The organism is Dyella humicola, from assembly GCF_026283945.1.
GTDB classification, from domain to species: Bacteria; Pseudomonadota; Gammaproteobacteria; order Xanthomonadales; family Rhodanobacteraceae; genus Dyella; species Dyella humicola.
The window spans coordinates 1-56,522 of sequence record NZ_JAPDPC010000004.1 but is presented as its reverse complement, the minus strand read 5'-3'; the positions used below and the strand labels follow the sequence as shown (position 1 = coordinate 56,522).

Below are 56,522 nucleotides of genomic sequence, written 5' to 3'. Positions count from 1 at the left end.
AGTTCGGGCCTGATCGACCCGACCCTCGACCTCGATCGTTATTTCTACCTGCAATACAACCAGAGGTTCTAAACCTCTGCTTTGAGCGCACCACCCCGATGGAGTCCCGCAAGGGGCACCCTTTTTCGGAGTCCCGCAAGGGACTCCGCTTTTTTTTGTTCCGATGGAAAAAACCGACGCTGTCGATGCGCCGGCCTGGCTTCAAACCAGCATCAGTCCGGGATGCCCCATAAAGCCCGGTCCAGGTCCGCGTCCATGCCGAAGCTGGCCAGTGGCACGCGCCCGTTTTTCACGACGACACCTTCGGCGCGCAACAGCCGGCATTGTTCGCGAAAGCCGCGACTGCCTGTCGGCAGAGCAACCTGACCGCTGGAGCGCAATACCCGATACCAGGGCAGGGTCATGCCTGCAGGGGTTTCTCCAAGCAGCTTGCCTACGAGTCGCGCCCTGCCCGGCAAGCCGGCACGAGCGGCAATCGCGCCGTAGCTGGCAACGCGACCGCGCGGAATGGCCGCGATGGCGGCATAGATGCGTGCATGTGCTTCGTTCATGGCGTGATCGGAAAGATTGAACAGGCTCTTTACGCTAGGTCGTGGCACAGTAGCGGTGGTAAAACTGCCTGCCAAGGACATCGCGCCATGCGCCATTTCGAAGCCGTGCGCTCCCACATCGGCAGCATGCATCAGTTGCGCCACAACGACCCATATCTGATCAGCTTCGATCTCACTTTGCCGCACGACCGCCACCAGGGCATCTATCTCGCCGAACTGGAAGACGAGTCCGGTCGCCGCTATCTGCGTATCTCCACCCCGATTGGCCCGCTCGCGGGCACTGACCCGCGACGCTGCCTGCGTTTCAACTGGGAGCAGCGCAAGGGCTTTCTCGCCCTGGCCGACCTGGACGGCTCGCCCTACCTGCACTTGTGCGAGAACCGGCCCTACGAGCTATTGGACGCGGCTGAACTAAAGCGCTTGATCGAGGAGCTGGGCGACCTGGGCGACCAACTGGAACGGATCGTCGCCACGGGTGGCGACGATCTCTGATTGAACGGGCCTGATTGATCGGCCGCTCAGAGCAGCGCAGCGAGACGCACCATGCCGTAAGCAAGCAACGCGGTGACCGGCAGCGTGAGAATCCACGCCCATACCATGCGTTCCACCACCGACCAGCGAATGGCATTCCAGCGCTTGGCGGCGCCCACGCCCATGATCGAGGCGGACACGTTATGCGTCGTCGACACCGGAATGCCGAAGGCCGAGGCGGTAAGGATCACCGCCGCTGAGCTACCTTCCGCGGCAAAGCCGTTGATGGGGTGCAGCTTCACCATCTTGTGACCCAGCGTCTTGATGATGCGCCAGCCGCCGCCTGCGGTACCCGCTGCCATGGTCAAGGCACATACCACGGCCACCCAGGCCGGCACGTTGAAGCCGCCATCCGACGAACCCTGGATGCGCAGGAAATGCAGCCATGCCGGCAGCCCGTCGAATTGTCCGGCGGCCGTCGCGCCAGCCAGGGCCAGGGCGATGATGCCCATGCTCTTCTGCGCATCGTTCATGCCGTGCGCCAGGCCCATCGCGCTGGCCGAGAAAATCTGCGCCTTGCCGAAGAAACTGTTGACGAACGGGGTGCGGCCAAACTTTCGCAGAAAGCCTGTCCGGCTGGAGAGCCAGCTCAGCAGCGCATAAAGCGAACCCATCAGCAGGAAGCCGATGACAAAGCCCATCAAGGGCGACACCACCATCGGCATGATCACCTTCGGCAACACGCCCTTGCCTTCCCACCAGTGCGCGCCACCCTGCGCCCAGATCACCGATGCGAAGTTGTTGCCGGACGAGGCAATCGCCGCCCCCACCAGCGCACCGACCAGAGCATGGCTGGAACTGGACGGCAACCCCATCCACCAAGTGATGAGGTTCCACACCGTCGCCGCCAACAAGGCGCAGATCAGCAACTGAGGTCCTGCCGCAATGACATGCGTGTCGATCAGGCCGGCGGCGATGGTCTTGGCCACCGCGGTGCCCCACAGTGCACCGATGAGATTGGTGACCGCCGCCATCAGCACCGCCTGTCCCGGCGTCAGCACCTTGGTCGCCACCACCGTGGCAATCGAGTTGGCCGTATCGTGAAAACCGTTGATATAGGTGAAAGCCAGCGCGATGAGTACGACGGCAAGAGCAAGGCCGATACTCATGCGCACACCCCGCGCAAGGCACGCGCGAGGACGCAGGCCCGATAGGTGACCGGGCAGCTCAGGTAGGGCGAGGTCATCGGGCGGGCCTCAGGAGTTCTTCAGCACAATCGAGTAGACGGTGTTGCCGACGTCGCGGCACTTGTCGATCGCCTTCTCGAGCAGCTCGAACAGATCCTTGGCCAGCATCGCGCGCATGGCGTCGTTGCCTTCCATGTAAAGCGTCCGGTACGGCGAGAGCAGCATGCGGTCGCCTTCCGATTCCAGCGTCTGCAGGCGGTCTTGCAGCTTCTTGACCGGGTCGATGCGCAAGCCGCGGCGAAGCTCGCCAATCATCTCCGAGACGACCTCGGTGGCGCGCTGAAGCACGTGCGCACGCGCGGCGAAATCGACATCCACCAGGCGCGCGGCAACGATCTCATAGCGCTCGGCGAACTTCTCGATGGTCTTGGGGATCTTGTAAAGCGCCGAATTCAGCGCCTCGATGTCCTCGCGGTCGAGCGCGGTGACAAACGTGTTCACCAGCTCTTCGCTGATCTGCCCGGCGAGCGCCTTCTCGCGCTGGCGAGCCGAAGCGAAGGCGGCCATCACGGGCGCATGGTCTTTGCGCGTGACCAGTTCGTGCAAGGCCTTGGCGCTTTCGCGCGCTGCGTCGGCACTCTGCTCGAGCAGGCCATAGAACTTATCGCCTTTGCCGAAAATCGTTTGCAATGAAAACATGCGGTTATTGCCTGGGTGCGGGGACGGCGTAAATGACGGGTATGTTACAGGACGCCCCTAGTGCACCGCATCACGCCTGCCAGGCAGCGCCTCTTGGGCCTGTGCCAGACACCCGGAGCCCTTCACTGGCGGCGAAGAAGACCCGTCGAGGCCTTACACTGCGTCTCATGCCCATCCGCGACCTTTTCCGCGACCGTCTGCCGTCATGCTGACCGAAATCGCGCTCGTCCTCGTCCTTTCGCTGTTCAACGGCTTCTTTGCGCTCTCCGAAATGGCCCTCGTCGCCTCGCGCAAGACCCGCCTCAAGCACATGGCGCGAACCAGCCGGCGCGCCCGGCTGGCCCTGCGGCATGCGGAGGCGCCCGAGCGTTTCCTGTCAACCGTGCAGGTGGGCATGACCCTGGTGATCCTGATCACCGGCTCCATCGCCGGCGATGTGCTGGGTGACCATATCGCCAATATGATCCATGGCGGCCGGGCGGCCTGGATGGAGCCCTACGCCAGGGTGATCGGGTTCGTGCTCGGATTCACCATGATCTCCTACATCCAGATCGTCATCGGCGAGCTGGTGCCCAAGCGGCTGGCGCTGTCCTCACCCGAGGTGATCTCCGGCTACGTGGCCATGCCGATGCTGGTGCTGTCGCGCGTGGCCACGCCGTTCGTATGGCTGCTCAATTTCTCCAGCGGGGCGCTACTGCGACTGATGAACGTGCGCAGGCGTGGCAGCGACGTGGCCTCCGAAGAAGAAATCCGTCTGCTGGTGGCCGAAAGCGCCGAGCACGGCGTGCTCGATCGCGACGAACACAACATGGTCAATCGCGTGCTCCGCCTGGGCGACCGCAGCGTGGACAGCGTGATGACGCCGCGCACGCGCATCGTCTGGCTGAACCAGGCCGCCAGTTACGAGGAAAACGCCGAGATCCTGCGCAGCACGCCCTACTCCCGTTATCCGGTCTATCGCGGTGACGAGAGCGACATCCTGGGTGTGGTCGAGGTGAAGCGACTCCTGCGCGGCTTTGCCGAAGGCAAGCCTGACCTGTTTGGCCAGCTGTCCAAGCCGCTTTACGTGCCCGCGACAGCGCGGGCACTCGACCTGCTGGAAGAGTTCCGCGACGCGGAAACGCAGTTGGCCCTGGTGGTGGACGAATACGGCGACATCGTTGGCCTGGTCACGCTCAACGATCTGCTCGCGGCCATCGTGGGTGCGACCCAGCTCGGCAGCAGCGGCCCAGAGGAAACCCAACTCATCGTCCAACGCGAGGACGGCAGCTGGCTGGTCGATGGCTCTCTGTCAACCGACGATCTGCGCGAGCTGCTGCACGTGGATTCGCTGCCTGGCGAAGAAGAGCACGAGTACCGCACCGCAGCTGGCATGGTGATGGCCGCGCTCGGACATATCCCGCAAACCGGCGAAGTGTTCGAGTGGCGCGGCTTCCGCGTGGAAGTGGTGGACCTGGACGGCGCCCGCATCGACAAGCTGCTTATCACGCCGGTACCGCGCGTGGATGTGGACGAGGATGGGTTTTGACGCTATCTGGGGACCAACGTCTTTTCAAAGACTCCGCAACGAATAAGTCCTTGCGACCCCACTATCTTATTTCGTCATCCCAGCGGATGTTGGGAGCCGCTGGGATGACGACTTCTTAGGCGCCTTTGATCTTGTCGTTCGCGATCTGCGCCATGCGTTGCGCATCGGCAAAGATGCCGTGCATCACGCGCAGTTCGCGTTCGTCCATCTGCGCACGCTGGAACAGCTTGCGCAGACGCAGCATGATCGTGGTCGGCGCGCGGCCCTTATGGAAGTCGATGTCGTCCAGCATCTGGCCGAGGTGCTCGTAGAAACGCTCCATCTGGGCCGCATCGGCCGGCAGCTCGGCATCCGCGCGAACCGGCGCCGCCACCTCGCCCAGCGAGGCCACGCGCAGTTCATAGGCCATCACCTGCACGGCCTGAGAGAGGTTGAGCGAGCTGAAATCATCCACGCTAGGGATGCGCACCATGGCGTGGCAACGGGCCAGCTCTTCGTTTTCCAGGCCGGTACGCTCGTTGCCGAAGACCAGGGCCACCTGCTCGCCGCGCGCAGCAGCGGCCAGCGCGCGGCTGGCGGCCTCGCGGGGCGAGATTTCCTCCAGGTCGACGCCGCGGCGCCGGGCCGACAGGCCCAAGGCGAGGCTGGTGCCTGCCAAGGCATCGACCAGACCCTCATGGATGCCAGCGCCTTCCAGCACGTCATCGGCGCCAGCCGCCAGCGCCGAGGCCTCCCGATCGGGGAAACGGGACGGCAACACCAGGTCCATACGCCCAAACCCCATGGTGCGCATAGCCCGCGCCGAGCTCCCAATGTTGCCCGGGTGCGAGGTGCGCACCAGTACGTAGCGGATGCGTGCGGCAAGGTCGTTATGGGTGGTCATGAAGGGGAAAATCGCAGCAAAACGGGGGCAAAGCTTGGAAATTGTGGGCCGATCTGTCAAACACCCCCCAGCGGGCCCGCCCCGGGCCGCCCGCCCGCGCCCGCCTTCTCTGCTAAACTCCGCGGCCGAAAACCCCGTTCTTTTGCAAAGTCGAAGCCATGCCCAGACCCGCCGTTAACGTCGCGGTGCGCGCCGCGCGCTCCGCAGGAAACATCATCCTGCGTTATATGAACCGTATCGACGGCCTCAATATCGTCGAGAAGCAGCGCATGGATTTCGCCTCGGAAGTCGATCGCCTGGCCGAGGCCGAGATCGTCAAGGAACTCAAGCGCGCCTACCCCACGCACGCCTTCCTCGCCGAGGAAAGTGGCGCGACGGGCAAGGGCCCGCTGGTATGGGTGATCGACCCGCTCGACGGCACTCACAATTACTTGCGCGGCATCCCGCATTTCAGCGTTTCGATTGCGCTGCTCGACAAGGGCGAACCGGTCTATGCCGTGGTGTTCGACCCGCTGCGGGATGAACTGTTCACCGCCAGCAAGGGCGATGGCGCCTATCTCAACGACCGCCGCATGCGCGTCAGCAAGCGCGAGAACCTGGGCGGGGCGATGATCGCGACCGGCTTCCCTTATCGTCAGCGCGCCCATCTGCAACCGCAGCTGGACATGACGCGCGCCATCCTCGGCCAGGCCGAGGATATTCGCCGCTCCGGCTCGGCAGCATTGGACCTGGCCTATACGGCTGCAGGCCGCTACGACGGCTTTTTCGAGATCGGCCTCAAGCCCTGGGACATGGCCGCCGGTGTGCTGCTGGTGCGCGAAGCAGGCGGTCGTTATTGCGATTTCGCCGGCCGCGACGGCATCCCGGCGAGCGGCAATATCGTCGCCGGCAACCTGCATGTGGCACAGGCCATGGTCGATGCTTTCAGCGCGAACGCCACACCGACGCTGCTGAAGGCCTGAGCTGGCTAAAACAGCACCATGGCGACTTGATTCGCATGCTTTTGCGATCACGCCATAGCTAGCGATTCGTGCATTGCCTAGGCAATTACTTACGCGTACATTGAACGTAATAAAGGCGTCCTTGGGCGCCTTTACTGCTATCCGGCACCTGACCAACTCGCGCGCGTGACCAGCGCATGCGATGCGCAGCGCCCAGCAGCACACGGGGAAATCCAGACATCCATTCAGCGCTCGTCGCTGACTGCTCTTTTTCTGAGGGGGAGAAGAACGTCATGTCCAAAGCACTACGTGCCTTCATCGTGTTGGCCGTCGCATCCGGGGTCTTCGCGCCCGTTGCCCATGCATTTACCAATCCGCCCGACCAACACGTCGAGATGGGCGGCCACAACGATACCGCGACGACCATTCAGCGGAATTTTCCGGCACCCGAGTCGGCATTGTGCCTGGCAGGCGAGTGCGTGAAGTCGGCAGCAGCGACGTTGGCGGCCCCGCGCGCAGCCACCGTAGCGGCGCAAACGACCCAGATCGTGTGCCAGGGTGTCACCTACAACCACCCGATTCCCTACGATCTCAATGGCGATTGCGTTTCCGATATCTTGTGGATGAACGACCAGACCCACCAATTTGGTTGGTGGCTGATGGGCCCTCCGTACACGCAGAGCGGCACCCAATACCTTTCCCGAACCGTTGGCGGAACCTTGTCAGTGACCCCCGGGTACTGGATTGCCGCCAGCGGCGACTTCAACGGTGACTTCAAGGCCGACCTGGTCTGGACCAGCAACAACCGCGACCTGTATCTATGGACCAGCACCGGCACGGGTTTCAGTTCCCAATATATCGGCACGTATCCCGCGGGCTGGAAACTGGTCGGTGCCGCGGATATCGACGGTGACGGCATTGACGACCTGATCTGGGAAAACGACGAGGCCTGTGAATACGGCTATTGGTTGATGAATGGCAACACGGTGAAGTCGAGCAAGGCGATGTCGGTCACCTGCGGCTTCCAGATCCATTTCATCGAGACCGCGTTCGACTCCAACACGGGAACGACGCCCGCCATCTACTGGGTCAACGTCAGCAACCCCAATTTCCCGGCCAACGGCGTCTATCGCTGGCTGCCCCAACAGCAGACGTTGAATTCCGCGTTTATTGGCTTTCAGCCGCAGGATCTGACCTACGTTGGAGGCACAACGCGCTACGGTGCGTCAGCGCTGGTCTTCAGCAATTCGAGCGGCGCCCTCTCGATCTGCTCGGACGGGCCATCCGCGTGCACTAACTTTTTCAGTGCCCCGTCCCCGACCGGACACTCCGTCGTAGCTGCGGGACACTATTCTGGCCATGTGGCCACGGAAGATCTCCTGTGGACCAGCGCCAGCAATGACTTGATCATTTCGTCGCAGATATACAACCCGAGCGCACTGACCACCACCTACTCGCAGTTCTACACCGTGGGCAGCTACCCCGCGGGCTGGCACATCGTGAGGCCCGGCGCGCAGAACTGACCTGGCGCTACTGATGGCCTGAGGAAGATCAACGGATGTATCAAAGGCGCCCACCCGGGCGCCTTTTTTGTTGGTCCCGTCATCTCTTTAGGCTTGCCTTATGTAGGAGCGCCTAGGCGCCTGGCTCGATTTCGCGCAGGAAACCACGCAGGAACGGCACGGTGATGCACCGCTGCGCGGCGAGCGAGGCCTGGTCGAGGCGGTCGAGCAGATCGAGCAGCGCCCCCAGGTCTCGCGCATAGCGATTGAACAGCCAGTCCAGCACCGTGTCGTCAAACTCGATGATGTTGCTAAAACAGCACTATGGCGACTTTGATGCGCATGTTTTTGCGACACCGCCATAACTAGCGACTCGTGAATTGCCTAGGCAATTACTTATGCGTACATTGAACGTAATAAAGGCGTCCTTGGGCGCCTTTATGGCTATCCGGCACCTGACCAGTTCGCACGCCCCATCCGCACATGGGATGTCCAGCGCGACGGCCGGCAACACAGGGGAAATCCAGTCATCCATTCAGCGCGCGTCGCTGACTGCTCTTTTTCTGAGGGGGGAAAGAACGTCATGTCCAAAGCACTACGTGCCTTCATCGTGTTGGCCGTCGCATCCGGGGTCTTCGCGCCCGTTGCCCATGCATTTACCAATCCGCCCGACCAACACGTCGAGATGGGCGGCCACAACGATACCGCGACGACCATTCAGCGGAATTTTCCGGCACCCGAGTCGGCACTGTGCCTGGCAGGCGAGTGCGTGAAGTCGGCAGCAGCGACGTTGGCGGCCCCGCGCGCCGCCACCGTAGCGGCGCAAACGACCCAGATCGTGTGCAAGGGTGTCACGTACAACCACCCGATTCCCTACGATCTCAATGGCGATTGCATTTCCGAACTTCTGTGGATGAACGATCAGACCCACCAGTTTGGTTGGTGGCTACTGGGTTCGCCGTACTCGCAAAGCGGCACCCAATACCTTCCCCGAACGGTCGGCGGCACCGTCTCAGTGACTCCAGGGTATTGGATTGCCGCCAGCGGCGACTTCAATGGCGATTTCAAGGCCGACCTGATCTGGACCAGCAACAACCGCGACCTGTATCTATGGACCAGCACAGGCACGGGTTTCAGTTCGCAATATGTCGGCACTTATCCCGCGGGCTGGAAACTGGTCGGTGCCGCGGATATCGACGGTGATGGCATTGACGACCTGATCTGGGGAAACGATGACGCCTGTGAATTCGGCTATTGGCTGATGAACGGGAATACGATCAAGAGCACCAAGATCATCAGCACAACCTGTGGTTTCCAGGTCGCGTTCATCGATACCGCATTCGATTCGCCGAACAAGACTACGCCAGCCATCTACTGGATCAATGTCAGCAACCCTAACTACACCTCCACGTCCCTCTATCGCTGGCTTCCTCAGTCCGACACACTCAATTCGGTGTTCCTTGGCTACACAGGAGGTGCCTCCATCATCGGAGTGCAGACCCAGGTGATGTATTCGCCCCTGTTGATACTCAACCAGGCGGGCGTTCCCGAGACGTGCCAGGACATCCAGAATCAGTGTTATCCGAATACGGCGGGTATATCCATCCCCGGACCCGGCCAATATTCGATCGTGGCCGCCGGACACTACAGCAGCCCCGCGTCGCAGGACCTGCTGTGGGCAAGCACTGACGGCGGACTCGTCGTCGCGAACTACACCTTGACGGGTTCTTACCCTGGCGCGGCCCCGTACAACTTCTACAAGGTGGCTGGCTTTCCGACTGGCTGGCACATTGTGCGTCCAGGCAAGCAGAACTGACGACGAAAAAAAAACGGGGCCCATGGCCCCGTTTTTTTATGCCAGTGGAATACGCCGTCGTCACACCTGACAACGGCGTTCCACGAACGACTTACTTCAGCAATTCACGCAGAAACGGCACGGTGATGCGCCGCTTTGCGGCAAGCGACGCCTGGTCAAGCCGATCGAGTAGATCAAGCAGGGCGCCTAGGTCGCGCGCATAGCGGGAGAACAGCCAGTCCAGCACCGTGTCGTCGAGCTCGATGCCGCGGGAGGCCGCCTGTTGCCGCAGCACGTCGCGGCGCTCGGCATCGTCCAGCGGCTTGAGCAAGGCCTGCTGGCAGGCACCCAGGCGCGAACGCAGATCGGGTAGGCCCAGGCCCAACTGGGAAGGCAAGGCTTCGGCAGCAAACAGCAACGCCGCGCCTTCGGCCTTGGCGCGGTTGTACACATCGAACAGGGCGTGTTCGGCGTCGCGATCGCCCACGATCGCGCCGAGATCATCCAGCGCCAGGAACTCGCTGCCAGCCACGCCGCGGATGGCAGCCGCCTTGTCGCGCAAGCTGGCCAGTGGCAGGTATTGCACGGTGCGCCCACCCTCGACAGCCGCCTGGCAGGCAGCCATCAGCAAATGGCTTTTGCCACTGCCGACCGGACCACAAAGGTAGAGCCACGGTGCGCCAGGCGTGCGCGCCAGCTGCTCCACCGCAGCAAGCGTTGCGGCGTTGGCACCGGGATGGAAATGTTCGAAGCGCTGGCGGCGGGGCCAACGCAGGGCGAGCGGCAACTGCGGAATCATCTTTGCGGTACTACGTCCTTATCGCCGACGTGAGCGACGACCGTGCTGGTCTCGACCGTGCCATCAGGCGTGTCGACCGTGACATCCACCTCGGTGCGCACCGGTTCACTACGGCCGTCTTGCATGTACAGGTCACTTTGCCGGTAACGCTCGCCCAGGTAACGCAACAGCACCAGGATCACCGATGCCGCGGGCAAGGCCAGCAGGACGCCGAGGAAGCCGGCCAGGTAGCCGCCCGCGAGCACGGCGAAGATCACGGCCACCGGGTGCAGGCCGATTTTTTCGCCCACCAGTCGCGGCACCAGCACATAGCCTTCCAGCAGCTGGCCGGCGGTGAAGATGCCGATCACGATCAGCACATGATTCCAGTCGCCGTACTGCACCACGGCGGCAATCAGCGCCGAACCGAAACCGACGATGAAACCCAGGTACGGAACGAAGCTGAGCAGTCCGGCGACCATGCCGATCAGCGGGCCCACCGACAGCCCCATGATGGTTAGCGAAGCACCATAGAAAATGCCCAGCGCCAGCATCACCAGCAGCTGTCCACGCACGAAGGCGCCCAGCACGCTGTCGACTTCCCGCGCCAGCTGGCGGATGGTCGGCTCGATCGAGCGGGGCAGCATGCGATCGATCCAGGTCACCAGGCGATCCCAGTCGCGCAAGAGATAAAACGCGACCACCGGGATCAACACGAGGTTGGTCAGCCACATCACCACGCCCACGCTCGAACGGGAGATCTTCCCGAGCACGCTCGACGCCACTCCGCCAATCGAACCGATATGGTCCTTGAGCTGGGCCATCAGGCGATCGGTATCGAAAGCACGGGGATCCAGGTGCAAGGTGGCCTGCACCCACGGCAGCGCCGTGCCGCGAACCCAGTCCACGTAGCGCGGCAAGTTCTGCACCAGGTTGTCGACCTGGCGCGAAATCAATGGAATCAGCAGCAGCAACGCGCCCACGGTCAACAGCAACAACCCGGTGAATACGATGCTCACGGCCAACGTGCGTCCCATGCGAAGGCGCTGCAACCGATCGGCCAATGGATTACCCATGTAGGCCAGCATCGCCGCGAACGCAAACGGCATCAGCACCGGCGCCAGCAGCCAGAACACATAGACGATGGCCGCGCTGATCGCGAGCATCTGCCAGCGGCGGGAGGTGTCATGTGTCATCGACATGGCTCATCCAATGAGGTTAGGCAGTTTGACCCATGCCGGCAGGCATCGCCAGAGCGACGCCGCAAGACGTCACTACCGGTTCGCTTGACTCAGTGGACCCAGCGCAAACTGGCATCAGCCTCGCTGTGCGAGTCCCCGCGCAACAATCGCCCACCCGCAGCGAGGCTGTTGGACAACGCATCCATCGGCAGGCTGGCCTTGACGGCGAACAACATGCCGTCGCTTTGCGCGCTCATCGTGGTCACCTGGCGCACGGCCGGGTCGGCGCGCAGCGTGGCCAGCAGATTCGCGTAATCCATGGCCGAATTGATTCCGGAGATCCACAGCTTGCCGTCGATATTGGCCGAACCAATCACGTTGAGCTGCTTGGCCAGGCGATCTGCCAGGCCGTTGCCGGCGTCCGTGAGGACCGCGGCCGCGTTCGCGCCGTCGTTGTTCCATCGCTGCTGCGGGCCGCCGGACACCAGTACCCAGTCACCGCTGTTGCCGTGCACCTGGCCCAGCAGGATCAAGCCTGTCTTGTACTGCCTGGCCAGCGCAGCCACCTGCTCGGGGTCGGCGCTGGTGAGATTCGGCGTGTCGCCGGTCTTGGCGGGATCCGCCAGCACCGTGCTGTAGCCGCGCGCCGCGATCGCCTGGGTGAGTGCGGTCAGCGCGTCCTTGGTCAGCACGCTGCCGTCCTCGTCGCGCACCACCAGCAGCACCGGCGGCTTGGACCCGGCACTGGCCACGCCCATCTGGGCCACGGCCCGCTGGACCGCGGCCTGATCGAAGGTCACCTGCAAGGCCAACCCGGTCGCGGCGCGCTGATACTGAAATTGCTTCACGATGCCGGCGGCCCCCTTGAGCACGTCGGCATAACCCGGCTTGCTGCTCAGGTCCTGCCCTCCGGAGGTCCGCGCCAGCACCTGGGCCAGGCCATCGCTGAATGCGTTGTTTCGCGCCGCATCGCTGGTATCGGCCACCGAAACCACCACCGTGTACGGTGACACCTGCTCTTGCGCATGCACGGACAGCAGCGGGGCAAGTCCAAGCATCAGACAAACGAGCAACAGACGGGACAGGCGCATGAGGCGGGGGAATCCGGAGGGGAACACCGGGAAGTCTGCCCAATCCGACCGGCAGCGTCCATCGGAAGTGGCCCCGGATCGGCACTAGGCCTCAGTTGCGCGTGCTCGCGGCGAACCGCGGGCAGGCCCACGTCTACGCTGCTACAATTCAACGTTTCTCCACGCCGGGTTGCCCCCATGTCCGACGCCCTTACCTACCGCGCCGCTGGCGTCGATATCGACGCGGGCAATGCCGTGGTCGAACGCATCAAACCGCTGGTCAAGCGCACCTTCCGTCCCGAAGTGATGGGCGGCCTGGGCGGCTTCGGCGGCCTGTTCGACCTGTCCGGTCGCTTCAAGGAGCCGGTGCTGGTCTCGGGCACCGATGGCGTGGGCACCAAACTCAAGCTCGCCCAACAGTTGGGTCGCCACGACACCATCGGCATCGACCTGGTCGGCATGTGCGTCAACGACGTGCTGGTGCAGGGCGCCGAGCCGTTGTTCTTCCTCGACTACTTCGCTACCGGCAAGCTGGATGTGGACACCACGGTCGCGGTCGTTGGCGGCATCGCCAAGGGTTGCGAGCTGGCGGGCTGCGCCCTGATCGGTGGCGAAACGGCGGAAATGCCGGACATGTACCCGCCGGGCGAATACGACCTGGCCGGCTTCACCGTGGGCGCGGTGGAGAAGTCCGCCCTGCTCAGCGGCGAGGGCATCGTGGCCGGCGACGTGATCCTGGGCGTGGCCTCGTCCGGCCCGCATTCCAATGGTTACTCGCTGATCCGCAAGATCGTCGAGCGCGCGGGCAGCCCGCTGGAGCTCGACCTCGGCGGCGTCTCGCTGGCCGACGCGCTGATGGCGCCGACCACGATCTACGTGAAGCCCCTGCTGGACCTGCTCAAGCACCAGTCGTTGCACGGCATGGCCCACATCACCGGTGGTGGCCTGAAGGAAAACATCATCCGCGTCGTACCCGATGGCCTGGGCATCGCGCTCGATGCGTCCACCATCGTGTTGCCGCCGGTGTTCGACTGGCTGATGCGCGAAGGCAACGTGGCGCGCGAGGAAATGTGGCGCACCTTCAACTGCGGCGTGGGCTTCACCATCATCCTGCCGCGCGACGCCGTGAATAACGCCTCGGCCTTGCTGGCCAAGCATGGTCTGGCCAGCTCGGTGATCGGCGAGATCGTGCCCGCCCAGGGCGACGAGCGCGTGCACATCGGCTAAGCCTCGTGTCCTTGCCGCGTCTTCGCGTTGCCGTGCTCGCCTCCGGGCGCGGCAGCAATCTGCAAGCCTTGATCGCTGCACGCGATGCGGGCGAGCTGCCGGTCGACTTTGTGGCGGTCGGCAGCGACAAGACCAAGGCGGGCGCGTTGCAGCTGGCCGAGGCGGCCGGCATTCCCACCTTCACGCTCGATCCCAAGCGCTACGCCCATCGGCGCGACTACGACGTCGACCTGTTCGCGCGACTCGATGCCAGTGGCGCGCAAGTACTGGTATTGGCCGGCTTCATGCGCATCATCGATGGTGAAACGCTCAAGCCCTGGGCCGGACGCATGATCAATGTCCACCCTTCCCTGTTGCCCAAATACCGCGGTTTGCATACGCATCGCCGCGCCTTGGCAGCGGGAGACGCGGAACATGGTGCCAGCGTGCACTACGTGACCGCGGAACTGGATGGCGGCCCGGTGATCGCACAGGCGCGCATCGCGATCCAGCCCGGCGACGACGAGCACAGCCTGGCGCAACGCCTGCTTGTTCACGAGCATCAGTTGCTGCCCGCCGTACTCCGTTTGATCGCGCAGGGACGTCTGGCCTTGGCGCAGTCCGATATTGTCGAACGGGATGGCCAGCCCTTGCTTGCGCCGCTGCAACTACGCGACGGCGATTTGGTTGACTGAGTCCGGGCCGACCCTCTACGACCCGTTCAGGATGAGCGCGTAGACTTTGGACCTCATGACCAAGCCAACCTCCATTCGCACGATCGCCGCCGGCCTGGTGCTGGCGCTCTCCACCTCCGCCGCACTGGCCGCCACACCAACGCCGTTCACCGCGACCTATCAGGTATCGCAAGGTGGACAGGTGATGGGCGAAGCCGTGGTGACGCTCAAGTCGGTCGGCAACGGCTTGTGGGAATACAGCAACCAGACTCACGGCACGGCGGGCCTTGCCGCCGCGCTGGGCGCCAACTCCACCGAGACGACCCGCTTTCGCTGGAACAACAACGCGCCGGAAACCGTCAGCTACGACTACCACATGGACGCCGCGATCAAGAGCAAGCAGCGCCACATGGAAGTGAACTGGAGCAGCAACCAGGTCAGCGTGGATGAAGGCAAAGGACCGATGACCTACGCCAGCGTGCCAGGCATGGTCGACCGCAACACCGCACCGCTGGCCATCGGCATGGCGCTGCGTGGCGGACAGCAGACCGTTGCACTGCCCGTGGCAGTCAAGCGCAACGTTGAGAACCAGCAGTTCAAGGTGGCTGGCAAGGACAGCATCAAGGTGCCGGCCGGCAGCTTCCAAGCGGAACGGGTCGAGCGCAGCGACAGCGACAAGGCCTTCAGCGCCTGGTATGCCCCGCAGAAATATCCGGTGCCGGTGAAGCTGGCGCAGAGCGATGGTGGCAATCTGGAATTGCAGCTGGTGAGCTACAAGAACGGCAATTGAATCGCGCCCCGCCTCTGATCGTCATCCCCGCCTTCGCGGGGATGACCGCAAAAAAAAGGCCGCTGTCGCGGCCTTTTTTTATCCCTGGGAAACCCGCGCTTACGACGGCAAGCGGCGAATCTTCGCGCCCAGCACGCCTAGCTTTTCCTCGATGTTCTCGTAGCCGCGATCGATGTGATACACGCGATCCACTATGGTGTCGCCCTCGGCGACCAGGCCAGCCAGTACCAGGCAGGCCGAGGCGCGCAGGTCGGTGGCCATGATCGGCGCACCGCTCATCTTCGCGACACCCTTGATGATCGCGGTATTGCCTTCAAGGCGGATATCGGCGCCCAGGCGTTGCAGCTCCAGCGCGTGCATGAAGCGGTTCTCGAACACCGTCTCGGTGATCACGCCCACACCCTCGGCCACGCAATTGAGCGCGGTGAACTGCGCCTGCATGTCGGTCGGGAACGCCGGGTACGGCGCGGTGGTGATATTGACCGCCTTGGGACGACGGCCGCGCATGTCCAGCTCGATCCAGTCGGCGCCGGTGGAGATATGCGCCCCCGCCTCTTCCAGTTTCGACAGCACCGCGTCCAGCGTATCGGCGCGGGCGTTGCGGGCGCGCACCTTGCCGCCGGTCATGGCCGCACCGACCAGGAAGGTGCCGGTTTCGATACGGTCGGGCAGCACTTCGTACTCGGCGCCATGCAGGCGCTCCACACCGTGGATAACCAGGGTGGAGGTACCTGCGCCCTCGATCTGTGCGCCCATGGCGATCAGGCAGTGCGCCAGATCGACCACTTCCGGTTCCTGCGCGGCGTTCTCGATCACCGTGGTGCCCTGGGCCAGCACCGCCGCCATCATGATGTTCTCGGTACCGGTGACAGTGACCATGTCCATCGAGATGCGGGCGCCCTTCAAGCGCTTGGCCTTGGCCTTGATGTAGCCATTCTCGACGATGACTTCGGCGCCCAGCGCCTGCAGACCGCGAATGTGCTGATCAACCGGACGCGAACCGATAGCGCAGCCGCCCGGCAGGGAGACTTCCGCTTCGCCGAAGCGCGCGACCAGCGGGCCCAACACCAGGATCGAGGCGCGCATGGTGCGCACCAGGTCGTACGGCGCGAAGCAGCGATCGGTGGAACGCGGGTCGACATGCATCTTCATGCGGTCGTCGAGCACCAGCTGCGTGCCCATCTGGCCGAGCAGCTCGATAAACGTGGTGACATCGTGCAGGTGGGGCACGTTGCTGATCGCCACCGGCTCGTCGGCCAGCAGGCATGAGGCGAGGATGGGCAGTACGGCATTCTTGGCGCCGGAAATGCCTACCTCACCGTGGAGCGGCACGCCGCCACTGATCAGGATCTTGGCCATCGTAGTCCTTGCGAAAGTGCGTGGGAGTCACAGCGCAGCCGTCAACGGCGCGCCGCGATCTCCTCGGGAGTCAGGGTTTTCAGGGCAAGCGCATGAATCGCACCACCCATGAGATCCCCCAGGGTGGCGTAAACCAGGCGGTGCCGTGCGAGCGGCAACTTGCCAGCGAACTGTTCAGCCACCACTTCAGCTTCGAAGTGCACGCCGTCGTCGCCATTCACGGCCGCCCGCGCACCGGGCAGGCCTTGTTCGATCATTGCCTGGATGGTGGCAGCGTCCATGGGATTGGTTGTTCCACTTGCAGAGGGTTGGTCAACGTCGTGGATTCGAAAGGCCGGTGAATCCAATGCCGTCGACTATGACGTTAAAATGCGAATATGCCATGTTAATGGAAAACCTCTGTCGCAGAAACGACACGCGTACCCGGCGCAGCCCGCCTACCGACCGCAAGCAAGCGCCAACGCCATGATTTAACGGAATATTTCAACGTCACTGCAAGCTTTTTGGCGATGACGAAATTCCGGCACCAACCCCGAGGATGCATGAACGCCCACATCGCCCCAGCCAGCCAGAACGCGATCAACGCCGAGAACATCGTGCAGAGCGCCCGCACCGTGATCGCCACCGAAGCGGCAGCCATCCGCGACCTGGAGACGCGAATCGGACCGGAGTTCGTGGAAGCCTGCCGCTTGATCATGGCTTGCGCCGGGCGCGTGGTGGTCACGGGCATGGGCAAGTCCGGCCATGTCGCCCGCAAGATTGCCGCCACCCTGGCTTCCACCGGCACGCCAGCCTTCTTCGTCCATCCGGGTGAGGCCAGCCATGGCGACCTGGGCATGATCCTGCCGCAGGACGTGGTGCTTGCGCTCTCCAACTCAGGCGAAACTGACGAAGTGCTGTTCATCCTGCCAGTGATCAAACGCCAGGGCATCCCCTTGATTGCGATTACCGGCAATACGAATTCCTCGCTGGCAGACGAGGCCAACGTCCATCTGGATGCCAGCATCGCCGCCGAAGCCTGCCCGTTGGGGCTGGCACCCACCGCCAGTACCACGGCAGCCCTGGTGATGGGTGATGCGCTGGCCGTGGCCTTGCTGGAGGCACGCGGCTTCACATCCGAGGATTTCGCCCGCTCGCACCCGGCCGGCAGCCTCGGCCGCCGCTTGCTGCTGCACATCAGCGACGTGATGCACACGGGCGAAGGCATTCCTGCCGTGTCACCCGACGCCTCGCTGACCGAGGCATTGATGGAAATGACCCGTAAGCGTCTGGGCATGACGGCGGTGATCGATGCCGACCGACACCTCCTTGGCGTGTTCACCGACGGTGACCTGCGCCGGGCCCTGGACGACGATGGCGTGGATCTGCGCGGATCAACGGTGGCCGCACTGATGACACGTGGCCCCAAGACCATCAGCGCCGACAAACTGGCCATCGAAGCCGCGCAATTGATGGAAAAGCATCAAATTCACGCCCTGCTCGTGGTCAACGACCAGCAGCAGGTGGTGGGTGCACTGAACATTCACGACCTGCTCCGCGCCCGTGTGGTCTGATCCGGCCGTTCGGCCGTTTCAGGCCTAGGCCGCATCGCCGCGTCCACCGTCCGGGCACGCCCGACGTTTGACGGTACCGCCCTTCCGCCCTCCTGCCGACACCTCCTATGTACCTGGCCGACCTACCTGCTGACATTCTTGACCGTGCTGCCAAGATCCGTCTCGTCGTCTTCGATGTGGACGGCACGCTGACCGACGGTCGCCTGTGGTACGCCGAGGACGGGCATGAAACCAAGGTGTTCCATGTGCACGATGGCCTGGGCCTCAAGCGCCTGCTGGCCAACAACGTGCAGGTGGCGATCATCTCGGCGCGCATCAGCCATCCGGTCGCTCTGCGCGCCGAAGAACTGGACATTGCCCATGTCTACCAGGGCCAGTCCGACAAGCGCGCCTGCCTGGAGCAGTTGATGGAAGCCCTGTCGCTGACGCCGGAACAGGTGGCCTTCGTCGGCGACGACCTGCCCGACCTGCCGCCCATGCGCATCGTCGGCCTCGCCGTGGCGGTGGCCAATGCCCATCCGTGGATTCTCGAACAGGCGCACTGGCGGACCCGCCTCAACGGAGGCCTGGGTGCCGCACGCGAAGTCAGCGACATGATCCTGCACGCGCAAGGCAAGTCGGCCGCCGAGCGGGAGCGTTGGCAGTGAATCTGCGTAGATACCTGCGCGACCGGGGCATACCGGTGGCGATCGTGTTGATTGGCCTGGCGACGGGCGCCGCCCAGATGTTGTACTGGTGGCTGGCACCTACCCCGAAGGAAAGCGACTTCGTCGGCCCACCGCGCTCGGGTTACGTGCTGACCAACTTCAAGCTGTGGGCCTTCGGCGTCGATGGCCTGCCCAGCTTCCGCATGGTCGCGCCCCACCTCGAACGGCGTGAGAACGACGAATCGCTGTACATCAACACGCCGAATTTCGAAATGCCCTCGAACCAGCCGGGCGTACCTCCATGGCTGGGTAACTCGCTGTACGCCTGGGTCGACAAGAGCGGGACCCTGCTGAAACTGCAAGGTCCGGTATTCATGCACCGCGCCGCCTTCGCCGAGACGGCCGCGGCGGAAATGCATACCTCGGACGTCACGGCCTGGCCCAAGGAGAACCGCATGGAGACGGCGGCTCCCGCACATATGGTGCAGGGCGACAGTAAACTTAGCGGAGTTGGCATGCGTGCCAACCTCAACACCAATCATCTGGAGCTGCTCGATGAAAGCCACGGCTCGTTCCCGCCGCGCAAAAACAGGACCCAAGCTGGGTCTCAGCCTGCTGTGCCTGCTGTGCCTGCTGGGGCTGCTCATCCTGCAGCCGGCGTTAGCCAAGCAGGATGACCGTAATCAGCCGATGAATTTCGCGTCCAAGACCGTGGACGGCTTCAACCAGCCCAACACCATCACCACCCTCACGGGCAATGTGGTGGCCACGCAGGGCACCATGAAGGTCACCGGTGACGTGGCGAAGTTGCATCTGGACGCCGATACGCAGGTCGCACGCATCGTGGTCACCGGCAAAATGGCGCACATCGAGCAGTTGGACGACGCCGGCAACCTGATGCAGGGCGACGCCGACACGCTCGACTATGACAACGTCAACGGTATTGCTGTGCTCATCGGCAACGCCGTGGTGCGACAGCAGGGCCGCGGCGAGTTCCATGGCGACAAGCTCACCTACAACACCAATACCGCGCTGATCACCGGCCAGGCGGGTGGCGACGGTCTGGTGCACGGCGTGATCCTGCCCAAGGTGAAGCCCGGCGCGCCCGCCGCAACGCCCCCCAAGCCAGCACCGGCGCCCGCTCCAACCACGCCGACCAAGCCGGCGACCCAGCCGACCGGGAACCAGTAATCGATGCTTTCTGCTGAAGGGCTACAAAAGAGTTTCAAGGCGCGCCAGGTCGTACGCGACTTCGCCTTCTCCATTCGCGAGGGCGAAGTGGTCGGCCTGCTCGGTCCCAATGGCGCCGGCAAGACCACCTGTTTCTACATGGTGGTCGGCTTGATCGAGGCCGATGCTGGCGTCATCAAGCTCGACAAGCAGGACATCACCGGCCTGCCCATGCATTCACGCGCCAAGCTCGGCATTGGTTACCTGCCGCAGGAAGCCTCGGTGTTCCGTCGGCTCAGCGTCGCCGACAACATCATGGCCGTGCTGGAGCTGCGTGAAGGCTGGGATGAAAAGCGTCGTACCGCCGAGCTGGAAAGTCTGCTGGACGAATTGAAGATCGCGCACATCGCCGACCAGAAGGGCATCAGCCTCTCCGGTGGCGAACGTCGCCGCGTGGAGATCGCCCGCGCCTTGGCCGCGCATCCCCGCTATATGCTGCTGGATGAGCCCTTCGCTGGCGTCGACCCGATTTCGGTGGGTGAAATCCAACGCATCGTGCGCCATCTCAAAGAGCGCGGCATCGGCGTACTCATCACCGATCACAACGTGCGTGAAACCCTTGGCATCTGCGACCGCGCCTACATCCTCAACGATGGTGAAGTGCTCTCGCGCGGCACGCCAGCACATATTCTTGCCGACGAGAAGGTGCGCGAGGTCTACCTGGGTCGCGAGTTCCGCCTGTAACAGCCCAGCTACAGCAGTAAATCAGAGGTAGTACACGATTCCGCCTTTGACCTATGGCCGACCCTGGGCACAGGCGTTAGGATGACCCGGAAGTACATCCGACCCGGCTGGCATGAAACCCGGACTGCAGTTTCGACTCAATCAGCAGCTCACCCTGACGCCCCAGTTGCAGCAGGCCATACGCCTACTGCAACTGTCGCAGCTAGAGCTGGAGGCCGAGCTGCGGCAAATCGCAGAGGGCAACCCGTTGCTCGAGTTTTCCGAGGACAACCCGGAAGACGTCGATGGCGACGAGCGCGAGGTCGTGGATCTGCTGCCGGCCAGCAGCACCAGCACCTCCAGCAATGACACCGTGGACGACGCCGAAGCGCCGGAGTGGAGCGACAGCGACGGTGGCGGCGAAGATCCCATCGACTTCTCCAGCAGCGGCAGCGCCACGCGCAACAACGGCAATGCCGATGACGACGGTTTCGAGCCGCAAAGTGCCGCGGCGGAAACGCTGCAGGAACACTTGTTGTGGCAGCTCAACCTCACGCACATGAGCGTGCGCGAGCGCACCATTGCCACGGTGCTGATCGATGCGCTCAATTCGGACGGCTACCTCACCGAAACCATGGAGGCGCTGATCGGCGCCTTGCCGACGGATCTGAAGGCCAGCGCGGCGGAAGTGGAGAACGTGCGGCGTGCGCTGCAACGCTTCGATCCCACCGGCGTAGCCAGCCTGGATTTACGCGACTGCCTTCGCGTCCAGCTCGAGCAATTCGATGCCGACCTGCCACAGCGCGAACTGGCGCTGCGCATCGTCGAAGGCGAACTTGAGCTGCTTGCCCGCAACGACATCGCACGACTCGCGCGCAAGCTACGCGCCAGCGAGGACGACACCGCGGCGGCCGCCGTGCTGATCCGCAGCCTCGATCCACGACCTGGCGCCGCGCTGGACGTTACGCCGGTGGAGTACGTGGCACCGGATGTCTATGCACGCAAGGACGGCGGACGCTGGCGCGTCAGCCTCAATCCCGACTGCCAGCCCCGACTTGGACTCAACCAGCACTATTGCGGGCTGATCGCGCAGGCGCGCGGCACCGATGCCAGCTGGATGCGTGGCCAGCTGCAAGAGGCCCGCTGGCTGATCAAGAGCCTGGAATCGCGCGCGGAAACGCTGATCAAGGTGGCCGAGGCCATCGTGCGTCGGCAAAGCGCCTTCCTCGATTACGGCCCTGAAGCGATGCATCCACTGGTGCTGCGCGAAGTTGCCGAGGAAGTGGGCATGCACGAGTCGACGATATCCCGTGTGACCACGCGCAAATACATCCATACGCCACGCGGTACTTTCGAACTGAAGCACTTCTTCTCCAGCGGCGTCTCCACCGAAGACGGCGGCAGCGCCTCGGCCACCGCCATCCAGGCCATGCTGCGCAAGCTGGTCGACGCTGAAGATCCGCGCAAGCCGCTTTCCGATCAGGCCATCGCCGAGGAGCTGCACCGCAAGGGCATTCAGGTGGCGCGCCGCACGGTAGCCAAATACCGCGAGGGCATGCGCATCCCCAGCTCCAGCGAGCGCCAGCGGGCAAGCTGATCACTCTGCGACGAAGCATCTCGGGAACTTGCCGGGATAAAAGACGTCCCCATTAAAGGAGAGAGTCCCGCCGGAGGAAAACCTGTCATGTCCAACTCGTGAAGGTCCGCATAACGCGGACTTTGCGGTAGAAGTGCATAGTGAATGCCCTGCCTTGGCGAGGAGACGGGAATCCCCCCTATGGAGCACCCCGTTAGTTGAAGGTGTGAATGAAGGTGTGTCGGCCACGGTCCCGCGACCGGCGCATCGACCCCAGCCGCGACCAGCGGCAAGTACCAGAGGAGGCGCAACATGCAAGTTCAACTCAGCGGTCAGCAGATCGAAGTCACTCAGGCTCTTCGGGATCACGTGAACAGCCGGCTCGACCGCCTTACCCGCCTCGACGACAAAATCCTCAGCCTCAGCATCGTGCTTTCAGTGAACAAGCTGCAGCAACGCGCCGAAGGTACGGTCAACGTCTCGGGCGCCAGCCTGCATGCCGAAGCCCTTGAGGCCGACATGTACGTCTCCATCGATGTTCTGTTCGACAAGCTGGTCACCCAGCTGCGCAAGCATCGCGAAAAGATTTGCGACAAGCACCAGCGCGCCGTGCGCGAAGAGCGCCAATTCGGCTGACTTGGTGCCCCGGCCCGCTCCGCTCCGGGGCGGGCCGTATCCCCACTTGGAACCTAGCCTAAGCCCCTTCTCCCCGGCGGGGAGAAGGAGTAAGGGCGCCAGCCACAAAGCACGCGGGAAGGCGTCTGTCGGTGCGAACTGGCACAATGACCAGGTAGCCGCCAGGGTCCATACAGGTCCCGCCACGCGGCGCAAAGGACCTGGATTGGATCGTCTTACCGCACGGCAACTCTACGATGGCGTTCATGAGCGTATGGCTCTGCGCTGGGTTTCCGGCATGCGTGGCGAATCGCGCGTACTGGAACACGGTGCCACCACCGTCCGCCGCCCCTCGCTGATCGGCTATCTCAACGTCATTTACCCGAACAAGATCCAGATCATCGGCACGGAGGAGCTGAACTTCCTCGACGGCCTGGATGCGCGCCAGCGCTGGGAAGCGCTCAACAAGATCTCCGCCTACCAGCCGGTCGCGATCATCGTGACGAAGGATCAGGCGATTCCCACCGACCTGCGTGAAGTGGCGGAGGAAACCAATACGCCACTTTGGATCAGCTCCAAGCGCGGCCACGAACTGCTGACCTGGATGCAGTACTACCTGGCGCGCTTGCTCGCGCCTAAGATCACGCTGCATGGCGTGTTTCTTGAGGTGTACTCCATCGGGGTCCTGATCACCGGCGAATCAGGCTCCGGCAAGAGCGAGTTGGCGCTGGAACTCATCAGTCGCGGCCACCGCCTGGTGGCCGACGACGCCACCGAATTCACCTTGATTGCACCGGACGTGATCGACGGTACCTGCCCCGAATTGCTGCAGGACCTGCTGGAAGTGCGCGGCCTGGGTGTCCTCAACGTGCGCGAAATGTTTGGCCACACCGCGGTCAAACCCTCCAAATACATTCGCCTGGTGGTGCACTTGAAGCCACTTCGTGAAGGGGAGGATACCGACGGACTCACCCGTCTCACCGGTGACATCGGCTACCGCGATATCCTAGAAGTGAAGGTGCCGATGATCACGATCCCGGTGGCACCAGGCCGCAACCTGGCTGTGCTGGTGGAAGCCGCAGTGCGCAACCATATGCTCAAAAGCAAGGGCATCGACCCGGCCCAGACCTTCATTGATCGCCAGGCGCACCAGATGCGCCGGCTGCCTCCGTGGTGAACCCATGAGCGACACGACACCCGGCCAAGCCATCCACCAGCCCGACACGATCCACCTGATCGTGCTCTCCGGCATGTCTGGCGGCGGCAAGACAGTGGCCCTGCGCGCCCTAGAGGACCTGGAGTTCTACTGCGTCGACAATCTGCCGACTGCACTGCTGCCGCAGTTGGTGGCCGCGGTGAGTCGCGGCATGAGCGACAAGCGCCGCAACGTCGCCGTGGGCGTGGACGTGCGCAACCGTGAGGAAGACCTCAAGCGGATGCCCGAGATGTTGTCGGAACTGGCGGCGGAAGGTGTCGATGCGCACCTGATCTTCCTCGACTGTCGTGACGAGGTACTGATCAAGCGCTACTCCGAGACGCGCCGTCGCCACCCGCTTTCATGGCGCGGGTTGTCGTTGGCCGACTCCATCGCCGAGGAACGACGCGTGCTGCGCTCGCTTTCGTCGATTGCCGACAAGGTGATCGACTCCAGCGACATGAACGTGCACCAGCTGCGCCGGCTGATCGCGACCGGCTATGCGGAGGCCACCGAAGGGCTCACGCTGATGTTCCAGTCGTTCGCGTTCCGTCGCGGCCTGCCGCTGGACGCTGATTTCGTGTTCGACGCGCGCTGCCTGCCCAATCCGCACTGGGACCCCAAGCTGCGCCCGCTTTCAGGCAAGGACGCGCAGGTACGCGACTACCTGGAGGCCCAACCGCTGGTGGCCGAGTATTTCGCCGATACAGCACGCTGGCTGGATGCCTGGCTGCCTCGATTCGAGGCGGACGATCGCAGCTATGTCACCATATCCATCGGTTGCACCGGTGGTCGCCACCGCTCGGTCTATCTGGTGGAAAAGCTGGCGGCCCACTATCGCGCGCAGCGTAACGGCGTGCTCACCTTCCATCGCGAACTCGAGTGATTGCCATGCTGTCTAAATTCACTGATCGGAACGGCACGCCGTCATGAGCGTCGGCGTATTGCTGATGACTCACGAGGCGGTCGGCAAGGCCTTGATCCTGGCCGCCCATCACGTGATACCGAAGCTGCCTTTGCGTGTGGAGGCGGTGGAAGTACCCGCACAGTCCGACCCGGATGTCATGCGAACGCTTACTGCCAAGCATGCCCGGGCCCTCGACGAGGGCGATGGCGTGCTGGTGCTGGCCGACCTGTATGGCGCCACGCCCTGCAATATCGGGCTGTCGCTGGGCGCGTTGGGTGTTCGTTTGCGCTGTGTGTCGGGGCTCAACCTCCCGATGCTGCTGCGCGTGCTCAACTATGCAGAAAAACCATTAGACGAACTGGCGGAAATCGCCGCCAGCGGTGGACGCGGGGGAATCTTCATCGATCATGCTTGAACAAGAGATAGTCGTTTCCAACAAGCTCGGCCTGCATGCCCGTGCCTCGGCCAAGCTGGTGCAATTGGTGCAGGGCTTCAAATCCACGGTCTGGCTGGTCAGCAAGGGGCGCGAAGTCAACGCGCAGAGCATCATGGGCGTCATGATGCTCGCAGCCGGCATCGGCACGCAGCTGACCGTGCGCGCGGATGGACCGGATGAGGAATCCGCCATCCATGCCGTGGTCGCCCTGTTCGACCGCAAATTCGACGAAGGAGCCTGAGTGGGGACAGTCATCGCCCGAGCCCAGCGCCAGGAGGCCGTTTCCACGGCCCCATGCATGGTGGCGCGCCACTTTTCCGGGTCGGGAGAGAATGCTGTTGTGGTGGCCGGATGCCGCCGCGTTGACCGACCGAGCAGGTCACCTCACCAGGGAGGGTACGCATGAGACAGATACTGACTGGCACCACGGCCGCACGGGGCATGGCCCTGGGACGGGCCCGCCTGGTCCAGCCAAGCCGCTACCTGGTCGACACCCGTCCACTGAACGAGGATGAGGTCGAAGTCGAACTGCAGCGCCTGCATCGAGCGCTGGAAACCGCGCGACAGGAACTGCGCGAGTTGCGCGGCAAGCTGCATGGTGCCCTGGCGCGCGAGGTGAACGAGTTCATCGACGCGCACAGCCTGCTGCTGGACGACCCCGAGCTGCTGCGCGGCCTGGACGACCTCGTACGTATCGGCCATTACCGCCCAGGCGCCGCGCTCAAGAAGCAGCGCGATCGCCTGGCCGCCGTCTTCGAGGCGATGGACGACCCCTACCTGCGGTCGCGCAAGGAAGACGTCGATCAGGTCATCGGTCGGGTCATTTCCGCGTTGCAGCGCCAGACCAGCCGTGAAGAACGCAAGCTGGCGGCGCGCGTAGGCGAAATCTTGATCGCCGATACCATCGCGCCCGCCGACATGGCGCACCTCGCGGGTAGCGGCCTGCTCGGAGTGGTGGCCAGCTCGGGCAGTGCGTATTCGCATAGCGCCATCCTCGCGCGCAGCCTGGACCTGCCCATGCTGGTGGGTGTGCGCGATGCCTTGTCGAGCATCCACGATGACGACCTGATTCTGCTCGACTCCGAGCGCAGCGAAGCCGTGGTGCATCCCACCGCGCAGGATCTTGCCCGCTACCGCTCCTGGCAGCGTGAGGCCGTGCAGGAGGGCCGCCGACTGGCCACGCTCGCCAATGCCCCCACGCGCACACGTGATGGCATCGACATACGCCTGCTGGCCAATGCCGAGATGCCGGCCGACATCGCCATGGCGCGCGCGCGCGGCGCGGATGGTGTCGGCCTTTATCGGACTGAATTCCTGTTCCTGCGACAGAAGGGCCTGCCCACCGAGGACGAGCAGTTCATCGCCTATCGCGATCTGGTCCTGGGTATGGGCGGCCTGCCGGTCACCATTCGCACGCTGGACCTTGGCGCCGACAAGGCCGATGCCGCAGGGCTGGTCTTGCGTGGCGAGGACAATCCGGCGCTGGGCGTGCGCGGCGTGCGCCTGTCGTTGCGCTATCCCGCCGTGTTCACCACGCAGATTCGCGCGATCCTGCGCGCGGCCTGCTACGGACCGGTGCGCGTGCTGGTGCCGATGGTGACGCAGCCCGACGAGCTCATCGCCGTGCGCACGCTGTTCAAGCTGGCGCGCCAGGAACTCAAGCGCGAGAACGTGGACCTGCCGGAGAAGCTTGCGCTGGGTGCGATGGTCGAAGTGCCCGCCGCGGCGATCAACGTGCGTGCCCTGCTGGAGCATGCGGACTTTCTCGCCATCGGCACCAACGACCTTGCCCAGTACGTGTTGGCCGCCGATCGTGGCAACGATGCGCTGGACAACATCTACAACCCACTGCAGCCCGCGCTGCTGCGCCTGCTGTCCTATGTGATCAGCGCCGGACGCCGCGCGAAGAAGCCAGTGAGCCTGTGCGGTGAAATCGGTGGCGATGTGAACTTCACCGCTCTGCTGCTGGCGCTGGGCCTATGCGAGTTCAGCATGCACCCAAGCCAGCTGCTGCATGTGCGCGATCGCCTGGCCACGCTCGATCACGCCAGCCTGCGCGCCAATGCGCCACGCATCCTGCGCGCACATACGCACGAACAGGCGGAAGCGCTGCTCGCCGAGATCATTGGGTAAACAGTCGCCGTTGAGCGGGCGCCAGCGACCTCAGCCACGCCCGCCGAAGGTGTCACCCAGAAACGCTTCGATCAAGGCACCGCGATAACGCTGGCGATGCAGCAGCAGTGACAGCTTGCGCTGCAAATCGAGAAACGGTGTCTTCAGGGTTTTCAGGCGCCCGCTCACCACCGCATCCGTGACGGCCACTTCGGGCAGACACGCAATACCGAGACCTGCAATCACCGCCTGCTTGATCGCCTCGGTCTGGTCGAGCTCCAGCACGGTCTCGCCCATCGGCAAACTGGATAGCGCACGCTCGCTCAAGCTGCGCGTGGCCGAACCGGGTTCACGCAACACCCAGCGCGCCCCGGCGAAGTCATCCGGTTGCAATCGTCGCTTGCGTGCCAATGGATGATCGGGCGACACACACACCACCAAGGCATCGTCCCGCCAGGGACGCACTTCCAGCGAAGGATGCGCCACCGGCCCTTCCACGCAACCCAGTTCCAAGGCGTGATCGAGCATGGCCGCGGCGATCTCCGCGGTATTGGACACCCGCAACCGCACCGAGACATGCGGATGCGCACGCACGAAATCGCCCAGCAGCTCGCCCACGCGGTAATTGCCAACGGTGTTGCTGGCACCTACCCGCAATTCGCCGCCCAAGGCTTCGGCACTACCGCTGCCGATTCGTCCGAATTCGGCGTAGCGCTCCAGCAGCTCCTGGGCAAACGGCAGCAGCTCGCGCCCCCGCGTATTGAGCCGCAGGCGACCGCGTTCGCGCGCGAACACTTGCGCATCCAGCTGCCGTTCCATCTCGGCCAGGGCCATGCTCGCCGCGGGCTGGGTGAGATGCAGCGCTTCGGCGGCGGCACGCACGCTACCCAGCCGGGCGACCTGTACGAACACCTCGAGCTGGCGGGGGCTGATATTGATCATCAGCAAATCTTATTCCTCCCATCAGAAATTCAAAGTTTTATTGATGGACTGACGAGCGGAGAATGGCGCCGTTGAAGGAGATCGCCATGAATGCCCCCGCCGCGACACTTACCGCTCCCACCCTCAATCAACGCCTGCCGGGCTTGCTGCTTTCGGTGGCCATCGCCCTGGTGGCGCTGGTGCTGGGCAAGGCCGTACCGCTTATCGGCGGCCCGGTGTTCGGCATCGTGCTGGGCATTGCGGTGCGCAACCTGGTGGCGCCCGGTGGCAGCTATACGCCGGGCATCCAGTTTGCCGGCAAGCAGGTACTGCAGTGGTCGATCATCGCTCTGGGCTTCGGCCTGAGCCTGAACCAGGTCGCCAAGACCGGTCTGGAGTCCCTCTCGGTCACCCTGGTGACCATGACGGTAGCCTTCCTCACCGCCTGGCTGCTGGGGCGCCTGCTGAAGGTGGACGACAAGCTGAAGATCCTGATCGGCGTGGGCACGGCCATCTGTGGTGGTTCGGCCATCGCCGCGGTGACGCCCATCATCAAGCCGGACGACCATGACACGGCGTTCGCCATTTCCACCATTTTCCTGTTCAACCTGGTCGCAGTGCTGCTGTTCCCGCTGCTTGGACATCTGCTGCACCTGTCCGACCTTGGTTTCGGCCTGTGGGCGGGCACGGCGATCAACGACACCTCGTCGGTCGTCGCAGCGGGCTACAGCTTCAGCAAGCAGGCTGGCGACTACGCCACCATCGTCAAGCTGACCCGCGCCACGCTGATCATCCCGGTCTGCCTCGTGCTGGCCTTTGCCACGGCCTGGAAGCAAAAGAAGCAGGGCGCCAGCGATTTCAGTCTGGCCCGCATCTTCCCCTGGTTCATCCTGTGGTTTCTGGTGGCCTCGGGTGTGCGTTCGGCCGGCCTTATTCCCGCAGCGATCCAACCCGCACTGCATATGGCAGCGGAGTTCTTGATCATCGTGGCGCTTACCGCCATCGGCCTCTCGGCCAACCTGCGTCGCATGGCCTCTACCGGTGCACGTCCTATCCTGCTGGGCCTGGGCGTGTGGGCGGCGGTAGCCGTCAGCAGCCTGCTGGTGCAGTTGGTGATTGGGCAGCTTTAAGCGCCTCTCAACGCCTCAAGGAGATGCGCAACCTAAGCCGTCATTCCAGCGGCTCTCAACAGCCGAATGGCTGGTCAAGCTGGGACGACGATTTGGAGAGGTTGAGGTTTGAGACTGCTCGCGTCGTCAACCTGAAGCCTTGTACGAGCTCAAGCCTTGCCCTGCTCCACCAGCGTCAACGCCACCTTGTCACGTAGATAGACCGGTAGCGCATGTTCAGGGGCACTGGCCCGCCCCGCCCTGAATTCCAACGCGGCCAGTTCGGCCACATGACGCGCCTGCGGATAGCAGGCGCCATCGGCAGAACGCAGTTCGCCGGTGAGGCGATCGCGCAATACATCGGCATAAGTGGCCCAGCCCGTACCGACCACATGCCAACTGGGTGCCTGTGAAAGCACCAGGGCACCGGGCATGCACACGCGCTCCTCGTCGAGCGCAACGAGGCCGCCGTTGTCGTCACGACGATAGCTCGCCGCATAGATCTCACCCATGCGGGCATCGATCACGGCGAGGATGGCGGCATCGTCTTCCGGCGCTTCCAGCGCCAGCGCCGCCAGCGAGGACACCGTGATGACGGGGACATCGAGCGCCAATGCCATGCCCTGCGCCAAGGAGATACCGAGCCGCACGCCGGTGAAGGCACCCGGCCCGCGCCCTACGGCAATGGCGTTGAGCGCATGACGGCCGAGCCCGGCTTCGGCCAGCAACGCATCGGCCATGGGCAGCACCAGCTCCGTGTGTCGACGGGGAGCAATCTCGCTGCGCGCGATCACTTCATCACCATGGATGAGGGCGACGGAGCAGGCTTCGGTGGCGGTTTCGATGGCGAGCAGATTCATGACCGCTCCATGATAGCGGGTGCCGGCCCCACCGCGGTGGGAACGCTGACGTACCAGTCGATACGGCGGGTCAGATACATCAGCAGGGCCACCGTGAGGGTGAGCACGAAGGCGCCGATCAGCAGCGCGTACTCCTCTGCAGCCAGCACCACATAGAGCATGGCATAGACCAGGGCCAGCGCGCCGCCCAGCAACAGGCCCGCGCGCCGCGCAGCGAGCACGGCCATCGCATAGCCGCCAATGATCAGCACCACCGAGGTCGCCGCAACCGCGTACGCCCCACCGAAGCCGACCTGCTCGGACAGCGCCAGCAGCAGCACGTAGAACGAAGTGAGTGCCGCACCGATCAGCAGGTATTGCACCGGGTGAACGCGCAGCCGCTTGAGCACTTCGAACAGGAAAAACGCCACGAAGGTCATGGTGACGAAGAGCAGGCCGTACTTGCCTGCACGCACGTTGCGCTGATAGACGTCCACCGGCTGGAACAGCGCCACGCCAAACGGCGATGCGTGCACGGTGCTGTTCACTCGTTCATCGCTCGCGCTCCAGTACTGGCCGTAGCTTCGATTGAGGTCGAGCATATGCCAGCGCGCAGTGAAACCATGCGCATCGACTTGCCGCTCCACCGGCAGGGCCGCGCCGATAAAGCTGGGATCGGGCCAGGGCGCGTGCACTTTCACGTCCATCGTGCGCGCCCACGGCAGCATTTGCAGCGACTGCGTACCAGCAAGGCGAAAATTCAAGGAGAAGTCGATGGGCTGCCCGTTCAACGCATCGAGATCGACAGGTACCGTGACTGTTGACCAAGGCCCGAACGTCGCGGCCGATGAGGAAAACTGCTGTGGCTTGGCATTGATCACCAATTCGGTCACTTCCTGCAGGCCACGCAGATCACCGACAACCAGCCGCAGCTCGGCCTTGTCGCCCTGCCATGCAGCGCTATCGAGCTGCCTGAATCGCGCGAGATCTCCCGGCAGGAAGCGGCCGTGCAAGCTCACCGTCGATGCGAACACCGGGGCCTCGTAGATGCCGTAGCGCCGCTTGTCGACCATCATGGCGACATCCATGCTGGCGGCGTCCGGCAAGACCATGGTCGTGCCTTCCCGTACCTTGGTTTCGTTGCTTCCCGTGTCGACGCTCTGACGCGTGGGCACGGCCAGCACCAGGCCGCCCAGCACTTGCTCGCCGCCCCAGCCTTGCGCGATCTGGTCGACCGCCGACTGGCGCATGCCTTGGCGCTCGTCCACCAACGACTGCACCTTCCAAAGCGGGAACAACATCAACAGCGCCAACAGACCGATGCCCAACACCTTGGCGGTCCAACCTCGCATCCAGCTTCCCATGGCCTTTGTCTCCTGAGGACAGAGCCTTGATGGAAACAGTCGCTGCGGCAAGACCGCGGGCGCACTGCGGTCAAACCCCGGCGACTTGATGACGAAACGAAGACCGGCCAGAGCGCTCGCAAGCCATTACCTCCCGGGTAATCGCCTTCGCGCCATGCCGGCTTCAAGCTGAGCTCACTTCAACGAGACAGCAAGGAGTAGGTCATGCACAACGCCCACAACCTCATCGAACGCTACATCGACGGCTGGAACGAAACCGACGCGCTGCGCCGTCGCAACCTGATCGAAGACGTCTATACCGAGCACGCGCGCTACACCGACCCGATGATCGATGCGAACGGCTGGGAGGCCATCGACGCCACCATCGTTGCGGTGCAGGGCATGTTCCCTGGCCATCGCTTCAGCCTCGCCGGCCCGGTCGACGCACATCACGACACGCTGCGTTTCCAATGGCATCTGGCCGCTCCCGGTGAGGACGAGCCACTCGTCGTTGGCTTCGATGTCGCAGCACTGGAACACGGCCGCATTCGCCAGGTGTTCGGCTTTCTCGACAAGGTGCCGCAGGCAGCCTGACCTCATCCAGCGAGCGGCTACGGCCGCTCGCCTTCACCGGAGACACGCCATGACACGTTTCAAAACCAGCGACGGCGTCACCCTCGCCTACCAGGATTGGGGTCACGGCAAGCCCATCGTGTTCGTCCATTCCTGGGCACTCGACGCGCAGATGTGGGCACCGCACATGCTGCACTTCAACGCGCTGGGCATGCGCACCATCGCGATGGACCGGCGCGGCCATGGCCGCTCCGAGCGGCCCGGCAGCGGTTACGACTATGACCGGCTGGCCGACGATCTGGCCGAATTGATCGAGCATCTCGACCTGCGCGAGGTCACCCTCATCGGCCATTCGATGGGCACCGGCGAATGCATTCGGCTGCTCTCGCGCCATGGCGACACGCGGGTGGCGCGGATGATCCTGCTTGCGCCGATCGCTCCCTGCTACCTCGACGCATCCGGTGCGGCGCTGCCGGCCGGCGCCGTCGACTCGGTGCTGGCGCAGATCCACGCGGATTTCCCGGGCTGGCTCGCCGACGGCGCGAACGGCTTCTATCTTCCCGCCGAAACGGGCACGTCCGATGGCATGATCCGCCGCACCATCGACATCATGCTTGGCACGTCCCTGCATGCGGCCACGGCGTGCTTTCGCACTCGTGTCGGTGCCGACTTCCGCGATGAGCTACGCCACATCGATGTTCCCACGCTGGTCATCCACGGCGATCGCGATGTGAGCGAGCCCGTCACGCAGGGTCGTGCCATCGCCGCACTGGTGCCGGACTGCCGCTATGTGGAATACCCCGGCGCCCCGCACGGCATCTACCACACCCATCAGCAGCCCTTGCTGGCGGACATGCAGGCCTTCATCGCCAGCCGTGCCGTTGCATGACTCTCGGCGCAGGGCAAGCCTGGCGCAGCGTGGGATCATCGACCTGCGCCGGCCGCCCCCAGCCGACCCGGCGTCACCAGGAGCTTTTGCATGAATGCAGTCGCTGTCCCGCATCGGCCCGTCGGCGATCTATTGCGCGAGTGGCGACGGCATCGCCGGCTCAGCCAATTGGACCTGGCCACGGGCGCCGAGATCTCCACCCGCCACCTCAGCTTCGTCGAATCGGGTCGCTCACAACCCAGTCGTGACATGATCCTGCACCTGGCCGAGTATCTGGACATCCCGCTGCGCGAGCGCAACGCGCTGCTGGTCGCCGCGGGCTTTGCCGCGGCCTTCCGCGAACGTGCACTGGCTGATCCCGCACTGGATGCCGTACGCGCCACCATCGATCTATTGCTGAAAGGACTCGAGCCCTACCCGGCTCTCGCGGTGGACCGTCACTGGAACCTGATCGCCAGCAACCAGGCGACGCTGCGCTTGTTGTCGGGACTGTCCGAGCAGTGGTTACGCCCGCCGATCAATGTGCTGCGACTGAGCCTGCATCCGGCCGGGCTGGCCCCGCGCATACGCAACCTGCCGGTATGGCGGGCGCATCTGCTCGATCGCCTGCGCCGACAGATCGACGCCAGCCAGGACCCGCAATTGATCGAACTGCTGCGCGAACTGCATGGCTACCCCTCGCCCACCGGCGAGCCTGCCCAGACCACCACGGGCCTGCCTAACGCGATCGCCGTGCCCATGGAGCTGGAGCTCAACGGCGAACTATTGTCGATGCTGAGCACGACCACGGTATTCGGCACACCGACCGACATCACCCTCGCCGAGCTGGCGTTGGAAGCCTTCGTGCCGGCTGACCAGGCCACCATGGAGCGCTTGCGCGTGCTCGCCGAATCGTGAGCCCCGTTTCGGCCAGCCAACTCAATCCGGTGGCTGCCACAACTCCACGCGCGTGCCTTCGGGATCCATGATCCAGCCGAAGCGACCGAACTCGCTGTCCTGGATGTTCTCATCCACCGTCACGCCGGCTTCGCGCAGCTGTGCCAGCAGGCCATCGAGATCGTCCACGCGGAGATTGATCATGTACGGTTGCGCGCTCGGTGCGAAATAGTCCGTATCCGCCGCAAACGCCGACCACAGCGTATAGCCCTTGCGCTGCTCGTCTTCGTCGAAGCGCACGCCGCCCCAGTCATCGACCGGCAAGCCCAGATGTTGCGCATACCAAGCGCTCAAGGCCTTGGGATCGCGAGATTTGAAGAAGATGCCGCCCAGACCGATGACCTTAGCCATGCTCTTATCCTCTCGAAGTGAAACCACTACGCGGGTGAAGATACCTCGTCCTCGAAAAACGCCTGCACGTCCTTCAATTCGCGCGTGCGCGGCATGGCCGGAAGACTGGCGAGAAACAAACGCCCATAGCCCTTGCTGGTCAGGCGCGGATCGCACAGCACCAGTACGCCACGATCGCGCACGTCTCGAATCAAGCGGCCGGCACCCTGCTTGAGCGCAATGACCGCGCTGGGTACCTGCCAGCCCATGAAGGGGTTGATGCCGGCATGTTCCAACGCCTCCAGCCTCGCTTGCAACACCGGATCGTCCGGCGCGGCGAATGGCAGCTTGTCGATCACCACCACGCTGAGCGCTTCGCCCGCGACATCCACGCCTTCCCAGAAACTGGCCGCGCCTAGCAGCACGCCGTGACCGCTTGCGCGGAATTCTTCCAGCAGGCGGTGACGTGGTGCGGTGCCTTGCACGAACAACGGCCAGGGCACGCGCTCGCGCAGCAGTTCCGCCGCGCGGCGCAGTGCGCGATGCGAGGTGAACAGCAGGAAGGCGCGCCCGTTCGAGGCGTGCAGTACAGGCAGCACGGCATCGAGCACGCGGTCGGTATAGTCCCGCGTGGAAGGATCGGGCAACGGCGTCGGTAGATAGCACAGCGCCTGGGTGGCGTAGTCGAAAGGACTCTCCACCTGCAAGGTCTGCGGATCTTCCAGACCGAGCTGGCGTGCGAAGTGATCGAAGCTTCCCGCCACCGACAACGTGGCCGAGGTGTGGATCCATGCCGCCTGCGTCTGTTCGCGCATCGCGCGCAAGGGCGCGGCCAGGTCGAGTGGTGTGGCGTGCAGCGCAAAACCGCGCGGGAACAGCTCGTACCAGCGCACATCCCGCTCGCTGTCACGCTCGGCGATACGATCGAGGCGTTCGCTCAGATGCGCTGCGCGCTCATGGGCGTTGGCGAAACCACGCGAGCGCTCAGCCTGCGAGGCCAGCGCGTCGGTGAGCGCGGCCAGCACTTCACGCACATCGTGCAGCGCGGTGTGGATGGATGCACTTGCTTCCAGCAGGTGCAACGGCCCGCGTTCCGGCAAGGCATCCATCGCCAGCCGCAAGCGGCGGACGGCGTCCTGCAGCGCTTCCGCTGGCTCCAGCAACAAGCCGATCGCGCCGGTGACGCCATTGCATTCGCTCAGGCTGTCCTGCGCCAGCTCGGTCAACTGGCGCGCGCTGATGCTCTGCGAAAAGAACTGCCCCGCCAGCTCGGGTATCTGATGCGCCTCATCGAGAATGAAGGCATGAGCGCCGGGCAGGATCTCGCCGAAGCCTTCCTGCTTCAGGGCGAGGTCGGCGAACAGCAGATGGTGATTCACCACCACCACGTCGGCGTCCTGCGCTTCGCGCCGGGCTTTCACCACGTGACAGTCATCGTAGAACGGGCATTCCACACCCAGGCAGTTGTCGGGTGTGGAGGTCACGCGAGGCCACAGCGGCGATTCTTCCGGCACCTCCGCCAGCTCCATGCGGTCGCCGCGCCGGGTACGTGCGGACCACGTGCGGATCGCTGCCAGCTGCGATGCCTGCGCCCGGTCGAAAGTGCCACCCTCGCGCACGGTCTGGTCCAGCCGGTACAGGCAGAGATAATTGGCGCGGCCCTTCAATAGCGCCGTTTTCAGCCGCGCATCCAGCACCGAACGCACGCGCGGAAGATCGCGGAAATACAGCTGGTCCTGCAGCGCCTTGGTACCGGTGGAGACGATCACGCGCTGGCCGGACAACAGCGCCGGCACCAGATACGCAAAGGTCTTGCCGGTGCCGGTGCCGGCCTCGGCGATCAGGGTTTCGCGCTCGGCGATGGCGTGCTGAACCGCACGCGCCATCTCCTGCTGAGCGGCACGTGGCGCGAAATTCGGCAGCTCGCGGGCAAATGGGCCATCCGGGCCCAGCAGCGCGGCCATATCCTCGTCATCAATCATCCGCGAAGTATCGCCGACCTGAGCCGCGCTCGCGAATGTCCTAGACTGCGTAGGCACCTGTACGCGGAGCTCATCCATGCCCACGCCCATCAGCGGTATCGGTCAGATTGCCATCACCGTCAGCGATGTCGACCTCGCGCTCGCGTTCTACCGCGACATTCTCGAATTGCCGTTCCTGTTCCGCCCTGCCCCCAATCTCGCCTTCCTCGACAGCGGCGGCGTGCGCCTGATGCTGTCGACGCCCCAAGGCGCGGGCAAGGTTGGTAGCAACTCCATCCTGTACTTCAGAGTGGCCGATATCAGCGACACCTTCTCAGCGCTGCTGAATCGTGGCGCCGTCGGCGAGCGCGAACCGCAAGCCACGGCCGAGCTGTCCGATCACACGTTATGGCTGGCTTTCCTGCGCGATCCCGACGGCAACCTGGTTGGGCTGATGGAAGAACGCCGACGCCCGGGATAAGCGCGACTCGACCTGCCACTGAATGACCGGATGCACGCCAGGCCTGCCCGGCGTGCACCGCCCGTGCGGATCCGGTCGTCCGCTCACCTTGCAGGGTGCGGCTTCGGGGCGCCGCATCATCAAGGTTGCCCCCCGATGGGCTCGGGGGGCTTTCCCAGCTAAGGTTTGTCGAGAGGCAGCCCTATGCGCCGATGCAGGAGCGTGGCTTGTACGCCTGGGCCCGGAGCCTCCCAGCTATAGCGAAAAGTCATACTGGATCTGGAAGCGCGCGTAGCGCGGCGTGTTGAAGTACTTCGGCAACCGGTAGTGCGTGTAGCTGGTCTTGCGTCCTGCTGCCGAAATGGTCTCGAACTGTTCGTAGACGAAGGTGGGCGAGTCGTTGTCGAACAGGTTGATCACCGAGAGTTGCATGCTCAGGCCCTTGGCCCACGAGGGCTGATACATCAGATTCGGACTGACCGTCCAGAGCCATGGCGTGCGTCCCGCGGTGCCTTCCGCGCTGATCTGGCCGTTGCAGACATGAAACGCCGCGCCATAGCCAAACTGCGTGCCGAGCGTACCGCCGCCACCGCCATAGCAACTGATCGGGGCGCCCGATTGCGCCAGTACGTTGAGACCTGCCGACCATTCCGGCGTGAACTTGTAGGCGCCATACACTTTGAAGCTATGGCGGCGATCGTTCGGCAGGTAGCCATTGGCACCTACCATGACCTCAGGGAAGTCGAAGTCAGACGTGGTGCCGGTGTCGCTCTGGCCGTTGCTCGACTTCACCAGGCCCTCGGTGTTGCCATAGCTTTTCGACCAGGTGTACGAGGCATTCACGTAGTACTTGTCCGATTGCTTCTCGGCGCTCAACACCACGCCCTGATAGGAGCGTTTGGCGCGGGGGCCGAGCACGCTGCCCGGAATCGTCACATCGAACGTGCGCGGCGTGCTGTCCAGCGTGGTGGTCAGGCTAAGCGCACTGCCCGGGTTGTAGATCCAACAGCCGCCCATGCCCTCGGGCACGCTCCACTGGTCGTCCCAGGCGTCGGCCACACCATGCGTCACCGCCTGAGCGTAAAACGGACGCGAATCGCAGGTGTCGTCGATGCCGGTGCGCAGCTTGCGGTAGGTAGCCTTGACGCCAACAGTCCAGTTGTCGAGCAAGGCCATGTCGCTACGTACGGCCTTCTGGAAACCTAGGATGTACTCATCCTGCACATACGGCTTCAGATCCTTGGAAGCCACCGCCTTGGGATTCGGCGTGCTGCCATCCTCGCCGTTGATGACGTAATGCCCTTGGCTACCCTTTTCACCCACCAGCACCGGCGAACCGTCGGGATTGATCGCAGAGTAGAGGCTGTCGTCCTCGGTATAGAGCGAGGCCGTGGCGGCGCGCAAGGCAACGTTGGCGGCTATCGGCAACGAGTAACGACCAGCGCTGCCCGAGACCTTGAACGACGAGTCACCCATCACGTCCCACGAAAAACCCAGGCGCGGTTGCCAGATATTGTCCTGTTTGACAAAGGTCTCGCCGCCACCGTTCTTGTTGTTGAAGCTGTCGTTGCGGATGCCGCCATACAACATCCACTTGTCGGTGACTTGCCAGTGGTCTTCCAGGTACCAGGACTTCTGGTAGACGTCGATATGGCCGCCGGTGCGGAAGTTATAGGTCAACACCAAACCCGGCGCTTTCGCGGTGGGTTTAGAGTAGTAGTAGTTATAGGCGCCCCCTGAGTACGAGGTGCCCGCGTCGGATGACCACGTTTCGTCCGAATAGCCGCCGCCGATATCGTGATCGCCTAGCTTCCAATCCAGGTCGACGCGCCATGCCTTGCGCTGATCCTCGCCGCCATACACATCAACGCTGCTGGTGATGGCGCAGGTGACCGGACCCCATGGCGTGCCGTTGTACGCGGTGTAGGCGCAGCCGGAGGTGGGTGCGTTGATGTCTCCGCTGTAACGGGTGTAGATGCCCGTAGGGCTGACCGTATACGTGGAATTGTCGCTATCCATCTTGCCCCACAGGGCGGTCAGCGTCAGGTCATCCGTGAGATAGCCGGTGTATTTGAAGATATGCGTCTGTCCACCGAAACGTGTGTACAGATTGCCCTTGTACGAGGTCTTTGACGGCACGCCATCGACGTAGGGGGCGTTGTAGTAGTTGTAGGTATTCCTGTCGGTGTTGTTGAAGCCCGTGTATTCGAGATGGTTGCTGTTGTCGATGTTCCAATCGATCTTCACCACCCAGTACGGACTGTTGGTGGTGAAGTCGTACGCTGTGGATGCCGAATTCGAATTGCTGAGGCTCGTGGTCGACGAAGCGCCATACGTGGTACCCGTCGACTTCGTAAACTCGCCCAGAGCGAAGATGAAGAGCTTGTCCTTGATCAGCGGGCCGCCCATCCAGGCATCGTAAGTGTTGCTGTTGCTGCTGTTTTTGTCGTAGTTGCGGAACGTGGTGCCATTGCTGCGCATCACGTTCGGCGGCGTTTCGCGCGCCCAGTTCGGCGCCGTGGTCCAGCTCACTCCGCCTTTCCACTCGTTGGTGCCACGCTTGATATTGACCGAGGTCACGCCGCCGGTGGAAAAGCCGTACTGCGCGCCGTAGCCGCCGGACTGCACGTCCAACTGATCGATCGCCTGGAACGGCACCTGGCCGAATGACAGGTTGTCGTAGAGATTGGTCACGTTGAAACCGTTGACGTAGTAGCTGTTCTCGGCCACGGACGAGCCACCGAACGACGGCAGGTTGCCGAACACGGCGTTGCCCTTGACCACGCCCGGCGTCAGCATCGCCACGCTGACGATGTCACGCGGCACCGCCAGCGTGTTCAACTGGGCCGCCGAGAACGTGGTGCGCGTTTCCACCGAGCTGACATCGATCGGCGGCATGGCATTGGCGGTCACCGTCACGATAGATAAATTCTTTGTCTGGGCCGCGCCGGGGGTGAGGTTGACCTGAGCGGTCTGACTGGCCACCACCGTCACCTGGCTCGTGCTGACCGCGTTGCCGCTCCGAACCAACTGCACTTCATACCTGCCGCTTGGCAGCGCTGGCACTCGGAACTTGCCGTCTGCGGCAAGGTTGACCGCACGGGACAGGCCCGAATCCAGATTCCTGATGACCACGGTTTCGCCGCCCCCAGGCGTCGCGGTACCGGCGATGTCGCCCGCCGTGCTTTGCGCCATGGCGATGTTGCAGCCCAGGCCCAGGGCAATAGCCAGAGCCAATTGACACAAATGCAGAGTGGATGATGCTTTGCGAGAAGTCATTTCGATGGTTCTCCCTTTAAAGAGCCAAGAGCCTGTCCAAGGCCATCGCGTTGGCCGGTTTGGCTCCCCTCCCATGGCAATGGCGATCAGGCGCACTGGGCGCCGAGTGATCGGCGGGCCGGCGCTATCGCGCCGAATCGCAGCGCCCTCCGCGCTGCGGGAACAAAACAATCAAAACCTTTGTTGCAAGTCAAACTTTGATTTTTGGCCATATTTATTCGCAAGAATGGCTTGGCATTTGGGCTAGCAACGACAAGGTTTGACTTGCCTACCAAGAAACCAACCAGTCCCTACGCCGGTTTCGCTGAGCGCCTACAAGAAGCCTGCGATGCGGCTGACATTCCCGAAGGCCGGGCGCGCAGCGGCACGCTCGCTTTGCGTTTTGGCGTGACAACTGAGGCGGTTCGGCAGTGGCTGCACGGACGGGCCCTGCCCGAGGTCTCTCGCTTGACGGAGATGGCCGAGGAACTGGAATGCAGCCTGGACTGGCTGGTGCTGGGACGGTTGCCGTCCGCAGGCCAAGTGCGTGAGCCGGGAGGCGCCTACAAGACGCTATCGCCGCAGGAAAGGGCCGTGGTAAGTGCGATGCGCAAGCTCAACGCCCGCCGCCGCGGCGGCCTGGTGCAGTTGTTGGCCGATATCTGATCGCCCGACGCCCGTTGGCCTCCCTGTAGGAGCGCACCCAGTGCGCGAAAAGCCAAAAAAACGGCGAAACCAGGCTTCTCTATCCTGCGGCGAAAACGGTCGACGGCGGTAGCGACCCGACGCTGCGGTCGCGCACTGGGTGCGCTCCTACACAGGGGGACGGAAGGCGCTCAGTAGCGCTGCACGCCTTCCACATGACACTGCTGCAACGACTTGGTGGCAGTCTGCGCGCCGGTATCGTCGCCGGCACGTTCGCGCAGCTCGGCGATGGTCTGCCAATTGCGCGCACACAGCGGCCCCAGACGCGGGCCCAGCTCCCACGAGCGCTGCGCAAGCTTTTCGGCGTTGGCGTAATCCTTGAGGCGGATCGCCAGTTCGGCGCGGTCCTGCAGCAGATCCGGCGAATTGGGGCTCAGCTTGAGTGCCTGGTCGAGCTTGACGGCCGCCGCATCGTACTGGCCGGTGCGCATGTCGCCGGCTGCCGCGTCCTGCAAGGTGGCCACGCCCGGCTCACGCAACGGATTCACGTCGATGGCGGACTTTTCCTTGTCACCCGCGGCGTGGATGGACGCCAGCATCTGCTCGTCGGAATGGGTTGGACGCGTCGTCTGTTGCGACGGTGCGCTGGGCTGGCTGCAGGCAGCGAGCAAGAGGGCGGCCAGCGTCGCTGGCACGGCAGTACGAGGGAAAGGACGCGACATGATCAATCTCGAATGGGAGCCGTGGAGACCGGTGCGGGTGCCTGGTCACCGCCGCCGAACAGATTGCCGACGTGCTGCCAGAAGCAGCCCTCGGCATCTTGCGACAGTGTACCGGCCACTACCGGTAGTTGCCGCGCTCCCTCGCACCCCTGTTCCGTGCGCTTGCCATTGGAAGGATTGATCCAGGCAAGCTCGAGACCCTCGCCAGGCGCTGCCGACAAGGGCTTGGTCGGCAGCTTGCGGAACAACTCCTGCCATGCGCGCAGGCTGCCTGTGGCGCCATACAGGCCGCTCGGCTTGTTATCGTCGCGGCCCATCCAGAACACGGCCAGATGCTCGCCGGTAAAGCCGGCGAACCAACTGTCGCGCATATCGTTGCTGGTGCCGGTCTTGCCCGCTGCATTGAGGTAGGCCAGGCCGGAACTGCCGACGGACGCCGCCGTACCCGAACGCGTCACCTGCTGCATGGCCCACGTCACCAAGCGCACGGCGGACTGGTATTCACCCGGACCGGTCTTCACTTCGTAACGCTTGATAGTCTGGCCCTTGCCGTCGACCACACCGCGCACGGCGACCAGCGGCAGGGCATGACCGTCGGCGGCGATGTACTGGTAAAGCTGGGTCGCCTGCAACGGCGACATGTCCAGCGCACCGATCAGCAGCGACGGACTCGGGTTCACATCGGTGAGGCCAAACGATTCCAGGAAGGCCTTGATGCGCGACACGCCGATATTCATGCCGAGATTGATGGTGGCCAGGTTCCACGAATGCACCAGCGCGTCGACCATCGGCACCGGGCCATGCGAATCGCCTTCGTCGTTCTTCGGCGTCCACATGGTGCCGTCGGGCTGCTTCATGCTGATCGGCTCATCTTCGATCACGCTGCCGAGATTCCAGCGCTCCGGTTGTGCCAGCGCCACCAGGTAGACCAGCGGCTTCACCAGCGAACCGATCGGGCGACGCGCATCGAGTGCGCGGTTGAAACCCTGGTCGCCAGGCAGCTTGCTGCCCACCACCGCCAACACGGCGCCGGTCTGCGCTTCGGTGATCACGGCGGCCGCCTGCGCGGCGTCACCACGCTTGCCGAGGCTGCTCATGGTGGTCGTGATCGCCTGCTCCGCATACAGCTGTGCAGCCGGATCCAGCGAGGTAAAGACACTGAGATTGCCGTTGGCAAGCGTCTCGTCGTCGAAGTCGGCGGTGATCTGATCACGCACCAGCTGCATGAACGCCGGGAAGCGGTTATGCGGCAACTGGCCGATGCTGACGATGCCAAGCGGGGTGGCCTGCGCGGCCTTCGCCTCATCCGCCGTCATCACACCGGTTTCGACGAACTGCTCGAGCACCAGGTTACGGCGCGACAACGCGCGCTCGGGATAGCGGCGCGGGTCGTAATAGCTCGGCCCCTTCACCATGCCGATCAGCAGCGCCATCTCCTGCGGCTTGAGGTCCTCCATGCGGCGACCGAAGTAGAACTCCGACGCGGCGGCAAAACCGTGCACCGCCTGGCTGCCTTGCTGACCGAGGAAGACCTCGTTGACGTAGGCTTCGAGGATGCGGCTCTTGTCGTAGTGCGCCTCGATCAGGATCGACATCAACGCTTCGTTGAATTTGCGCGTGAAGTTCTGTTCGCGATCGAGGAACAGGTTGCGTACCAGCTGCTGGGTCAGGGTGGAACCGCCCTGCACCGTGTGGCCGGCGCGCAGGTTGGCGAACGAGGCGCGCAGGATGGCCGTGAGATCGATGCCGAAATGATGCTTGAAGTCGCGGTCCTCGACGGCCTGCAGACCCGACAGCAACATCGGCGGTACATCCGCCAGGCGCACGATGCGGCGCTCTTCCTGTTGCGAGCCGTACAAGGTGGCGATCCGCGCCGGGTCGAGATGCGTCAGCTCGATGCTCTTGCCGCTGCCGATGTCCTTCACACCGGCGACCTGCCCCTTGCCCAGCGCCACGCGAACGCGCTTCGGCACCTCGCCACCGTCAGGCCCGGCATAGCCACGCGAGGCAATCGTGTAGGTGCTGCCCTCCTTCAGCCAGGTGCCGGCCACCTGGCCATGGCCATCGTTGCCATAGCCGGCGAAGGTCAGCTCCAGTTCCAGCGCCGCCGGCGTCATCGGCGTGCCAGGAGCCAGCGCGAGCGGCCGCGCGTAGATGCGCGTGGGCACCGCGAATACCAGATCGTTGAAGCGATCCTGCACGCGCTTGTTCAGCACCAGCGTGTAGGGCAGCACGAAGCCGAACAGCAGGCCCATGCAGATCCAGAACGGGATGCGCACCCAGGGCCACACGGCGTGGGTGAACGAGCGTAGGCGGGGCAAGAAGGCCAAGGAAGGGAAATCCCGAACAGGAAGGCAGGGGGGATCATAGGGCCTGCTGCCCGGCGGGCATCTGAACGCAGACCGTGGTTTGTGGCGCGAGGGAGGCAACGCTGAGGCCGCCAGGGGACCTTACGCCTTCCTGTAGGAGCGCACCCAGTGCGCGATCACGGCCTCACCGCTCCGTTGGTTTGTCGCGCACTGGGTGCGCTCCTACAGAGGGGCAGAAGGGGTCCAGCACGTGGCGTCGGGGTGAAAAGGCCGAGGCGAGACGCCCAGCAGGCGCTGGACGCCGCTATTGTCGGCGATCAGGTCGGCATCCAGCCGGGTGAGCGGCCCACGCAGGCGTGGCACGGCGTGGCGACCCAGGCGCAACAGCCAGGCCGGCAACGGTACGGGCAACGTGGCCACCGGCAGACTGGCGCGGACGCGGGCGAACATCTCGGCCGCGGGGAGACGCTCGCCGCCGCCCAGCGGCAGCACGCGCCCGGCGGCTGCGGGCTGGTCGAGTGCCGCCATCACCGCTTGCGCGATGTCATCGGCGTGGACGGGCTGGCGCAGCCCCCGGCCGGCGAGTAGCGGGAACACTCGCTGGCGGATGGCCCGGCGGGCGATCGGACTAAGGCTCTTGTCCAGGCCGGCGCCGTAGATCAGCGTGGGACGGAACACCGTCCACGGATAGCCGTGACGTTCGCACTCGGCCGCGAGGGCCGCCTCACCGTCACGCAGCATCTGGGAGATGGCGCGTTCGGCCGGCACGTCGGACGCCTGCTTGGATTCGGCGCTCATCGAACTGGTCGCGATCACACGCAATCCAGGCGCCGGGTCGAGCGTCGACAGCCATTGGGACACCGGCAGCAGCGGTCCGAAACTGATGACGGCTGACGGGTTCTGGATGACCGGCATGGCATCCGGCAACCGCCCCTTCACCCAGGTGACACCGGATTCAGCGACGTGCGCTTGCCGGCTGATCGCCACCACGTTTTCGCCGCGCGCCCGCAGGCGCGGCAGCAGGAAATGGCCAATCTGACTGCTGGCACCGAACACCACCACGGTCATACAGGCATCCTCAGGAACCGGCCTGCAGGCGCGCCGCCAGCGTGGCCAGACGCGGATTGCCTGGCGCCAGCTTGCGTGCCCTGTCCAGCGACTGGGCCGCACTGGCACGGTCACCTTGCTGCAGCTGCTGTTCGGCCTGGTCCAGCCAGGCATTGGCCAGACGCTGGCGCAGCTCGCCCTGCCCTGCAGCGCCCGGGGAGAGATCACCGAGATCCGCGAGACGATCCCCAGCCACTTGCAGATTGCCGCTCGCGAGGGCCTGGTTGAACTGGTTCATGGCCAGGCTGGGCAACGTTTCCAGTCCGTGCCGTGCCGATTCGTTATTGCCATCCAGCGCCAGTGCGCCGCGATAGAGATCGTAAGCGCTGTCGCCCGGAGGCAGCATGAGCTTGCCCTGCTGGGCGGCGGCATCGGCACGCTGGATCATCCGCGCGAGGTCGGCGCTCTGCTGCGGCGTGAGCGCCGGATGCTGGGTTGGCCCCGCCACATTCTCCGCGTCGCCCGCGACCGGGAGCGCGGCCGACGCCTTGTGGGTGTCGCCCAGGCGCGCCTTGGCCGCGGCAAGATCGCCCGAGTGGGGCGCCAGTTCGGCCGCCTGGTCGAGCAGCGTGCGCGCCTGCGCATGGTCGCCGCTATCCAGCGCCGCATTCGCTTGCATGATCAGCGCCTGTGCCACTTGAGCAAGCCCGGCCTTGGCATCGGCGTTGTCGGGATCGAGGGCCAGCGCCGCCTTGTAATGGGCGAGCGCCGTGTCGTCGCCGTCACCACTGATGCGGCCCGCGCGCATCGCGTCCTGTGCTTGACTGATGGCGTCGGCCAGCGCAGCGCCGTCCGCCTTGTCCGCCGGCACCAGCGCCGCGCGCAAGGCGGGCAATTCGCCATAGTTGGGGATGAGTGCGGCCAGTCGATCCACCAGGGCGGAGGCTGCCGCCCGATCGCCCGCATCCAGCGCCTTATGCGCCTGGCTGGCAAGCGCTTCGCCCACCTTGTCCAGCCCATGCGCGGCGACGGCATTGTTCGGGTCAGCGCCAAGCACGCGCCGGTACAGCGTGCCGGCGCCATCGTCGCCGTCCAGCTTGCCGGCATCGAAAGCGAGTTGCGCCTGCTCGATCAGGTGATCGGTCTGTAGCGGACCCGTGCGAGCGGAGGCCAGCGCCTGAGTCAGGCGATCGACGTCACTGCCGCCACCGAGCAGCTCGCGCGCGGCGGCCAGCGCCTGGTCGGCATCATCCAACTTGCCGGCCTGCAACGCCGCGTCGGCGCGTGCGATCTCAGCCAACCCGACCTTGCGCAGACCATCGCGGGCACGGTCGTTATCGGGCTGCAGCGCGCGGGCGGCTTCGAACAGCTCGCGCGCGCTGCTGCCGTCATTACCGTCCAGACGTCCTTCCTGCAAGGCGACCTCGGCGCGGCCCAGGACGCCATCAAGCTCGGTGCTTGGCACCAGGCCGCGCAACTTGTCCTGCTCCATCCACAACGTGGTGCCAACGCCAATCACCAGCAGCAGCAACAGCGGGATCAACCAGCCACGACGGCCCGATCGGGTTGGCGGCCGCGACGGCACGCTGCGACGACGCTCCGGATCCAGTGTGACCTGCGGCAAGCCATCGCCTGACGTCGTCCCTGGCGAAGGCGCATCGTCCAGATGATCGAGGTCGCCCAGCGTAGGTTCGGTACGGCCCTGCGATCCGTGGTCGTGCGGGTCTTTGCGTCCGTTCATGGGTTCACGAAGGTGGGATCAATCGTCCGAAGCTTAGCATTGCGCCGGCGCGGCACCCGCCCTGTCACGCGCGCCGTTCAGCCGACGCTGACTCGGCGAGCGTCGACCACATTAGGCATCGCGACCAACCGCCCGAGCAGGCCGGAAAGCTGCTCGAAATCGCGTACGCGCAAGGTGAAGCGCATCTCCACCTCGCCGCTCTGGGCGAACACCCGGCTGGACGAGGCAATGATGTGGGTGCCCGCATTGCTGATCATGCTGGTGACGTCCTTCTGCAAGCCCTTGCGGTCGTAGCCGTGCAGCTCGATCTCCACTTCATAGGCCTGCGCGGACGCCTTGCCCCATTCCATATCGATGACGCGGTCCGGATCGCGCCGCGCCAACCGCGCCAAGCTGACGCAATCGGCGCGATGCACCGAGACGCCACGCCCGTGAGTGACGAAGCCACGCACCGCATCACCGGGCAGCGGCTGGCAGCAGCGGGCCAGCGTCGTGAGCAGGTTGCCCACGCCCTCGATGCTCAGGGCACTGTGATCGCGCGGCGCCTGACGCGATGACGTCGGTGCCGCCGATTGGGTCACCGGTGGCGGTGACGCGGCTTCCTGCAGCACGCGTGCGATCTGCCCAGGCGCGACTTCACCTAGCGCCAGCGCTACCAGCAGTTCGTCATGCGTCTTGAGGTGGAAGTGCGCGGGCAGCTTGGCCAGGTCGGCTGTGGGCAAGGCAAGCCGTTTGATCTCGCGTTCGAAGATGGTGCGGCCCGCCGCCAGGTTGGCGTCATGCGCGATGCGGCGGAACCACGTGCGCACTTTTTCCTTGGCACGCGAGGTATGCAGATACCCGTGATGCGACGACAGCCAGTCGCGGCTGGGCTCGGCTACCTTGGCCGTGAGCACTTCCACGCGATCACCACTGTGCGGCTGGAAGGTCAGCGGCACGATGCGCCCATTGACCTTGGCGCCACGGCAGCGATGACCGACTTCCGTATGCACGTGATAGGCGAAGTCCAGCACGGTGGCGCCGCTGGGCAGATCCACCACTTCACCCTTGGGCGTGAGCACGTAGACGCGATCTTCGAGCAGCTCGGTCTGCAGTTCGGCCGCCAGGTCGCCGTCACTGTCGGCGCGCGGTTCGAGCAGGCGGCGCATCCAGGCGATCTTGGCCTCGAACTCGCTGTCGGCGCTGCCACCTTCCTTGTAGCGCCAGTGCGCCGCCACGCCCAATTCATTGATGCGATGCATCTCGTGCGTGCGGATCTGCACTTCCAGCGTCTTGCCGCGCGGACCGATCACCGCCGTATGCAGCGAGCGGTAATCATTGCCCTTGGGCCGCGCGATGTAATCGTCGAATTCGCCAGGCAAGTGCGGCCACAGCGTGTGCACTACGCCGAGCGCGCCGTAGCAATCGGCCACGCTGTCCACCAGCACCCGTACGGCGCGGATATCGTACAGATCGGAGAATTCCAGCGCCTTGCGCTGCATCTTCTTCCAGATCGAATAGATGTGTTTGGGCCTGCCGGCCAATTCCGCTCGAATGCCGGCGGCTTCGAGCGATCGATACAGCACGTCCAGCGATTCGCGGATGAATTCTTCGCGGTCGCTGCGACGCTCGTCGAGCAGGCGCGCAATACGCTTGTAGGTATCCGCATGCAGGTAGCGGAAGCCGAGGTCCTCCAACTCCCACTTGAGCTGCCAGATACCCAGGCGATTGGCCAACGGCGCATGGATGTCCTGGGTCAGGCGCGCCAGCAGCTGGCGCTCGCTTTCCGGCAACGCACTCGCCGCGCGCATGCGAGCCAGCTGGCGCGCCAGCAGGATGAACACCACGCGCAGGTCGCGGATGATCGCCAGCAGCAGGCGGCGCAGACCCTCGGCGCCGTGGTCGGCGCCATGTTGCGCGTGCAGCGCCCAGACCCGCTCGGCCGCTACCTGGCCGGCCACCAGTCGTTGCAACTCGGCGGGCAAGGCCGGTTCGCGCTGTGCCCACAAGGCCGGGTCGAGCCGCGCCACCTCGAACCACAGAGCGGCGGCCTGGGTCTGTGCGTCACAACCAAGCATCGCGAGCAGGTCGAGCACATCCACGCCTTCGGCACGGCTCACCGGCAGCGGCGCACATGCCTCCAGCGCCTCGACCAGGACGGACGGGATGTTGTCGGCGCGACTGCGCCACTCGGCAAGATCCGAGCTTGCGTTGGGGGCGACTTGAACCATGCGGTCATTCTAGTGCAGGCGTGCCCTGCGCCCGCGCCTCTTATGAATCGCCGGTTCATGGCGTGTATGCTGCGCCAGCGCCGTTACTTCCCCATGATCGAGAGGATTGCCCCATGCGCCTGGCCCGTCTGCTGCCGTTGATGATGAGTGTTGCCCTCGCTGTTCCCGTGATCTCGCACGCTGCTGACCAGTACGTACCGCTGCAGCAGCGCATGTCCCCGGAAGAGTTCAAGGCCGCCGGCCTGGACAAGCTCTCGCCGGACGAGCTGAAGAACCTCGACAGCTGGCTGAGCGGCCACGCCAAGGTCGCTACCAAGATGGTCGACCAGGCCGGCAAGCCGGTGTTCTATCCGAGCAGCGAGAAAGCCGGCCCGATCCAGGCGCGCGTGCAGGGCAGCTTCACCGGCTTCAGCGGCCACGGCGAGTTCACCCTGGACAATGGCCAGGTGTGGAAGCAGGCCGACACCGCCAGGATTTCGTGCCTGAGCAGCAACAACCCGAAGGTGACGATTCGTCGCTCGCTGATGGGCAATTGGATGATGGCGGTGGACGGCTGTAACGACACCACGAGCGTGGTGCGGACGAAGTAAGGGCTTTTGCCTGTCATCCCGGCTTTCGCTGGGATGACGAATTATTCAAGGCATCGCTAAGCGAGGTTTTCCAACGCACGGTTCAGGCGCTTGGCGGAAACCGGCTCGGCCGTCTTCAGTTCCTGTGCGAATAGCGATACGCGCCATTCCTCGATCAACCAGCGCAATTCATCCAGTCCCTCGCTACCTGCCGCGCGATGCTTCAGGTACTCGCGCCAGAACGGCAGCACCTGCAGCATGCGTTGCTGGTCCTTGGCCGGGTCCTGGCGCAGACGCTCCGCGCGCAAACGCATGGCCTTGAGATAGCGCGGATAGTGCGCCAGTCGCACGGTAGGCAGGTCGCGCAGGAAACCAGGGACCAGCAAGCCATCGAGCTGCTCGCGCAGATCGTCGTAGCTGGCGCGTGCAAAACCCATCAGCGGTGGTTGCAGCCAAGGCTTCAACTCGGCCTGCGCCTCAATGATGGGCTCGGCCAGCTTCAACCGCTCCACCGCTGCGGCGAACAACTCACGCGCGGCCTGTGTATGCAATGCCTCGAACGTACCCGCAGTACGCACATCCAGCGGATGACGTTCCAGCAGATCGCTGAAACCGCCTTCCACCAGATCTTCGCGCAAGCCGTCCACGCCACCGAGCGGTGCGTATTTGAGTGCTAGCGGATTGCCGACCGGCAGGCGCCTGCGCGCCTGTTTCATTTCGCTGGCCAAGGCGTTGCGCAGCAGGCGCACAACACCCTGGACATGCGCTGCGCGTGCCTCGTCGCTGCGCTCGAATACCCGCAACGCGACCGTCTCGCCGAGATCGACCAGGGCCGGAAAAGCAAGCAAACCACCGGCCGAACGCACCTGGCTGGGAATCTCCTCGAAATCCCAGCTGGCGATGTCTTCGCGGGTCAGTTCGATATCGGTCTTGCGCGAGAAGGCTTCGCGCGCCTGGCCCTCCCATTGCGCGCGCATATCGGCGAGATCACGACCCGCCGCGAGCGTGCGCCCGTTTTCGTCATGCAGGCGAAAGCGCATGCGGAAGTGCGCGGGCAGCTCCGCGACGTCGAATTCGCCCGCCGATATATCCACACCGGTGGCGCGCTTCAGGAAAGCGGCCAGCGCCTTGGTGACCGGTTCGTCGCGTGACGCCTCCGCCTCGACGAAAGCGCGGGCGAAATCCGGGGCCGGTACAAAATTGCGTCGTAGCGCCTTGGGCAGACCTCGGATCAACTCGGCCACCTTCTCTGCGAGCAATCCCGGCACCAGCCATTCGCAGCGCGCGGCGGGAAGCGCGTTCAACATGGACAGCGGCAAATGCAGGGTGACGCCGTCCGCCTCGTCGCCGGGCACGAACCGATATTCGAGTCGGTACTTTTGCGGCGGGATATCCAACGAAGCAGGAAACGCCCGCGGATCGAGCCCCGCGCCGCCACTCATCACATCATCCAGCGACCAGCGCAACGCTGCCTGCTCCGCGGGACGTGCCTTGCGATACCACGCATCGAGCGCGCGGCTATCGGCGATGTCCTGCGGCAGCTTGCCTTCGAAGAAGCCGACCAGCTCGTCCTCATGACGCAGCAGGCCTTCGCGGCGCTGCTTGGCCTCGATGCCATGCGCGTCTTCCAGCACGCGCTGGTTGGCGCGGATGAAGTCCGCCCGTGCGTCGATGTCGCAACGCACCAGTGCCTCGCGCAGGAAGATCTGGTGGGCAAGCGCCGGATTCTGCCGCTGGAACGTCACCGGTCGACGCTCGACCAGGGTGAGTCCGAACAGGCTCACCTGCTCGTACGCGACAACATGGCCGCGCTTGCGCGACCAGTGCTCGTCGCGGCACGACGAGCGCAACAAGTCTGCGGCCTGCTGTTCGATCCACAGCGGCTCGACACGGGCGCACATCATGCCCCACACGCGGCCACCGACATCGAGGATCTGCGCGGCAAAGATCCAGTTCGGCGGCACCTTCGACAGCGCCGAGCCGGGGAATACCTGGAAGCGGCGTTCGCGCGTGCTGCGATAGACGCTCTTCTCGTCCTTGTGGCCTACCTGGGTGGGCAGCCCGGCAAGCAGGCTGCGGTGGATCGCTTCGTAGTGCAGCGCCGCTTCGCTCTCACTCCCTCTCCCCTCTGGGGAGAGGGCTGGGGTGAGTGGCGGGTGCTCGCGGGAAGCTTGCCCATCTCGCTTCTTCTCGGCGACGGCAGGTTTACCCTTTGCAGCTTGTCGCAAGATTGGCCCCTCATCCCGGCCTTCTCCCCGGAGGGGAGAAGGAGAAGTGAAGTGCCACCCTAGTTCCTGCACCACCAACAACAATTGCCGGTGCAGCTCGCGCCATTCGCGCATGCGCATGAAGCTGAGGAAATGCCGCGAACACCAGTCGCGCAGCTTCGACTGGGTCAGGTCTTCATGCGCCTTGCCGTACTCGCGCCACAGATTGATCACGCCCACGAAATCGGACTTGGGATCGGCGAAGGCGGCATGTGCCGCATCGGCCTGCTGGCGTGCATCGGCCGGACGCTCGCGCGGGTCCTGGATGCTGAGGAAGGACACGACGGCCAGCACGTCACGCAGGCTATGCAGCTTTTCCGCTTCCACCAGCATGCGCGCCAGCTGCACGTCGATCGGCAGACGAGCCACGGTGCGGCCGATCGGCGTGAGATGACGCGCCTCGTCGATCGCCGAGATCTCGGCCAGGCGGCGATAACCATCGGCCACCACGCGCGGGTCGGGCGCTTCGAGGAAGGGAAACTGGTCCACGTCGCCCAACTGCAGCGAGAGCATGCGCAGGATCACGTTGGCCAGCGACGAGCGCAGCAGCTCCGGATCGGTATACGCGGCGCGACTGTTGTAGTCGGCTTCGTCGTAGAGGCGATAGCAGATGCCCGGCCCCACACGCCCGCAACGCCCCTTGCGCTGATCGGCGGCGGCCCGCGAAATCGGTTCCACATGCAGGCGTTCGAGCTGGCTGCGCTGGCTGTAGCGCTTGACGCGCGCCTGGCCGGAGTCGACCACGTAGCGGATGCGCGGCACCGTCAGCGAGGTCTCGGCCACATTGGTGGCCAGCACGATGCGTCGTTTCGGACCCGGCTTGAACACCCGGTCCTGGTCGCCCGCGGAAAGTCGCGCATACAGCGGCAGCACTTCGGTTTCGCGGTATTGCCGGCGCGACAGCAGCAAATGCGTGTCGCGGATCTCGCGCTCGCCGGGCATGAAGATCAGCACGTCGCCGCGCGGGTCGTCGTGAGTGATCTCGTCGAGCACCGCAGCCACGTGCTCGGCACTGCCCTGCTGCATGTCGCCGGCCCGCTGTCCGCGCTTTGCTGCCATTTCAACGAGCGAGCGCCAGCGCACTTCCACCGGATAGGTGCGCCCTTCCACCGACACGATCGGCGCGCCGCTGAAATGCTCGGCAAAGCGCTCGGTATCGATGGTGGCCGAAGTGACGATGATCTTCAGCGTGGGCCGCTTGGTCGCCAGCCGCTTCAGATAGCCCAGCAGGAAATCGATGTTGAGGCTGCGCTCATGCGCCTCGTCGATGATGATGGTGTCGTACGCGCTGAGCCACGGGTCGCCCTGGGTTTCGGCCAGCAGGATGCCGTCGGTCATGAACTTGATCAGGCTGCGCTCGGACACCTGGTCGTTGAAGCGCACCTGGAAGCCGACCTGCTCGCCCAGGGTCGTGCCCAACTCCTCCGCCACGCGGCGCGCCACCGAGCGCGCGGCCAGCCGGCGTGGCTGGGTGCAACCGATCATGCCCGCTTCGCCGCGGCCGGCCGCCAGGCACAGCTTGGGCAGCTGGGTGGTCTTGCCCGAGCCGGTCTCACCGGCGATCACCACCACCTGGTGCTTGCGGATCAGCTCGACGATCTCGTCGGCACGGGCGGTGATGGGCAGCGATTCGTCCAGGCGGATCGCCGGCTTCGCGTCGACGCGAGCGCGGCGCTTGGCCGCGGACACCTCGATATCCGCGGCCAGCGCCGTCAGCTTTCTTTCATCGAAGCGACGCGAGAGCTCGCGCAGACGGCCTTGCAGCCGGCCGTAGTCGCGACTGGAAACGTGGTCCAGCGCCTTGCGCAGATCGCGCAGACGGGCGTCGGATGCGGAGGATGGGGGGGCGGAGGCATGGGTCATCGGACCGCACATGATAGCCGCTGACTATCGCCCGTATCGGAAGGATTCATTTCTCGACGCGTATCCAGCCCGATAAGGTGGCTTCCAGGTTCCACCCCTACCCCTCAAAAGGAGCAAACCATGGCCATTTCCATCGGTATCGCGAAGAAGGACCGGGAGCAGATTGGCAAGCAGCTGTCCAAGCTGCTGGCCGACACCTATTCGCTGTACCTGAAGACGCACAGTTTTCACTGGAACATCACGGGTCCGCAGTTCAACAGCCTGCATACCATGTTCGAGACCCAATACAACGAACTGTGGCTGGCCGCCGACGAGATCGCCGAGCGCATTCGCACCCTGGACGTGTTCGCTCCTGGCTCCTATAGCCAGTTCGGCAAGCTAACCTCCATCAAGGAAGAAGCGGGCGTCCCGGAGTGGAAGGACATGGTGGGCCAGTTGGTCGAAGGCCACGAGATCGCCGCGCACACGTCACGCGAAGTCATCAAGGCGGCGGATGCCGCCGGTGACGAAGGCACGGCCGATATCGTGACCGGGCGCCTGAAGGAGCATGAGAAGACGGCGTGGATGCTGCGCTCGCTGTTGAAGTGAGCACTTGGCTCCCTCTCCCCTGCGGGGAGAGGGTTGGGGTGAGGGGGCAATCTTGCGGTGAGCCTGGTTCGAAGTCGGCTTCGAATGTGTTCTATCGCGAGCACCCGCCCTTTATCCCCTTTTCGGGGCTCACCTCGGTCCTCTCCCCGGAGGGGAGAGGAAGAAAGGCATTACGGCCTGGCTTCCAGCACCAGGTTGAACGGCGTTTCGGTGGCGCGGCGGAATTGGCGGAAGCCGCCGCCGTCGACCACGACTTGGCGCAGGCGCTTCTCACCGGCCTGCGCGCCCAGCGCCGGCCCTTTGCGCGCCAGCGACACCGGCACGCAGATCTGCGATGAGGCGGCGTAGTACACGCGTCCCACCGGATTCAGATTTTCCTGCACGCTGTCGCCGGCAAACGGCTCGACAATCATGCAGCTGCCATCGCTCTTGAGCGCTTGGTGCGCATGTCTGGCCGCGCCGACCGGATCGCCCATGTCGTGCAGGCAATCGAAGAACGCGATCAGGTCGAAATTCCTGCCGGTGTAACCGGTGGCATCCGCCACATCGAAACGCGCGTTCTCCACGCCAGCCGCTTTGGCGCGTTCGCGCGCAACGTCGATCGAAGGCGCGTGGTAGTCATAGCCCACGAACTCCGACTCGGGAAACGACTGCGCCATCAGGATCGTGCTCGCGCCGTGGCCGCAGCCCACATCGGCGGCGCGACCGCCCCGACGCAGCTTGTCCACCACACCGTCCAGCGCCGGCAGCCACGCGGTAATCAGGTTCGCGTTGTAGCCGGCGCGGAAGAAACGCTCCGTGCCATGGAACAGGCAGGGGTGATGCTCACCCCATTCCATGCCGCGACCACTGCGGAAATTGGCGAGCGTGCGCTCCTTGGCGTGGAACGTCGCCTCGACGATGGAATAGGCACCCGGCAGGTCGACCGGCCCGTTGGGGTCGGCCAGGCATAGCGCCTGCTCTTCGCTCAAGCCGTAGGTTCCGCTGGCTTCGTCGAACTCCACGTAGCCGCCGGCCGCCTGATTGCCCAGCCACTCGCGCACGTAACGCTCGAAGGTGCCCGTACGCTGGGCCAGTTCGGCGGGCGTGAGCCGTGCGCCGGCCAGTGCCTTGTAGAAACCGAGTTCGTCGCCGATCTGGATCAGGGTGGCGCTCACCGCGGCCCCCAGGTCGCAGACCGCCTTGCCCAGGAACGCCTGCAGTCGTTGTTCGTCAATGGCCATGACACAACTCCGTGACACCGCCCACGCGACGGTGGAGTAGGATCAAAAGCTCTGCATACGCCACCACCGAGATGAGCGCCTGTCCCAAACCGGACAGCCCGAAAGCACTAGGTTCCGTGGCGGGGAGCCCCCCATGCATCCGAATGCACCGTCGGTGGACGCCCTCCACGCTCCCGCGTCGACACGCGATGAAGCCCGGCACGATGCCGGCGCTTCTGCCGCCGTCCTGGGCGAACTGCTTGATCAACTGCTGATCGGCGTCATCCTGGCCGATGCGGACTCGCGCCCGTGGTACGCCAATCGCGAAGCGCGCCGCCTCCTTGCCAGCCATGATGGTCTGGCTGAAGGTCCCGATGGGCTGAGGGCTAGCACGACCGCCGGCACCCGCCGTCTGCGCCATGCCTTGGCGCTGAGGGGCCTGGCACCGGCAAGCGACCGTGACGCGTCAGCGGCGCGCTATTTGTCGCTGCCCCGACCGGGCCTTTCGCGACGAGCGCCTTTGCTGCTCACCTTTTCGGCGCTGTCCGGGTCGCCGGGTCGTACGGCGATCTTCATCGATGTCCCCGAGCACCTTCAGCCGGTTTCCCGTGGGGCCATGGCGGAAGTGTTCGGACTCACCCCACGCGAGGCGGCCCTGGCCGCCCTGCTGGCGGACGGTCACGAACTGCGCGATTGCGCCGGTCTCCTGGCCATGGGTGAAGGCACCGCTCGCAACCACCTCAAGCACGTGTTCGAGAAGACCATGAAACACAGCCAGGGAGCGCTGGTGGCACAGTTGTGCCGTATGGTGGGGCCCTATCGCTAGAGATCGCCGGCGCAGGCCGCCATCCCACTGTATTCATGACTGAAGCTAGATTCACGCTTTGACCCGGCGGCCCCGCAGAAGCTATGCAAAGCGCGGAGATCGGACGTTTGCAGACAACACGGGCCTGACCTGGCGCTGACCACTCCACCCTCTCTTTATTGAGGGAAATGCGCTGCATGGTTAAGCTCCTCACGCTTTTCGGCCTCGTGTGAGGCAGCCACGGGGATCGTTTTGAGCGCCACACCAACCAAGAGTCTGGTTTCATATTCCAAGTACCTCGCGTTGCGCTTGAGCGGTTGCCAGGCGGCGGCGCGTGGCGCAGCGCCTGCCTGGCTGACAGGTCAAGCCGCGCGCCGCCGCCTGGC

52 protein-coding genes and 1 pseudogene (1 of these 53 running past the window's edge) are annotated in these 56,522 nt (G+C 64.2%); 30 read left to right on the top strand and 23 right to left on the bottom strand.

Annotated elements, in window-relative coordinates; translation table 11 throughout:
* Nucleotides 1-72: the end of a TonB-dependent receptor plug domain-containing protein gene (locus OUZ30_RS18695; protein WP_425601541.1), read on the top strand. It extends 2,775 nt beyond the left edge of the window; the window shows 72 of its 2,847 coding nt (coding positions 2,776-2,847); its start codon lies beyond the left edge, outside the window; its stop codon occupies nt 70-72.
* A 140-nt stretch (nt 73-212) separates the two neighbouring features.
* Here the strand turns inward: OUZ30_RS18695 and OUZ30_RS18690 are convergent, their stop codons facing one another.
* Nucleotides 213-551, bottom strand: a complete 339-nt coding sequence (locus OUZ30_RS18690; RefSeq protein ID WP_266183965.1) for an MGMT family protein — start codon at nt 549-551, stop codon at nt 213-215.
* A gap of 87 nt (nt 552-638) precedes the next feature.
* Between OUZ30_RS18690 and OUZ30_RS18685 the strand changes: the two genes are divergently transcribed.
* On the top strand, nt 639-1,043 hold the full coding sequence (locus OUZ30_RS18685; protein ID WP_266183964.1) for a hypothetical protein: 405 nt from the start codon (nt 639-641) through the stop codon (nt 1,041-1,043).
* A 26-nt stretch (nt 1,044-1,069) separates the two neighbouring features.
* Here OUZ30_RS18685 and OUZ30_RS18680 read toward each other — a convergent pair whose 3' ends face one another.
* Both OUZ30_RS18680 and OUZ30_RS18675 read right to left on the bottom strand, forming a co-directional pair.
* Nucleotides 1,070-2,191, bottom strand: coding sequence for an inorganic phosphate transporter (locus OUZ30_RS18680; protein WP_266183963.1), 1,122 nt, complete (start codon nt 2,189-2,191; stop codon nt 1,070-1,072).
* 87 nt (nt 2,192-2,278) lie between these two features.
* Entirely contained in the window at nt 2,279-2,908 is a 630-nt protein-coding gene (locus OUZ30_RS18675) for a DUF47 domain-containing protein (RefSeq protein WP_266183962.1), read from the bottom strand.
* Between the two features lie 205 nt (nt 2,909-3,113).
* Between OUZ30_RS18675 and OUZ30_RS18670 the strand changes: the two genes are divergently transcribed.
* Complete coding sequence (locus OUZ30_RS18670) at nt 3,114-4,436, top strand: hemolysin family protein (protein ID WP_266183961.1); 1,323 nt, start codon at nt 3,114-3,116, stop codon at nt 4,434-4,436.
* A gap of 115 nt (nt 4,437-4,551) precedes the next feature.
* On the opposite strand, the gene OUZ30_RS18665 is transcribed toward OUZ30_RS18670, so the two are convergent.
* The gene (locus OUZ30_RS18665; protein ID WP_266183960.1) at nt 4,552-5,319 is read right to left on the bottom strand and encodes an RNA methyltransferase; all 768 of its coding nucleotides are present in this window, start codon (nt 5,317-5,319) and stop codon (nt 4,552-4,554) included.
* A gap of 158 nt (nt 5,320-5,477) precedes the next feature.
* Here OUZ30_RS18665 and OUZ30_RS18660 point away from each other — a divergent pair, with 158 nt between their 5' ends.
* Together OUZ30_RS18660 and OUZ30_RS18655 are read left to right on the top strand one after the other, a co-directional pair.
* Nucleotides 5,478-6,281 (top strand): inositol monophosphatase family protein, encoded by an 804-nt coding sequence (locus tag OUZ30_RS18660; RefSeq protein ID WP_266183959.1) that lies wholly within the window; start codon nt 5,478-5,480, stop codon nt 6,279-6,281.
* Nucleotides 6,282-6,553: 272 nt separating this feature from the next.
* Nucleotides 6,554-7,783 (top strand): FG-GAP repeat domain-containing protein, encoded by a 1,230-nt coding sequence (locus OUZ30_RS18655; protein ID WP_266183958.1) that lies wholly within the window; start codon nt 6,554-6,556, stop codon nt 7,781-7,783.
* A gap of 112 nt (nt 7,784-7,895) precedes the next feature.
* Here the strand turns inward: OUZ30_RS18655 and OUZ30_RS18650 are convergent.
* Nucleotides 7,896-8,066 (bottom strand): annotated as a pseudogene (locus tag OUZ30_RS18650) (HdaA/DnaA family protein); the annotation flags it as partial.
* A gap of 279 nt (nt 8,067-8,345) precedes the next feature.
* Here OUZ30_RS18650 and OUZ30_RS18645 point away from each other — a divergent pair.
* Complete coding sequence (locus OUZ30_RS18645; RefSeq protein ID WP_266183957.1) at nt 8,346-9,578, top strand: FG-GAP repeat domain-containing protein; 1,233 nt, start codon at nt 8,346-8,348, stop codon at nt 9,576-9,578.
* Between the two features lie 91 nt (nt 9,579-9,669).
* Here the strand turns inward: OUZ30_RS18645 and hda are convergent, their stop codons facing one another.
* From hda to OUZ30_RS18630, 3 genes are all read right to left on the bottom strand, one after another.
* Nucleotides 9,670-10,356 (bottom strand): DnaA regulatory inactivator Hda, encoded by a 687-nt coding sequence (gene hda, locus OUZ30_RS18640; RefSeq protein WP_266183956.1) that lies wholly within the window; start codon nt 10,354-10,356, stop codon nt 9,670-9,672.
* Nucleotides 10,353-11,531 (bottom strand): AI-2E family transporter, encoded by a 1,179-nt coding sequence (locus OUZ30_RS18635; RefSeq protein ID WP_425601540.1) that lies wholly within the window; start codon nt 11,529-11,531, stop codon nt 10,353-10,355. Before OUZ30_RS18635 ends, hda begins: the two co-directional genes overlap by 4 nt.
* Nucleotides 11,532-11,626: 95 nt before the next feature.
* The gene (locus OUZ30_RS18630; protein ID WP_266183954.1) at nt 11,627-12,607 is read right to left on the bottom strand and encodes a DUF2066 domain-containing protein; all 981 of its coding nucleotides are present in this window, start codon (nt 12,605-12,607) and stop codon (nt 11,627-11,629) included.
* A gap of 177 nt (nt 12,608-12,784) precedes the next feature.
* Here OUZ30_RS18630 and purM point away from each other — a divergent pair, with 177 nt between their 5' ends.
* Genes purM through OUZ30_RS18615 form a run of 3 tightly spaced genes read left to right on the top strand, consistent with a single transcriptional unit; the run spans nt 12,785 to nt 15,256 of the window.
* Complete coding sequence (gene purM, locus OUZ30_RS18625; RefSeq protein ID WP_266183953.1) at nt 12,785-13,813, top strand: phosphoribosylformylglycinamidine cyclo-ligase; 1,029 nt, start codon at nt 12,785-12,787, stop codon at nt 13,811-13,813.
* Nucleotides 13,814-13,818: 5 nt separating this feature from the next.
* A complete protein-coding gene (gene purN, locus OUZ30_RS18620; protein WP_266183952.1) occupies nt 13,819-14,487 on the top strand; it encodes a phosphoribosylglycinamide formyltransferase in 669 nt (222 codons plus the stop codon).
* 55 nt (nt 14,488-14,542) lie between these two features.
* Entirely contained in the window at nt 14,543-15,256 is a 714-nt protein-coding gene (locus OUZ30_RS18615) for a DUF3108 domain-containing protein (protein WP_266183951.1), read from the top strand.
* Nucleotides 15,257-15,355: 99 nt separating this feature from the next.
* Here OUZ30_RS18615 and murA read toward each other — a convergent pair whose 3' ends face one another.
* Entirely contained in the window at nt 15,356-16,615 is a 1,260-nt protein-coding gene (gene murA, locus OUZ30_RS18610) for a UDP-N-acetylglucosamine 1-carboxyvinyltransferase (RefSeq protein WP_266183950.1), read from the bottom strand.
* Nucleotides 16,616-16,656: 41 nt separating this feature from the next.
* The gene (locus OUZ30_RS18605; protein WP_266183949.1) at nt 16,657-16,896 is read right to left on the bottom strand and encodes a BolA family protein; all 240 of its coding nucleotides are present in this window, start codon (nt 16,894-16,896) and stop codon (nt 16,657-16,659) included.
* A gap of 261 nt (nt 16,897-17,157) precedes the next feature.
* Between OUZ30_RS18605 and OUZ30_RS18600 the strand changes: the two genes are divergently transcribed.
* From OUZ30_RS18600 to ptsP, 12 genes are all read left to right on the top strand, one after another.
* Nucleotides 17,158-18,168, top strand: a complete 1,011-nt coding sequence (locus tag OUZ30_RS18600) for a KpsF/GutQ family sugar-phosphate isomerase (RefSeq protein WP_266183948.1) — start codon at nt 17,158-17,160, stop codon at nt 18,166-18,168.
* A gap of 107 nt (nt 18,169-18,275) precedes the next feature.
* Nucleotides 18,276-18,815 (top strand): KdsC family phosphatase, encoded by a 540-nt coding sequence (locus OUZ30_RS18595; RefSeq protein ID WP_266183947.1) that lies wholly within the window; start codon nt 18,276-18,278, stop codon nt 18,813-18,815.
* Nucleotides 18,812-19,492 (top strand): LPS export ABC transporter periplasmic protein LptC, encoded by a 681-nt coding sequence (gene lptC / locus OUZ30_RS18590; protein ID WP_266183946.1) that lies wholly within the window; start codon nt 18,812-18,814, stop codon nt 19,490-19,492. The genes OUZ30_RS18595 and lptC overlap by 4 nt, the downstream gene beginning before the upstream one ends.
* Nucleotides 19,493-19,505: 13 nt before the next feature.
* The gene (lptA, locus tag OUZ30_RS18585) at nt 19,506-20,006 is read left to right on the top strand and encodes a lipopolysaccharide transport periplasmic protein LptA (protein WP_266183945.1); all 501 of its coding nucleotides are present in this window, start codon (nt 19,506-19,508) and stop codon (nt 20,004-20,006) included.
* A gap of 3 nt (nt 20,007-20,009) precedes the next feature.
* Complete coding sequence (gene lptB / locus OUZ30_RS18580) at nt 20,010-20,729, top strand: LPS export ABC transporter ATP-binding protein (protein WP_266183944.1); 720 nt, start codon at nt 20,010-20,012, stop codon at nt 20,727-20,729.
* A 112-nt stretch (nt 20,730-20,841) separates the two neighbouring features.
* Entirely contained in the window at nt 20,842-22,305 is a 1,464-nt protein-coding gene (locus tag OUZ30_RS18575) for an RNA polymerase factor sigma-54 (protein WP_266183943.1), read from the top strand.
* Between the two features lie 291 nt (nt 22,306-22,596).
* Entirely contained in the window at nt 22,597-22,920 is a 324-nt protein-coding gene (gene hpf / locus OUZ30_RS18570) for a ribosome hibernation-promoting factor, HPF/YfiA family (protein ID WP_266183942.1), read from the top strand.
* 205 nt (nt 22,921-23,125) lie between these two features.
* A complete protein-coding gene (hprK, locus tag OUZ30_RS18565) occupies nt 23,126-24,076 on the top strand; it encodes an HPr(Ser) kinase/phosphatase (protein ID WP_266183941.1) in 951 nt (316 codons plus the stop codon).
* Between the two features lie 4 nt (nt 24,077-24,080).
* Nucleotides 24,081-24,980 (top strand): RNase adapter RapZ, encoded by a 900-nt coding sequence (gene rapZ / locus OUZ30_RS18560; RefSeq protein ID WP_266183940.1) that lies wholly within the window; start codon nt 24,081-24,083, stop codon nt 24,978-24,980.
* Nucleotides 24,981-25,023: 43 nt separating this feature from the next.
* A complete protein-coding gene (locus OUZ30_RS18555; protein ID WP_266183939.1) occupies nt 25,024-25,416 on the top strand; it encodes a PTS sugar transporter subunit IIA in 393 nt (130 codons plus the stop codon).
* On the top strand, nt 25,409-25,678 hold the full coding sequence (locus OUZ30_RS18550; RefSeq protein WP_266183938.1) for an HPr family phosphocarrier protein: 270 nt from the start codon (nt 25,409-25,411) through the stop codon (nt 25,676-25,678). The genes OUZ30_RS18555 and OUZ30_RS18550 overlap by 8 nt, the downstream gene beginning before the upstream one ends.
* A gap of 161 nt (nt 25,679-25,839) precedes the next feature.
* Nucleotides 25,840-27,570, top strand: a complete 1,731-nt coding sequence (gene ptsP, locus OUZ30_RS18545; RefSeq protein ID WP_266183937.1) for a phosphoenolpyruvate--protein phosphotransferase — start codon at nt 25,840-25,842, stop codon at nt 27,568-27,570.
* A 30-nt stretch (nt 27,571-27,600) separates the two neighbouring features.
* Here the strand turns inward: ptsP and OUZ30_RS18540 are convergent, their stop codons facing one another.
* Complete coding sequence (locus tag OUZ30_RS18540; RefSeq protein WP_266183936.1) at nt 27,601-28,491, bottom strand: LysR family transcriptional regulator; 891 nt, start codon at nt 28,489-28,491, stop codon at nt 27,601-27,603.
* Between the two features lie 86 nt (nt 28,492-28,577).
* On the opposite strand from OUZ30_RS18540, the gene OUZ30_RS18535 reads away from it, so the two are divergent.
* Entirely contained in the window at nt 28,578-29,600 is a 1,023-nt protein-coding gene (locus OUZ30_RS18535) for a YeiH family protein (protein WP_266183935.1), read from the top strand.
* 149 nt (nt 29,601-29,749) lie between these two features.
* Here the strand turns inward: OUZ30_RS18535 and tsaB are convergent, their stop codons facing one another.
* Both tsaB and creD read right to left on the bottom strand, forming a co-directional pair.
* Nucleotides 29,750-30,439: a tRNA (adenosine(37)-N6)-threonylcarbamoyltransferase complex dimerization subunit type 1 TsaB gene (tsaB, locus tag OUZ30_RS18530; protein WP_266183934.1), complete on the bottom strand. Its 690-nt coding sequence runs from the start codon at nt 30,437-30,439 to the stop codon at nt 29,750-29,752.
* The gene (creD, locus tag OUZ30_RS18525; protein WP_266183933.1) at nt 30,436-31,782 is read right to left on the bottom strand and encodes a cell envelope integrity protein CreD; all 1,347 of its coding nucleotides are present in this window, start codon (nt 31,780-31,782) and stop codon (nt 30,436-30,438) included. The genes tsaB and creD overlap by 4 nt, the downstream gene beginning before the upstream one ends.
* A gap of 204 nt (nt 31,783-31,986) precedes the next feature.
* On the opposite strand from creD, the gene OUZ30_RS18520 reads away from it, so the two are divergent.
* The 3 genes from OUZ30_RS18520 to OUZ30_RS18510 all read left to right on the top strand — a co-directional run bounded on the left by OUZ30_RS18520 (nt 31,987) and on the right by OUZ30_RS18510 (nt 34,120).
* Nucleotides 31,987-32,355 carry a nuclear transport factor 2 family protein gene (locus OUZ30_RS18520; protein WP_266183932.1) on the top strand — a complete coding sequence of 123 codons (369 nt, stop codon included), beginning with the start codon at nt 31,987-31,989 and terminating at the stop codon, nt 32,353-32,355.
* Between the two features lie 49 nt (nt 32,356-32,404).
* Nucleotides 32,405-33,223 (top strand): alpha/beta fold hydrolase, encoded by an 819-nt coding sequence (locus OUZ30_RS18515; protein WP_266183931.1) that lies wholly within the window; start codon nt 32,405-32,407, stop codon nt 33,221-33,223.
* A gap of 90 nt (nt 33,224-33,313) precedes the next feature.
* On the top strand, nt 33,314-34,120 hold the full coding sequence (locus OUZ30_RS18510; RefSeq protein WP_266183930.1) for a helix-turn-helix domain-containing protein: 807 nt from the start codon (nt 33,314-33,316) through the stop codon (nt 34,118-34,120).
* Between the two features lie 21 nt (nt 34,121-34,141).
* Here OUZ30_RS18510 and OUZ30_RS18505 read toward each other — a convergent pair whose 3' ends face one another.
* Together OUZ30_RS18505 and yoaA are read right to left on the bottom strand one after the other, a co-directional pair.
* Nucleotides 34,142-34,510, bottom strand: a complete 369-nt coding sequence (locus OUZ30_RS18505; protein ID WP_266183929.1) for a VOC family protein — start codon at nt 34,508-34,510, stop codon at nt 34,142-34,144.
* 26 nt (nt 34,511-34,536) lie between these two features.
* On the bottom strand, nt 34,537-36,471 hold the full coding sequence (gene yoaA, locus OUZ30_RS18500; RefSeq protein WP_266183928.1) for a DNA repair helicase YoaA: 1,935 nt from the start codon (nt 36,469-36,471) through the stop codon (nt 34,537-34,539).
* A 76-nt stretch (nt 36,472-36,547) separates the two neighbouring features.
* Between yoaA and OUZ30_RS18495 the strand changes: the two genes are divergently transcribed.
* Complete coding sequence (locus OUZ30_RS18495) at nt 36,548-36,931, top strand: VOC family protein (RefSeq protein WP_266183927.1); 384 nt, start codon at nt 36,548-36,550, stop codon at nt 36,929-36,931.
* Between the two features lie 234 nt (nt 36,932-37,165).
* Here OUZ30_RS18495 and OUZ30_RS18490 read toward each other — a convergent pair whose 3' ends face one another.
* Nucleotides 37,166-40,189, bottom strand: a complete 3,024-nt coding sequence (locus OUZ30_RS18490) for a TonB-dependent receptor (protein ID WP_266183926.1) — start codon at nt 40,187-40,189, stop codon at nt 37,166-37,168.
* A 264-nt stretch (nt 40,190-40,453) separates the two neighbouring features.
* Between OUZ30_RS18490 and OUZ30_RS18485 the strand changes: the two genes are divergently transcribed.
* Nucleotides 40,454-40,834 carry a helix-turn-helix domain-containing protein gene (locus tag OUZ30_RS18485; protein ID WP_266183925.1) on the top strand — a complete coding sequence of 127 codons (381 nt, stop codon included), beginning with the start codon at nt 40,454-40,456 and terminating at the stop codon, nt 40,832-40,834.
* A gap of 170 nt (nt 40,835-41,004) precedes the next feature.
* Here the strand turns inward: OUZ30_RS18485 and OUZ30_RS18480 are convergent, their stop codons facing one another.
* The 5 genes from OUZ30_RS18480 to OUZ30_RS18460 form a co-directional block, all read right to left on the bottom strand.
* The gene (locus OUZ30_RS18480; protein ID WP_266183924.1) at nt 41,005-41,535 is read right to left on the bottom strand and encodes a tetratricopeptide repeat protein; all 531 of its coding nucleotides are present in this window, start codon (nt 41,533-41,535) and stop codon (nt 41,005-41,007) included.
* 2 nt (nt 41,536-41,537) lie between these two features.
* Nucleotides 41,538-43,865 (bottom strand): penicillin-binding protein 1B, encoded by a 2,328-nt coding sequence (gene mrcB / locus OUZ30_RS18475; RefSeq protein ID WP_425601539.1) that lies wholly within the window; start codon nt 43,863-43,865, stop codon nt 41,538-41,540.
* 201 nt (nt 43,866-44,066) lie between these two features.
* Nucleotides 44,067-44,912: an SDR family oxidoreductase gene (locus OUZ30_RS18470; RefSeq protein WP_266183923.1), complete on the bottom strand. Its 846-nt coding sequence runs from the start codon at nt 44,910-44,912 to the stop codon at nt 44,067-44,069.
* A 10-nt stretch (nt 44,913-44,922) separates the two neighbouring features.
* On the bottom strand, nt 44,923-46,632 hold the full coding sequence (locus tag OUZ30_RS18465; protein WP_266183922.1) for a PgaA family protein: 1,710 nt from the start codon (nt 46,630-46,632) through the stop codon (nt 44,923-44,925).
* A 77-nt stretch (nt 46,633-46,709) separates the two neighbouring features.
* Entirely contained in the window at nt 46,710-48,842 is a 2,133-nt protein-coding gene (locus OUZ30_RS18460; protein ID WP_266183921.1) for a bifunctional (p)ppGpp synthetase/guanosine-3',5'-bis(diphosphate) 3'-pyrophosphohydrolase, read from the bottom strand.
* 113 nt (nt 48,843-48,955) lie between these two features.
* Between OUZ30_RS18460 and OUZ30_RS18455 the strand changes: the two genes are divergently transcribed.
* Nucleotides 48,956-49,432, top strand: a complete 477-nt coding sequence (locus tag OUZ30_RS18455) for a hypothetical protein (protein WP_266183920.1) — start codon at nt 48,956-48,958, stop codon at nt 49,430-49,432.
* A 56-nt stretch (nt 49,433-49,488) separates the two neighbouring features.
* Here OUZ30_RS18455 and hrpA read toward each other — a convergent pair whose 3' ends face one another.
* Entirely contained in the window at nt 49,489-53,541 is a 4,053-nt protein-coding gene (hrpA, locus tag OUZ30_RS18450; protein WP_266183919.1) for an ATP-dependent RNA helicase HrpA, read from the bottom strand.
* A 120-nt stretch (nt 53,542-53,661) separates the two neighbouring features.
* On the opposite strand from hrpA, the gene OUZ30_RS18445 reads away from it, so the two are divergent.
* Entirely contained in the window at nt 53,662-54,129 is a 468-nt protein-coding gene (locus OUZ30_RS18445) for a Dps family protein (RefSeq protein WP_266183918.1), read from the top strand.
* Nucleotides 54,130-54,299: 170 nt separating this feature from the next.
* On the opposite strand, the gene OUZ30_RS18440 is transcribed toward OUZ30_RS18445, so the two are convergent.
* A complete protein-coding gene (locus OUZ30_RS18440; protein ID WP_266183917.1) occupies nt 54,300-55,352 on the bottom strand; it encodes a class I SAM-dependent methyltransferase in 1,053 nt (350 codons plus the stop codon).
* A gap of 133 nt (nt 55,353-55,485) precedes the next feature.
* Between OUZ30_RS18440 and OUZ30_RS18435 the strand changes: the two genes are divergently transcribed.
* Nucleotides 55,486-56,157, top strand: coding sequence for a helix-turn-helix transcriptional regulator (locus OUZ30_RS18435; protein ID WP_266183916.1), 672 nt, complete (start codon nt 55,486-55,488; stop codon nt 56,155-56,157).
* The last annotated feature ends 365 nt before the right edge of the window (nt 56,158-56,522 follow it).

Excerpts from the sequence above, each read along its gene's own strand:
- OUZ30_RS18690 (WP_266183965.1), bottom strand. The coding sequence starts at position 551 with ATGAACGAAGCACATGCACGCATCTATGCCGCCATCGCGGCCATTCCG.
- OUZ30_RS18685 (WP_266183964.1), top strand. The coding sequence starts at position 639 with ATGCGCCATTTCGAAGCCGTGCGCTCCCACATCGGCAGCATGCATCAG.
- OUZ30_RS18680 (WP_266183963.1), bottom strand. The coding sequence starts at position 2,191 with ATGAGTATCGGCCTTGCTCTTGCCGTCGTACTCATCGCGCTGGCTTTC.
- OUZ30_RS18675 (WP_266183962.1), bottom strand. The coding sequence starts at position 2,908 with ATGTTTTCATTGCAAACGATTTTCGGCAAAGGCGATAAGTTCTATGGC.
- OUZ30_RS18670 (WP_266183961.1), top strand. The coding sequence starts at position 3,114 with ATGCTGACCGAAATCGCGCTCGTCCTCGTCCTTTCGCTGTTCAACGGC.
- OUZ30_RS18665 (WP_266183960.1), bottom strand. The coding sequence starts at position 5,319 with ATGACCACCCATAACGACCTTGCCGCACGCATCCGCTACGTACTGGTG.
- OUZ30_RS18660 (WP_266183959.1), top strand. The coding sequence starts at position 5,478 with ATGCCCAGACCCGCCGTTAACGTCGCGGTGCGCGCCGCGCGCTCCGCA.
- OUZ30_RS18655 (WP_266183958.1), top strand. The coding sequence starts at position 6,554 with ATGTCCAAAGCACTACGTGCCTTCATCGTGTTGGCCGTCGCATCCGGG.
- OUZ30_RS18645 (WP_266183957.1), top strand. The coding sequence starts at position 8,346 with ATGTCCAAAGCACTACGTGCCTTCATCGTGTTGGCCGTCGCATCCGGG.
- hda (WP_266183956.1), bottom strand. The coding sequence starts at position 10,356 with ATGATTCCGCAGTTGCCGCTCGCCCTGCGTTGGCCCCGCCGCCAGCGC.
- OUZ30_RS18635 (WP_425601540.1), bottom strand. The coding sequence starts at position 11,531 with ATGACACATGACACCTCCCGCCGCTGGCAGATGCTCGCGATCAGCGCG.
- OUZ30_RS18630 (WP_266183954.1), bottom strand. The coding sequence starts at position 12,607 with ATGCGCCTGTCCCGTCTGTTGCTCGTTTGTCTGATGCTTGGACTTGCC.
- purM (WP_266183953.1), top strand. The coding sequence starts at position 12,785 with ATGTCCGACGCCCTTACCTACCGCGCCGCTGGCGTCGATATCGACGCG.
- OUZ30_RS18615 (WP_266183951.1), top strand. The coding sequence starts at position 14,543 with ATGACCAAGCCAACCTCCATTCGCACGATCGCCGCCGGCCTGGTGCTG.
- murA (WP_266183950.1), bottom strand. The coding sequence starts at position 16,615 with ATGGCCAAGATCCTGATCAGTGGCGGCGTGCCGCTCCACGGTGAGGTA.
- OUZ30_RS18605 (WP_266183949.1), bottom strand. The coding sequence starts at position 16,896 with ATGGACGCTGCCACCATCCAGGCAATGATCGAACAAGGCCTGCCCGGT.
- OUZ30_RS18600 (WP_266183948.1), top strand. The coding sequence starts at position 17,158 with ATGAACGCCCACATCGCCCCAGCCAGCCAGAACGCGATCAACGCCGAG.
- OUZ30_RS18595 (WP_266183947.1), top strand. The coding sequence starts at position 18,276 with ATGTACCTGGCCGACCTACCTGCTGACATTCTTGACCGTGCTGCCAAG.
- lptA (WP_266183945.1), top strand. The coding sequence starts at position 19,506 with ATGAATTTCGCGTCCAAGACCGTGGACGGCTTCAACCAGCCCAACACC.
- lptB (WP_266183944.1), top strand. The coding sequence starts at position 20,010 with ATGCTTTCTGCTGAAGGGCTACAAAAGAGTTTCAAGGCGCGCCAGGTC.
- OUZ30_RS18575 (WP_266183943.1), top strand. The coding sequence starts at position 20,842 with ATGAAACCCGGACTGCAGTTTCGACTCAATCAGCAGCTCACCCTGACG.
- hpf (WP_266183942.1), top strand. The coding sequence starts at position 22,597 with ATGCAAGTTCAACTCAGCGGTCAGCAGATCGAAGTCACTCAGGCTCTT.
- rapZ (WP_266183940.1), top strand. The coding sequence starts at position 24,081 with ATGAGCGACACGACACCCGGCCAAGCCATCCACCAGCCCGACACGATC.
- OUZ30_RS18555 (WP_266183939.1), top strand. The coding sequence starts at position 25,024 with ATGAGCGTCGGCGTATTGCTGATGACTCACGAGGCGGTCGGCAAGGCC.
- OUZ30_RS18550 (WP_266183938.1), top strand. The coding sequence starts at position 25,409 with ATGCTTGAACAAGAGATAGTCGTTTCCAACAAGCTCGGCCTGCATGCC.
- ptsP (WP_266183937.1), top strand. The coding sequence starts at position 25,840 with ATGAGACAGATACTGACTGGCACCACGGCCGCACGGGGCATGGCCCTG.
- OUZ30_RS18540 (WP_266183936.1), bottom strand. The coding sequence starts at position 28,491 with ATGATCAATATCAGCCCCCGCCAGCTCGAGGTGTTCGTACAGGTCGCC.
- OUZ30_RS18535 (WP_266183935.1), top strand. The coding sequence starts at position 28,578 with ATGAATGCCCCCGCCGCGACACTTACCGCTCCCACCCTCAATCAACGC.
- tsaB (WP_266183934.1), bottom strand. The coding sequence starts at position 30,439 with ATGAATCTGCTCGCCATCGAAACCGCCACCGAAGCCTGCTCCGTCGCC.
- creD (WP_266183933.1), bottom strand. The coding sequence starts at position 31,782 with ATGGGAAGCTGGATGCGAGGTTGGACCGCCAAGGTGTTGGGCATCGGT.
- OUZ30_RS18520 (WP_266183932.1), top strand. The coding sequence starts at position 31,987 with ATGCACAACGCCCACAACCTCATCGAACGCTACATCGACGGCTGGAAC.
- OUZ30_RS18515 (WP_266183931.1), top strand. The coding sequence starts at position 32,405 with ATGACACGTTTCAAAACCAGCGACGGCGTCACCCTCGCCTACCAGGAT.
- OUZ30_RS18510 (WP_266183930.1), top strand. The coding sequence starts at position 33,314 with ATGAATGCAGTCGCTGTCCCGCATCGGCCCGTCGGCGATCTATTGCGC.
- OUZ30_RS18505 (WP_266183929.1), bottom strand. The coding sequence starts at position 34,510 with ATGGCTAAGGTCATCGGTCTGGGCGGCATCTTCTTCAAATCTCGCGAT.
- yoaA (WP_266183928.1), bottom strand. The coding sequence starts at position 36,471 with ATGATTGATGACGAGGATATGGCCGCGCTGCTGGGCCCGGATGGCCCA.
- OUZ30_RS18495 (WP_266183927.1), top strand. The coding sequence starts at position 36,548 with ATGCCCACGCCCATCAGCGGTATCGGTCAGATTGCCATCACCGTCAGC.
- OUZ30_RS18490 (WP_266183926.1), bottom strand. The coding sequence starts at position 40,189 with ATGACTTCTCGCAAAGCATCATCCACTCTGCATTTGTGTCAATTGGCT.
- OUZ30_RS18480 (WP_266183924.1), bottom strand. The coding sequence starts at position 41,535 with ATGTCGCGTCCTTTCCCTCGTACTGCCGTGCCAGCGACGCTGGCCGCC.
- OUZ30_RS18470 (WP_266183923.1), bottom strand. The coding sequence starts at position 44,912 with ATGACCGTGGTGGTGTTCGGTGCCAGCAGTCAGATTGGCCATTTCCTG.
- OUZ30_RS18465 (WP_266183922.1), bottom strand. The coding sequence starts at position 46,632 with ATGAACGGACGCAAAGACCCGCACGACCACGGATCGCAGGGCCGTACC.
- OUZ30_RS18460 (WP_266183921.1), bottom strand. The coding sequence starts at position 48,842 with ATGGTTCAAGTCGCCCCCAACGCAAGCTCGGATCTTGCCGAGTGGCGC.
- OUZ30_RS18455 (WP_266183920.1), top strand. The coding sequence starts at position 48,956 with ATGCGCCTGGCCCGTCTGCTGCCGTTGATGATGAGTGTTGCCCTCGCT.
- hrpA (WP_266183919.1), bottom strand. The coding sequence starts at position 53,541 with ATGACCCATGCCTCCGCCCCCCCATCCTCCGCATCCGACGCCCGTCTG.
- OUZ30_RS18445 (WP_266183918.1), top strand. The coding sequence starts at position 53,662 with ATGGCCATTTCCATCGGTATCGCGAAGAAGGACCGGGAGCAGATTGGC.
- OUZ30_RS18440 (WP_266183917.1), bottom strand. The coding sequence starts at position 55,352 with ATGGCCATTGACGAACAACGACTGCAGGCGTTCCTGGGCAAGGCGGTC.
- OUZ30_RS18435 (WP_266183916.1), top strand. The coding sequence starts at position 55,486 with ATGCATCCGAATGCACCGTCGGTGGACGCCCTCCACGCTCCCGCGTCG.